This window comes from Bradyrhizobium sp. NAS96.2 (genome assembly GCF_001908235.1).
In the GTDB taxonomy this organism is placed as follows: domain Bacteria; phylum Pseudomonadota; class Alphaproteobacteria; order Rhizobiales; family Xanthobacteraceae; genus Bradyrhizobium.
Genome location: NZ_LGHK01000024.1, coordinates 1 through 56,121 on the forward strand (window position 1 = coordinate 1; position 56,121 = coordinate 56,121).

The 56,121-nt window shown below is 64.5% G+C and carries 56 protein-coding genes (1 of these 56 only partly in view); 41 read left to right on the top strand and 15 right to left on the bottom strand.

The genetic code is table 11. From position 1 onward, the window contains the following. Positions 1-273 precede the first annotated feature (273 nt). The 6 genes from AC628_RS06550 to AC628_RS06575 form a co-directional block, all read right to left on the bottom strand. Positions 274-759, bottom strand: coding sequence for a peroxiredoxin (locus AC628_RS06550; RefSeq protein ID WP_050419364.1), 486 nt, complete (start codon positions 757-759; stop codon positions 274-276). A 108-nt stretch (positions 760-867) separates the two neighbouring features. Then, positions 868-1,425, bottom strand: a complete 558-nt coding sequence (locus AC628_RS06555; protein WP_074125976.1) for a DUF924 family protein — start codon at positions 1,423-1,425, stop codon at positions 868-870. Between the two features lie 25 nt (positions 1,426-1,450). Then, positions 1,451-3,133 (bottom strand): long-chain fatty acid--CoA ligase, encoded by a 1,683-nt coding sequence (locus AC628_RS06560; protein ID WP_074125919.1) that lies wholly within the window; start codon positions 3,131-3,133, stop codon positions 1,451-1,453. Between the two features lie 177 nt (positions 3,134-3,310). Continuing rightward, positions 3,311-4,768 carry a D-alanyl-D-alanine carboxypeptidase family protein gene (locus AC628_RS06565; RefSeq protein WP_074125920.1) on the bottom strand — a complete coding sequence of 486 codons (1,458 nt, stop codon included), beginning with the start codon at positions 4,766-4,768 and terminating at the stop codon, positions 3,311-3,313. Positions 4,769-4,969: 201 nt separating this feature from the next. Then, complete coding sequence (locus AC628_RS06570) at positions 4,970-6,748, bottom strand: glucan ABC transporter ATP-binding protein/ permease (protein WP_074125921.1); 1,779 nt, start codon at positions 6,746-6,748, stop codon at positions 4,970-4,972. Between the two features lie 246 nt (positions 6,749-6,994). Further along, the gene (locus tag AC628_RS06575; RefSeq protein ID WP_074125977.1) at positions 6,995-8,050 is read right to left on the bottom strand and encodes an ABC transporter substrate-binding protein; all 1,056 of its coding nucleotides are present in this window, start codon (positions 8,048-8,050) and stop codon (positions 6,995-6,997) included. Positions 8,051-8,314: 264 nt separating this feature from the next. Between AC628_RS06575 and AC628_RS06580 the strand changes: the two genes are divergently transcribed. The 8 genes from AC628_RS06580 (at position 8,315) to AC628_RS06615 (ending at position 16,491) form a co-directional block, all read left to right on the top strand. Then, a complete protein-coding gene (locus AC628_RS06580) occupies positions 8,315-8,755 on the top strand; it encodes a hypothetical protein (protein ID WP_074125922.1) in 441 nt (146 codons plus the stop codon). A gap of 122 nt (positions 8,756-8,877) precedes the next feature. Then, positions 8,878-9,291 carry a phosphoribosyl-ATP diphosphatase gene (gene hisE / locus AC628_RS06585; RefSeq protein ID WP_074125923.1) on the top strand — a complete coding sequence of 138 codons (414 nt, stop codon included), beginning with the start codon at positions 8,878-8,880 and terminating at the stop codon, positions 9,289-9,291. Between the two features lie 63 nt (positions 9,292-9,354). Next, positions 9,355-9,936 (top strand): YqaA family protein, encoded by a 582-nt coding sequence (locus AC628_RS06590; protein ID WP_074125924.1) that lies wholly within the window; start codon positions 9,355-9,357, stop codon positions 9,934-9,936. Positions 9,937-10,018: 82 nt separating this feature from the next. Further along, positions 10,019-10,555, top strand: a complete 537-nt coding sequence (locus tag AC628_RS06595; protein ID WP_143201465.1) for a hypothetical protein — start codon at positions 10,019-10,021, stop codon at positions 10,553-10,555. A gap of 390 nt (positions 10,556-10,945) precedes the next feature. Then, positions 10,946-11,917: an NAD(P)H-dependent flavin oxidoreductase gene (locus tag AC628_RS06600; RefSeq protein ID WP_074125926.1), complete on the top strand. Its 972-nt coding sequence runs from the start codon at positions 10,946-10,948 to the stop codon at positions 11,915-11,917. Beyond that, positions 11,917-12,690: a thioesterase family protein gene (locus AC628_RS06605; RefSeq protein WP_074125927.1), complete on the top strand. Its 774-nt coding sequence runs from the start codon at positions 11,917-11,919 to the stop codon at positions 12,688-12,690. Before AC628_RS06600 ends, AC628_RS06605 begins: the two co-directional genes overlap by 1 nt. A 535-nt stretch (positions 12,691-13,225) precedes the next feature. Next, the gene (locus AC628_RS06610) at positions 13,226-15,382 is read left to right on the top strand and encodes an ATP-binding protein (protein WP_074125928.1); all 2,157 of its coding nucleotides are present in this window, start codon (positions 13,226-13,228) and stop codon (positions 15,380-15,382) included. A gap of 176 nt (positions 15,383-15,558) precedes the next feature. Further along, the gene (locus tag AC628_RS06615) at positions 15,559-16,491 is read left to right on the top strand and encodes an alpha/beta fold hydrolase (RefSeq protein WP_502689538.1); all 933 of its coding nucleotides are present in this window, start codon (positions 15,559-15,561) and stop codon (positions 16,489-16,491) included. 79 nt (positions 16,492-16,570) lie between these two features. Here AC628_RS06615 and AC628_RS06620 read toward each other — a convergent pair whose 3' ends face one another. Further along, complete coding sequence (locus AC628_RS06620; RefSeq protein ID WP_074125930.1) at positions 16,571-18,133, bottom strand: AMP-binding protein; 1,563 nt, start codon at positions 18,131-18,133, stop codon at positions 16,571-16,573. 66 nt (positions 18,134-18,199) lie between these two features. On the opposite strand from AC628_RS06620, the gene AC628_RS06625 reads away from it, so the two are divergent. The 3 genes from AC628_RS06625 to AC628_RS06635 all read left to right on the top strand — a co-directional run bounded on the left by AC628_RS06625 (position 18,200) and on the right by AC628_RS06635 (position 20,417). Continuing rightward, positions 18,200-19,198 carry an NAD(P)H-dependent flavin oxidoreductase gene (locus AC628_RS06625; protein WP_502689537.1) on the top strand — a complete coding sequence of 333 codons (999 nt, stop codon included), beginning with the start codon at positions 18,200-18,202 and terminating at the stop codon, positions 19,196-19,198. Positions 19,199-19,333: 135 nt separating this feature from the next. Further along, on the top strand, positions 19,334-19,576 hold the full coding sequence (locus tag AC628_RS06630) for a hypothetical protein (protein ID WP_074125931.1): 243 nt from the start codon (positions 19,334-19,336) through the stop codon (positions 19,574-19,576). Between the two features lie 109 nt (positions 19,577-19,685). Next, on the top strand, positions 19,686-20,417 hold the full coding sequence (locus tag AC628_RS06635; protein WP_074125932.1) for a hypothetical protein: 732 nt from the start codon (positions 19,686-19,688) through the stop codon (positions 20,415-20,417). Between the two features lie 40 nt (positions 20,418-20,457). Here AC628_RS06635 and AC628_RS06640 read toward each other — a convergent pair whose 3' ends face one another. Then, complete coding sequence (locus tag AC628_RS06640; protein ID WP_074125933.1) at positions 20,458-21,882, bottom strand: toll/interleukin-1 receptor domain-containing protein; 1,425 nt, start codon at positions 21,880-21,882, stop codon at positions 20,458-20,460. A gap of 398 nt (positions 21,883-22,280) precedes the next feature. On the opposite strand from AC628_RS06640, the gene AC628_RS06645 reads away from it, so the two are divergent. The 3 genes from AC628_RS06645 to AC628_RS06655 all read left to right on the top strand — a co-directional run bounded on the left by AC628_RS06645 (position 22,281) and on the right by AC628_RS06655 (position 25,467). Continuing rightward, positions 22,281-23,420: a patatin-like phospholipase family protein gene (locus AC628_RS06645; RefSeq protein ID WP_074125934.1), complete on the top strand. Its 1,140-nt coding sequence runs from the start codon at positions 22,281-22,283 to the stop codon at positions 23,418-23,420. 169 nt (positions 23,421-23,589) lie between these two features. Next, positions 23,590-24,117, top strand: a complete 528-nt coding sequence (locus AC628_RS06650) for a hypothetical protein (RefSeq protein ID WP_074125935.1) — start codon at positions 23,590-23,592, stop codon at positions 24,115-24,117. A 12-nt stretch (positions 24,118-24,129) separates the two neighbouring features. Beyond that, positions 24,130-25,467, top strand: coding sequence for a tetratricopeptide repeat-containing protein (locus tag AC628_RS06655; RefSeq protein ID WP_143201466.1), 1,338 nt, complete (start codon positions 24,130-24,132; stop codon positions 25,465-25,467). Positions 25,468-25,491: 24 nt separating this feature from the next. Here AC628_RS06655 and AC628_RS06660 read toward each other — a convergent pair whose 3' ends face one another. Beyond that, positions 25,492-26,157, bottom strand: a complete 666-nt coding sequence (locus AC628_RS06660; protein WP_074125937.1) for an O-methyltransferase — start codon at positions 26,155-26,157, stop codon at positions 25,492-25,494. A gap of 93 nt (positions 26,158-26,250) precedes the next feature. On the opposite strand from AC628_RS06660, the gene AC628_RS06665 reads away from it, so the two are divergent. After that, positions 26,251-26,883: a TetR/AcrR family transcriptional regulator gene (locus AC628_RS06665; protein ID WP_074125938.1), complete on the top strand. Its 633-nt coding sequence runs from the start codon at positions 26,251-26,253 to the stop codon at positions 26,881-26,883. Between the two features lie 4 nt (positions 26,884-26,887). Here the strand turns inward: AC628_RS06665 and AC628_RS42615 are convergent, their stop codons facing one another. Then, the gene (locus tag AC628_RS42615; RefSeq protein WP_143201467.1) at positions 26,888-27,067 is read right to left on the bottom strand and encodes a hypothetical protein; all 180 of its coding nucleotides are present in this window, start codon (positions 27,065-27,067) and stop codon (positions 26,888-26,890) included. A gap of 134 nt (positions 27,068-27,201) precedes the next feature. Then, positions 27,202-27,453 (bottom strand): C40 family peptidase, encoded by a 252-nt coding sequence (locus AC628_RS06670; RefSeq protein WP_050419384.1) that lies wholly within the window; start codon positions 27,451-27,453, stop codon positions 27,202-27,204. Positions 27,454-28,499: 1,046 nt separating this feature from the next. Between AC628_RS06670 and AC628_RS06680 the strand changes: the two genes are divergently transcribed. The 12 genes from AC628_RS06680 (at position 28,500) to dhaK (ending at position 38,599) form a co-directional block, all read left to right on the top strand. Further along, the gene (locus AC628_RS06680) at positions 28,500-29,858 is read left to right on the top strand and encodes an ABC transporter substrate-binding protein (RefSeq protein WP_074125940.1); all 1,359 of its coding nucleotides are present in this window, start codon (positions 28,500-28,502) and stop codon (positions 29,856-29,858) included. A gap of 109 nt (positions 29,859-29,967) precedes the next feature. Beyond that, a complete protein-coding gene (locus AC628_RS06685) occupies positions 29,968-30,900 on the top strand; it encodes a carbohydrate ABC transporter permease (protein WP_050419386.1) in 933 nt (310 codons plus the stop codon). Next, complete coding sequence (locus AC628_RS06690) at positions 30,897-31,859, top strand: carbohydrate ABC transporter permease (RefSeq protein ID WP_021076440.1); 963 nt, start codon at positions 30,897-30,899, stop codon at positions 31,857-31,859. Before AC628_RS06685 ends, AC628_RS06690 begins: the two co-directional genes overlap by 4 nt. Then, a complete protein-coding gene (locus AC628_RS06695; RefSeq protein WP_074125941.1) occupies positions 31,856-32,056 on the top strand; it encodes a hypothetical protein in 201 nt (66 codons plus the stop codon). Before AC628_RS06690 ends, AC628_RS06695 begins: the two co-directional genes overlap by 4 nt. Before the next feature lie 4 nt (positions 32,057-32,060). Beyond that, entirely contained in the window at positions 32,061-33,158 is a 1,098-nt protein-coding gene (locus AC628_RS06700; protein WP_074125942.1) for an ABC transporter ATP-binding protein, read from the top strand. Beyond that, a complete protein-coding gene (locus tag AC628_RS06705) occupies positions 33,151-34,176 on the top strand; it encodes an ABC transporter ATP-binding protein (protein WP_074125943.1) in 1,026 nt (341 codons plus the stop codon). The genes AC628_RS06700 and AC628_RS06705 overlap by 8 nt, the downstream gene beginning before the upstream one ends. 21 nt (positions 34,177-34,197) lie before the next feature. Then, the gene (gene dhaL / locus AC628_RS06710; protein WP_074125944.1) at positions 34,198-34,821 is read left to right on the top strand and encodes a dihydroxyacetone kinase subunit DhaL; all 624 of its coding nucleotides are present in this window, start codon (positions 34,198-34,200) and stop codon (positions 34,819-34,821) included. After that, a complete protein-coding gene (gene dhaM / locus AC628_RS06715; protein ID WP_074125945.1) occupies positions 34,818-35,210 on the top strand; it encodes a dihydroxyacetone kinase phosphoryl donor subunit DhaM in 393 nt (130 codons plus the stop codon). Before dhaL ends, dhaM begins: the two co-directional genes overlap by 4 nt. Positions 35,211-35,242: 32 nt before the next feature. After that, the gene (locus tag AC628_RS06720) at positions 35,243-35,545 is read left to right on the top strand and encodes an HPr family phosphocarrier protein (RefSeq protein WP_245321063.1); all 303 of its coding nucleotides are present in this window, start codon (positions 35,243-35,245) and stop codon (positions 35,543-35,545) included. Further along, positions 35,546-37,165: a phosphoenolpyruvate--protein phosphotransferase gene (gene ptsP, locus AC628_RS06725; RefSeq protein ID WP_074125947.1), complete on the top strand. Its 1,620-nt coding sequence runs from the start codon at positions 35,546-35,548 to the stop codon at positions 37,163-37,165. After that, entirely contained in the window at positions 37,158-37,580 is a 423-nt protein-coding gene (locus tag AC628_RS06730; protein WP_074125948.1) for a hypothetical protein, read from the top strand. Before ptsP ends, AC628_RS06730 begins: the two co-directional genes overlap by 8 nt. A gap of 35 nt (positions 37,581-37,615) precedes the next feature. Then, positions 37,616-38,599, top strand: coding sequence for a dihydroxyacetone kinase subunit DhaK (gene dhaK, locus AC628_RS06735; RefSeq protein ID WP_074125949.1), 984 nt, complete (start codon positions 37,616-37,618; stop codon positions 38,597-38,599). 131 nt (positions 38,600-38,730) lie between these two features. Here dhaK and AC628_RS06740 read toward each other — a convergent pair whose 3' ends face one another. Further along, positions 38,731-39,336 carry a MarR family winged helix-turn-helix transcriptional regulator gene (locus tag AC628_RS06740; protein ID WP_074125950.1) on the bottom strand — a complete coding sequence of 202 codons (606 nt, stop codon included), beginning with the start codon at positions 39,334-39,336 and terminating at the stop codon, positions 38,731-38,733. Positions 39,337-39,489: 153 nt separating this feature from the next. On the opposite strand from AC628_RS06740, the gene AC628_RS06745 reads away from it, so the two are divergent. The 10 genes from AC628_RS06745 to AC628_RS06790 are packed head-to-tail and all read left to right on the top strand — an operon-like array spanning position 39,490 to position 48,669. Further along, positions 39,490-40,008, top strand: coding sequence for a flavin reductase family protein (locus tag AC628_RS06745; protein WP_074125951.1), 519 nt, complete (start codon positions 39,490-39,492; stop codon positions 40,006-40,008). 20 nt (positions 40,009-40,028) lie between these two features. Continuing rightward, entirely contained in the window at positions 40,029-41,498 is a 1,470-nt protein-coding gene (locus tag AC628_RS06750) for a 4-hydroxyphenylacetate 3-hydroxylase family protein (protein WP_074125952.1), read from the top strand. A gap of 17 nt (positions 41,499-41,515) precedes the next feature. Next, the gene (locus AC628_RS06755; RefSeq protein WP_074125953.1) at positions 41,516-41,896 is read left to right on the top strand and encodes a cupin; all 381 of its coding nucleotides are present in this window, start codon (positions 41,516-41,518) and stop codon (positions 41,894-41,896) included. 52 nt (positions 41,897-41,948) lie between these two features. Beyond that, positions 41,949-43,349, top strand: a complete 1,401-nt coding sequence (locus AC628_RS06760) for an ABC transporter substrate-binding protein (protein ID WP_245321064.1) — start codon at positions 41,949-41,951, stop codon at positions 43,347-43,349. A gap of 36 nt (positions 43,350-43,385) precedes the next feature. Then, a complete protein-coding gene (locus AC628_RS06765) occupies positions 43,386-44,285 on the top strand; it encodes a branched-chain amino acid ABC transporter permease (RefSeq protein WP_074125954.1) in 900 nt (299 codons plus the stop codon). Next, the gene (locus AC628_RS06770) at positions 44,285-45,208 is read left to right on the top strand and encodes a branched-chain amino acid ABC transporter permease (RefSeq protein ID WP_074125980.1); all 924 of its coding nucleotides are present in this window, start codon (positions 44,285-44,287) and stop codon (positions 45,206-45,208) included. Before AC628_RS06765 ends, AC628_RS06770 begins: the two co-directional genes overlap by 1 nt. Further along, complete coding sequence (locus AC628_RS06775; protein ID WP_074125955.1) at positions 45,205-45,951, top strand: ABC transporter ATP-binding protein; 747 nt, start codon at positions 45,205-45,207, stop codon at positions 45,949-45,951. Before AC628_RS06770 ends, AC628_RS06775 begins: the two co-directional genes overlap by 4 nt. Beyond that, positions 45,951-46,643 carry an ABC transporter ATP-binding protein gene (locus AC628_RS06780; protein ID WP_074125956.1) on the top strand — a complete coding sequence of 231 codons (693 nt, stop codon included), beginning with the start codon at positions 45,951-45,953 and terminating at the stop codon, positions 46,641-46,643. Before AC628_RS06775 ends, AC628_RS06780 begins: the two co-directional genes overlap by 1 nt. Further along, the gene (locus AC628_RS06785; RefSeq protein WP_074125957.1) at positions 46,627-47,310 is read left to right on the top strand and encodes a DUF2848 domain-containing protein; all 684 of its coding nucleotides are present in this window, start codon (positions 46,627-46,629) and stop codon (positions 47,308-47,310) included. The genes AC628_RS06780 and AC628_RS06785 overlap by 17 nt, the downstream gene beginning before the upstream one ends. Before the next feature lie 30 nt (positions 47,311-47,340). Further along, complete coding sequence (locus AC628_RS06790; RefSeq protein ID WP_074125958.1) at positions 47,341-48,669, top strand: amidase family protein; 1,329 nt, start codon at positions 47,341-47,343, stop codon at positions 48,667-48,669. Between the two features lie 43 nt (positions 48,670-48,712). Here AC628_RS06790 and AC628_RS06795 read toward each other — a convergent pair whose 3' ends face one another. Beyond that, the gene (locus AC628_RS06795) at positions 48,713-50,932 is read right to left on the bottom strand and encodes a tetratricopeptide repeat protein (protein ID WP_502689539.1); all 2,220 of its coding nucleotides are present in this window, start codon (positions 50,930-50,932) and stop codon (positions 48,713-48,715) included. Between AC628_RS06795 and AC628_RS45165 the strand changes: the two genes are divergently transcribed. Then, on the top strand, positions 50,864-51,106 hold the full coding sequence (locus tag AC628_RS45165) for a hypothetical protein (protein ID WP_245321073.1): 243 nt from the start codon (positions 50,864-50,866) through the stop codon (positions 51,104-51,106). The two genes, AC628_RS06795 and AC628_RS45165, sit on opposite strands and share 69 nt — an antisense overlap. A gap of 254 nt (positions 51,107-51,360) precedes the next feature. Here AC628_RS45165 and AC628_RS06800 read toward each other — a convergent pair whose 3' ends face one another. Together AC628_RS06800 and AC628_RS06805 are read right to left on the bottom strand one after the other, a co-directional pair. After that, entirely contained in the window at positions 51,361-51,618 is a 258-nt protein-coding gene (locus tag AC628_RS06800; protein WP_143201469.1) for a hypothetical protein, read from the bottom strand. 115 nt (positions 51,619-51,733) lie between these two features. Next, a complete protein-coding gene (locus AC628_RS06805) occupies positions 51,734-53,350 on the bottom strand; it encodes an AMP-binding protein (protein ID WP_074125961.1) in 1,617 nt (538 codons plus the stop codon). A 206-nt stretch (positions 53,351-53,556) separates the two neighbouring features. Between AC628_RS06805 and AC628_RS06810 the strand changes: the two genes are divergently transcribed. The 3 genes from AC628_RS06810 to AC628_RS06820 all read left to right on the top strand — a co-directional run. Continuing rightward, positions 53,557-54,135: a GNAT family N-acetyltransferase gene (locus tag AC628_RS06810; protein WP_245321065.1), complete on the top strand. Its 579-nt coding sequence runs from the start codon at positions 53,557-53,559 to the stop codon at positions 54,133-54,135. 387 nt (positions 54,136-54,522) lie between these two features. Next, positions 54,523-55,797 carry a DUF3100 domain-containing protein gene (locus AC628_RS06815; protein WP_245321066.1) on the top strand — a complete coding sequence of 425 codons (1,275 nt, stop codon included), beginning with the start codon at positions 54,523-54,525 and terminating at the stop codon, positions 55,795-55,797. Between the two features lie 23 nt (positions 55,798-55,820). Then, a protein-coding gene (locus AC628_RS06820; RefSeq protein ID WP_074125981.1) for a M20 aminoacylase family protein crosses the window boundary here: on the top strand, positions 55,821-56,121 show its 5' portion. It continues 869 nt past the right edge of the window; the window shows 301 of its 1,170 coding nt (coding positions 1-301); its start codon is at positions 55,821-55,823; its stop codon lies off the right edge, out of view.

Genomic DNA, 56,121 nt, shown 5'->3' on the forward strand with positions numbered 1-56,121 from the left:
CAACGCAGCCCTCATCGCTTGCGCACGGAAGCTGCTGATCTATGCCAACACTGTCGTCCAGCGCGGAACGCCTTGGCTCGAAACAACCGTCACGGCTTAATGGTTGCTACGGAGCCGCGATCCCGGTGATCGCCGCGCCCAAAACTGTCATCGCCCGCGAAAGCGGGCGATCCAGTATTCCAGAGACAGTGGTGACTGAAACGCGAGGCCGCGGCGTACTGGATCGCCCGGTCGCGCCGGGCGATGACAGTTTTGTTGCGGCGAAAACTCGGCTCAGAGCTGCCCGAGCAGCGTGTCGCCGCCGGAGACTTCGACCTTGCCCGGAGCCGGCTCCTTGTTGAGCTTCTTCACCACGCCGTCCTCGACCAGCATCGAGTAGCGGTGGGAGCGGATGCCGAGGCCGTTGCCGGAGGCGTCCAGCTCCATGCCGATCGCCTTGGCGAAGTCGGCATTGCCGTCGGCGAGGAAGACGGCTTCGTCGCGCTGGTCGGTGTCGCGCTTCCAGGCGTTCATCACGAAGGCGTCGTTGACCGAGACAATCGCGATGGTGTCGACGCCCTTGTTCTTCATGGCATAGGCGTTGAGGAAGATGCTCGGCAGATGCATCTTGTGGCAGGTGCCGGTGTAGGCGCCGGGCACCGCGAACAGGGCGACCTTCTTGCCCTTGAAAATGTCGTCGGTGGTTTTGACCTGCGGCCCCTCGGCCGTCATCACGCGAAACTTGGCTTCCGGCAGCTTGTCGCCAACATTGATCGTCATCGTCGTTCTCCCTCGGTGAAGCGGAATTGTCTTAAACCCGGCGCTCGGACGGCACAATACGAGCTGCCGCGAGAACGGCAATGCCGGAGCGCATTCACCGTTCCGTCATCAGCCGGAAAATCCGCCGCCGTCGAGAAAGGCCTGCTCCTCGGCCGTGGTCTGCCGGCCCAGCACGCGATTCCGGTGCGGGAAGCGGCCGAACCGGCGGATGATGTCGGCGTGGTCCTCGGCGTATTTCAGGTTGTCGGGATGGCAGTCATATTGCTGGAACAGCGTCACGCAGCGCTGCTGGTCGTCGAGGTCCTCCGAATGCTCGAAAGGCAGATAGAGGAATTCGCGCAGCACCGGGTCGGTCCGCGCATCGACGCCGCGGTCGATGGCGCGGCTTGCCACGTCACGGGCCAGCGCATCGCTCGAGAAGGTCCTGGCGTCGCCGCGAAACAGGTTTCGCGGAAACTGGTCGAGCACGATGGTCAGCGCCAGCGCGCCCTCGTCGCTCGCCTCCCAGGACGACAATTCGCCGGCAGCCGCCTTCTGCCAGGTGGCAAGGAAGCGGCTGCGGATTTCGGCATCGAAGGCGTCGTCGTGGCTGTACCAGCGGTCGCGGCCGGCATCTCGCCAGAAGGCAAGCACGTCAGCCGGCGTCGCAATGCGCGCGTCAGTCATATCCAGCGTCAGTCCCACTCACGCCCTAAGCCGCGGCCTTCTTCTCATCGCGCAATTCGCGACGGAGGATCTTGCCGACATTGGTCTTCGGCAAATCGGTCCTGAACTCGATCTGCTTCGGCACCTTGTAGGCGGTGAGCTGGGTGGCGCTGAACTTGATGATGTCCTCGGCGGTGATGTTCGGGTCCTTCTTGACCACGAAGGCCTTCACCGCCTCACCGGACTTCGCGTCGGGCACGCCGATCACGGCGCATTCCAGCACGCCCGGATGGCTCGCGATCACTTCCTCGATCTCGTTCGGATAGACGTTGAAGCCCGAGACCAGGATCATGTCCTTCTTGCGGTCGACGATCTTGGTGTAGCCCTTCTCGTCCATCACGCCGATGTCGCCGGTGCGGAAATAGCCGTCCGCGGTCATCACGCGCGCGGTCTCGTCGGGCCTGTTCCAGTAGCCCGCCATCACCTGGGGACCCTTGGCGCAGATCTCGCCGGCCTGGCCGATCGGCAATTCATTGCCGTCATCGTCGCGGATCGAGAGCCAGGTCGACGGGACCGGAAGGCCGATCGTCCCGGAGAACTCCTCGATCGTCGCGGGATTGCACGTCAGGGTCGGCGACGTCTCCGACAGGCCGTAGCCTTCCGACAACGGGATGCCCGTGATCTTCAGCCACTTCTCGGCGACCGGCCTTTGCGTCGCCATGCCGCCGCCATTGGCGATCTTCAGCTTGGAGAAGTCGAGCTTGTCGAAGCCGGGCGTGTTCAGCAGGCCATTGTAGAGCGTGTTGACCGCCGGGAAGAAGCTGACCTGGTACTTCGACAGTTCCTTGACGAAGCCCGCCATGTCGCGCGGATTCGGAATCAAGAGATTGGTGCCGCCGGCCCGCATGCCCAGCAGGTAGCACGCGGTGAGCGCAAAGACGTGATACAGCGGCAGCGCGCAGACGATGACCATCTGTTCGACGATCGGCGGCTTCGCCAGCGCCGGCTGCAGCCAGGCATCGTTCTGCAGCACGTTGGCCAGGATGTTGCGATGGAGCAGGGTCGCGCCCTTGGAGACGCCGGTGGTGCCGCCGGTGTATTGCAGGAAGGCGACGTCATCGAGCGTCAACTTCGGTTTGTTGAGCCTCGCGGCGCGGCCGGCCGACAGCGCCTCGTTGAATGAAACCGCGCCCGGGATCGACCAGGCCGGCACCATCTTCTTCACCCGGCGCACCACCAGGTTGACGATCACGCCCTTGAAGCCGAGCAGATCGCCCATGCTGCCGACGATGACGTGCTTGACCGCGGTGTTGGGCAGCACCTTCTGCACGGTGGTGGCAAAGTTCTCCAGCACGATGATCGCTTCCGCGCCGGAATCCTTCAGCTGATGCTCGAGCTCGCGCGGAGTATAGAGCGGATTGACGTTGACCACGGCATAGCCGGCGCGCAGCACCGCGGCGGTCGCAACCGGATATTGCAGCACGTTCGGCATCATCAATGCGACCCGCGCGCCCTTCTGCAGGCCCTTGCTCTGCAGGTAGGCGCCGAGCGCCGCCGACATCTCGTCGAGCTCGCGATAGGTGATCGCCTTGTCCATGCAGATGAACGCCTTGCGATCGGCGAATTTCTTGAAGCTCTCTTCCAGCAATTCGACCAGCGACGAATATTGCGTGACGTCGATATCGGCGGGCACGCCGGCCGGATAATGCTTGAGCCAGATGCGCTCCATAATGGTCTTTCCCTCTCTCAAATTTGGCTGACGTCCCGGATTGTTTCCGGGTTTCTCGACCCTTGGTCGTATTATTCTTGGTCGCGGTATTTCAGGCAGTATTGAGCGATGCCGCGGCCAATGGCAAGCCGCTGCGCGCTATCGACGCATTGGGAGATCGGAGGGGGTGACGCTCTGCTAGCCGGCCGGCTTGGCGTCGGCCTTGGGCTTGGCGTCGGCTTTCGGCTTCGCAGCCGGTTTTGCCGCCGTCGCCGGCTTGCCGGCGGGCTTTGCGGCGGCCTGTTTGTCCGCGGCCGGCTTCGCAGCTGCGGCATCCGGCTTGGCGTTGGCGTGACGCACCGGCTTGGCCGCCGGCTTGCTGTCCGGCTTGGCAGCGCTCTTAGCGTCACTCTTGGCGGTGCTCTTGGCGTCGCCCTTCGCATCATCGGCCGTATCGGACTTCTTGCCCGCGACGCGGGTGTGCTTGCCCTTGGTGCGCTTGACCGGCTGCAGCTTCTCGGTGTCGGCCTCGACCGCGGCGATCAGCGCAGCGCCGGTCTTGGTCGGTCCCGTATAAACCACGACCGGTTCGGACGCCGCCGCCGGCTGCGCCAGCATGTCGGCCGGCTTGGTCGGCATCGCGGCCTGCAGGCCCGAGGCGAAGAAGCTCACGCCACTGTCGCCGTTGGTGCTCGCGCCGGCGCTGGCGACGGTGTCTTCGCCGTCCTCGTCGCTGGCGGGCCGCTTGTGCTTGGCGCCGCACATCTCCTCGCGCAGGTTCGGCGGGGTGGAATCGATCGGCACCAGATTGTCGACGGTGCCGAGCGAGGGCCGCAGCCACGCCAGCCCGTTATTGGCAAAGCCGCGATCCAAGAGCTGCGCGGCGCGGATCGCGCGCATGCGGCCCGAGGAGGCGCCGAGCACCACGGCGATCAGCCGCTTGCCGTCGCGCGTCGCCGACGCCACGAGGTTGTAGCCGGACGCGCAGATGAAGCCGGTCTTGAAGCCGTCGGCGCCCGGATAGCGGCCGATCAGCTTGTTGAAATTCTGGGTGATGCGGCGGCCGAAGCGGATCGAGGGGATGTGGACGAAATACTCGTATTCCGGCAGGTCGCGGATGATGGCGCGGGCGAGGATCGCCATGTCGCGCGCCGAGGTGATCTGGCCGTCGGCGGGCAGGCCGTTCGGGTTGACATAGCTCGTTTGCGTCATGCCGAGCCTCGAGGCGGTCTGGTTCATTTCGCCGGCAAAGCCGTCGATCGAGCCGCCGATGCCCTCGGCCAGCACCACGGCCATGTCGTTGGCCGACTTCACCAGCATCATCTTCAGCGCGTTGTCGACGGTGACCTGGGTGCCGGGCCGGAAGCCCATCTTCGAGGGCGACTGCGATGATGCGGTCGGCGATACCGTGAGCAGCGTGTCGAGCGAGACGCGGCCGTCCTTGACCGCCTTCAGCGTGACATAGGCCGTCATCAGCTTGCTGAGCGAAGCCGGGTACCACGGCATCGTCGCATTGTCGGCCTGCAGCACCTTTCCGGTATCGGCCTCGACCACCAGCAGCGCCTCGGCCTGCGCCATCTGCGGCGTTGCGATGGCAAGCATCGCGACGGCCAGAATCCATTTCAACGACGGGCGCAGCGGGCGAGGAAAATGCACGTGTCCGGTTCCGGTCCTTTGAGACCCGCCTTAAAAAAGGAGGTCTTGCGATGTGACGTACGGGTTTCAAGCGTGTCCGGCGCCGCGTCGCGGCAATGCAAACCCTATACCGGCTTGCCAGCAGAGAACAGAGGCCGGCCAATTATATCGTGGACGAAATCGGCTGAATTTCGGCAGCCGCCTCAATTGGAAAGGGGAGAATTATGGTGTCTCGATGCCGGCGCGCGCCTGTTCCTGGACCATGAACTGGGCCCGCGCGAGCTCGGCAAAACGCCCGCCTTTCGCCACCAGTTCATCGAAAGTTCCGCTTTCGATCACCCGTCCCTGGTCGAACAGCAGGATGCGGGTGGCGTGGCGGATGGTCGAGAGACGGTGCGCGATCACGAAGGTGGTGCGGCCCTTCATCACTTCGTCGAGAGCAGCGTTCACCTTGGCCTCGGTGACGGCGTCGAGCGCGCTGGTCGCCTCGTCGAGGATCAGGATCGGCGGGTCCTTGAGCAGCGCACGCGCAATCGACAATCGCTGGCGCTCGCCGCCGGACAGCATGCGGCCGCGTTCGCCGGCATGGGTCTCGAACTTCTTGTCGCTGCGCTCGATGAAATCCAGCGCCTGCGCGCGCGCCGCGGCGGTACGCAGTTCCTCGTCGGTCGCGTCGGGCTTGCCGATGCGCAGATTGTCGGCGAGCGAACGGTTGAACAGCAGCGCCTCCTGAAACACCACGCCGATGTTCCGCCGCAGCGCCGTCAGCTTCAGCGCGCGGATGTCCATACCGTCGATCTCGATGATGCCGGATTGCGGATCGAACGCGCGGTGCAACAGCGCGATCGCGGTGGATTTGCCGGCGCCGGTCGAGCCGACCAGCGCGATGGTCTGGCCGGGCAGTGCGGTGAAGGTGAGGTCCTCGATCGCCGGCCGCTTGCCGTCATAGGAGAACGAGACGTCGTCGAACTCGACGAGGCCGGACAGCCTGCCGGGATCGACCGCGCCCGGACGGTCGCGCACCGCCGGCACCGCATCGAGCACGTCGAAGAATTCCTGCAGCCGCGGTGCTTCCATGAACACGCTGTTGATGAAGCTCACCACCTGCTCGAGCTTCTGGATCAGCATGGTGGCGAACGAGACGAACATCACGATCTCGCCGACCGTGGTGAGCCCCTCATTGTGGAGCGCGATGCCGACGGTGAAGATCGCGAGCACCGTGATGGTGGTCGAGGCGCGCGTGATCACGGTGACCAGCGCCCACCATGACAGCACCGGCATCTGCACCGCGAGCAGCTTGTCGGCGACGTAGCGCAGGCCCTGCACCTCGGAATCGATCCGCACGAAGCTCTGCACCAGCGCGACGTTGCCGAGCGCGTCGGAGGCACGCGCCGAGAGGTCGCTGTAATAGGCCTCGACCTCGCTCTGCATGCCGTAGGTCTTGCGCACCACCATCGTGGTCAGCACGGTGAACACGACGCAGAGCACGAACAGCAGGACGGCGAGCCGCCAGTTGATGTAGAGCGCGAGCGGCAGCAGCACGACCAGCGACATGATCGCGGCGAAATGCTCACGGAAGAAGCCGAGCCAGAGCCGCCACAGCGCATCGGTGCCGTTCAGCATCACCTTCATCAGCCGCCCGGAATGGGTGCCGGAGTGGAAGGTCAGTGGCAGCTGCAGGATGTGCTCGAAATAATCGGTCAGCACCGCCTGACGCTGGCGGTGTGCCAGCCGGTCGGCCTGCAATGCGACGATCGCGCTGCAGCCGATCGTGAACAGGCCGAACACCGCCCAGGCCACCAGCAGCGGCCATGCCGAATTCGTCGCGAACAATCCGGTGACCGGCCGGCCCGACAGCACATCGACGATCTTGCCGAACAGCACCGGCTCGGCGAATTGCGCGCCGGCGAGCAGCATGTTGGCGGCGGCGAGAATCCAGCCGAGCCGCGCCTCCTTGCCGAGCAGTTCGAGGACGCGGGTATAGAGGCGGAGCATGGACATGCCGGCGGGACTCTCGAACAATGGGCGCCTGCCATTGTAAGCCGGGATTGTTGCCGAGAACTACCCACTTCCCGTGCCGGTCCACACTCCGGCCTCATCCTGAGGAGCCTGCGAACAAATGCAGTCCGTCATTGCGAGGAGCGACAGCGACGAAGCAATCCATCGCTCGGCATTCGCGGTGGGATGGATTGCTTCGCTTCGCTCGCAATGACGGCGGAGGGCCGATCTTTTGGCCGAGGACGCGTCTCAATTCACCAGCCGGCCATCGATCGGCGGCAGGAATTGGTCGTCGAAGATGTCGGCGGCGTGCGGCCGCTTCTGGAATTTGAAGTCTTCCGCGAGTTGGTCAAGCGCGCGCTCGAAACGCTCAGGCTCGATGCCGCCGAGACCGTTGCGCTTCACCTCGGCGGTCAGGATGTTGTCGCGGATGATGGCGCCGAGCCGCTCGAGCTCCAGATCGCGCGAACCGCCGTCCATCCGGCTCACCACCTCGCTTGCGGCGCGGGCCGGGTCCTTGACCGCGAGATTGGTGCCGCCGACCGCCGCGCGCACGAAGCCCTTCACCGCGTCCGGCTTGGCCGCGGCAAGGTGCGGGCTGACGATCACGGCAAAGCCATAGGCCTCGCAGCCGTAGTCGGCGAAGCGCAGCACCGCAAGATCGTCCGCAGGCACGCCGCGATCGCGCAGATTGATCGCCGAGAGATAGGAGAAGCCGGTCACGGCATCGACCTGGCCGGCGGAGAGCATCGGCTCGCGCACCGCAGCGCTGATCGTGTTCTGCTTCACGCTCGATAGCTTGATGCCGTTCTGCCTGGCGACCGCGGGCCACAGCCGGATCGAGAGATCGCCCTCGGCGACGCCGAGGCTCTTGCCTTCCAGATCCGCCAGCGCCTTGATGCCGCGGCTCTTGCGGGCAATGATCGCGTATGGCGCCCGGTTGAACAGCACGAACACCGCCTTGACAGGGGCTGCGCCAGGCTTGTCGCGAAAGCGGATCAGCGAGTTGATGTCGACGAGCGCGAAATCGCTCGAGCCGTCGGCGACGCGCGCGATTGCGTCCGCCGAACTGGTGGCGACGTTGGTGCCGACCGCGAGGCCCTCGGCGCTGAACAGGCCGCCGACCGACGCCATCACGAATGGTGCTGCGGCAGCGTCAAGCGGACGGTCGAGCGTGAACTGGATGGTGAGCGGCTGCGGCTGATCGCCGGCGTGCAGCGGCGTCAGCGCCGGCCACACGCCACCCGAGAGGCCGATCGTGCCGGCCAGTATCCAGCGGAGAACGGTGGTCCGACTTACCTGCATCGTGACATCCGGGAGGCGAGACAAAGTGCCGCGCCGGCTGCGCGCCTTGTTCATGACATCGAATGCGCCAAGGCAACGGTCATTTCAAGCTGCAATTTCAGGCGTTATCTGCAGGCATTCTGCCCTGGGCAAAATGAACGGCCGATGACTGCCTCGATTTCACCTTAGGTTGTTCAGCTTGCATTCGGTTTCGGGAACCTAATCTGGAGGGAGTGGTTAGCTCACCAAGGCCCGACGGGCCGGCTTCCACAAAGGATGACTGCAATGTTTGCGCGAAAAGGTGTTTTTTCGTCTGTTGGCCGCGCAGCCACATTGGCAACGGTTGCCGCGGTGGCGTTGACGGCCGTTGAGCCGACGATGGCGTTCGCAGGCTCTGCTTCGGCGGGCAAGCCTGCCGCTGTGACCACCTCACACGGCACGAGTGACGCGACCGATATCAGCGCGCGCCGTCGTTACTATCGTGGCGGCGGTGGTGGTGCGGCTGCTGCAGCCGTGTTCGCCGGGATCGTCGGCACGGGCCTTGCGATCGCCGCAGCCCAGAACCGTCGCGACTATTACGACTCCTACGGCTACTATGACGGCCCCGGCTACTACGGTGGTCCGGCCTATTATGGTGGTGGCCCGGTCTATTACGGCGGCGGACCGTATTATGGTTATCACGGCTATTACGGGCGCCGCTCGGCACTGCCCTATACGCCGTACTGACACCGTCGTCGGTTCTCGGAACTGTCACAAAGCATCGATCCACCGGCTGCAAGGCCGGTGGATTTTTCATTGTCCGTCCGGCCGTTAACACGCTGGCGACGCGTTTCGATTAGGCTCGCAGGATGAGTGATTCGATCGAACGGCTTTACCAGGCGGTGATCGCGGCCAGGGATCTTGATCCGGCTACGTCGCGCACGGCACGGCTGTTCCAGCGCGGGCCGGCCAAGATGGCCAAGAAGCTCGCCGAGGAAGCGGTCGAGGTCGTGATCGACGCCATCAGCGGCAAGCCGGATGCCGTCGTCCGCGAGAGCGCGGACCTGCTCTACAATCTCACGGTTCTGTGGGCGTCGGCCGGCGTGAAGCCGGAGGATGTCTGGCGCGAGATGGAGCGGCGCGAGCGGCTGCTCGGGATCGCCGAGAAGCTGCCGAAGTCGCCGGTCAAGGTCCCCAAGAGCCTGCCCAAGACCGCGCCTGTCCCGGTGGTGCGGCGTCGAATTGTCGCGCTGGAGAACCGGCTGCGCAAACGGCAGCCGTAAATCAACCAAATTCGGCCCATCCCCGGCATGGACAAATCCGCTCCATGATGGTTCATCGCGCCCATGTTGAAACGGATTTATGACTGGTGCGTCGAGGCGGCCGACAAGCCCTACGCACTCTGGATTCTCGCGGCCGTCGCCTTCGCGGAGAGCTCCTTCTTCCCGATCCCTCCCGACATCATGCTGCTGCCGATGTCGCTGGCGCGGCCGAAGCGGGCATGGTGGTTCGCGACGGTCTGCACCATCGCGTCGGTTGCCGGCGGCGTGCTCGGCTATGCGATCGGCGCGTTGCTCTACGACTCGCTCGGGCAGTGGCTGATCCATCTCTACGGCCTCTCCGACAAGGTCGACGTGTTCCGCGCCTCCTATGCCGAGTGGGGCGCCGTGATCATCCTGGTGAAGGGACTGACGCCGATCCCCTACAAGCTCGTGACCATCACCTCGGGCTTCGCCGGTTACAACATCTGGCTGTTCATCCTGTGTTCGATCGTCGCACGCGGCGGCCGCTTCTTCTTCGTTGCGGTGCTGCTCAACCGCTATGGCGATGTCATCCGCGCCGAGCTCGAGAAGCGGCTCGGCCTGTGGGTCGCGATCGGCGCGATCGTGCTGGTGCTGGGCTTCGTTGTCGCATTCAAGCTGATCTGACCAAAGTTCAAGCTGTTCGCGTCTTTGCCTGAGGACGGCTTCGGACTACGCTCGCTGCGATGGCTGATGGAAAAGACGACCGGTGAATCTCGCGCGACTCAATCCCGCCAGGGCGCGCGTTGCAATGGCGGGCCTTGCGCTGTCGATAGCGCTGCCTGCGATCGAGGGCGGATGGGCGCAGACTGCGTCGCCCTCGCTCGGCGTGCAGTCGCCGGCGCAGCAGCCCGTTGAGTCTCAGCAGCAGATCGAGCTGCCGCCGGCACCGGTCGAGCGCGAGAATCCCGGGCTGATCAACGAAATCGGAAAACTGTTCGAGAAGTCGAAGTCGGCGCTGCCACAGTTGAAGAGCCCCGGCGAGACCTTCAATGACCTGTCGAACCTGGCGCGCCCCTCGAGCATGGTGACCGGGCGCGCCGCCTGCGTGGTGGCCGCGAACGGTGCGCCCGACTGCAAGATCGGCGCCGACCGGCTGTGCCAGAGCAAGGGGTTCAAGGAAGGCAAGGGCATCGATATCGACACGTCGGAGAAATGCTCGCCGCTGGTCTATTTGCCGGGCCACAAGCGCGGCCCGAACGATTGCAAGACGGAAAATTTCGTGACACGGGCGGTCTGCCAGTAGCGGCGGCGAAGCTTGCGTTTAGAGAGTGATGCGATTGGGTCAAACTGGATTAATGGCGGAGGTTCACCTCTCCCTTGGGAGAGGTCGGCGCGTAGCGCCGGGTGAGGGGTTTCGGTCTCTCGTTAGCCCTGCGGCCCCTCACCCGATTTGCTTCGCAAATCGACCTCTCCCCAAGGGGAGAGGTGAAGACGTGCGTGCCGAACCAATTCCAAACTCATCTTGCTCTGGGATGCCAGATGCGTCCGGAAAATGCGCCCTTTAGATGAGGTTTTGTCATCCTTTTTGCAGCGCCAAAACGCAATACTTGACACTGGAAAGATTGCCTTGTTGGTATGACGTTCAGCATTCGAGCTAAAACCAACCGACCAAACCTTTGAGGATCCGCCGCCAATGTCCATGCCTGCTCTGTTCAAGGGCCGCCTGTCTCTTCCCGTGATCGGGGCACCGCTGTTCATCATCTCCGTGCCCGACCTCGTCATCGCCCAGTGCAAGGCCGGCGTGGTCGGCTCGTTTCCGGCGCTGAATGCGCGGCCGCCGGAGCTGCTCGACGAATGGCTGTACCGGATCAAGGAAGAGCTCGCCGCCTATGACAAGGCGCATCCGGAGCGGCCGTCGGCGCCGTTCGCGGTGAACCAGATCGTGCACAAGTCGAACAACCGGCTCGATCACGACATGGCGCTTTGCGAGAAGCACAAGGTGCCGATGATCATTTCCTCGCTCGGCGCGCGCGAGGAGCTCAACCAGGCCGTCCACGGCTGGGGCGGCATCGTGTTCCACGACGTGATCAATCAGAAGTTCGCGCGCAAGGCGATCGAGAAGGGCGCTGACGGCCTGATCCTGGTTGCGGCCGGCGCCGGCGGCCATGCCGGCACACTGTCGCCGTTCCCGTTCGTGTCGGAGACGCGGCAGTGGTTCGACGGGCCGATCGCGCTGTCGGGCACCATCGCCAACGGCCGCGCCATTCGCGCCGCGCGCATCATCGGCGCCGACTTCGCCTATATCGGCTCCGCCTTCATCGCGACCAAGGAGGCGAATGCGGTCGAGGGCTACAAGAGCATGATCACCAATTCGTCCGCCGAGGACATCGTCTACTCCAATTTGTTCACCGGCGTGCACGGCAATTACCTGAAGCCCTCGATCGTCGCGGCCGGCATGGATCCGGAAAACCTGCCGACATCAGATCCCTCGAAGATGAGCTTCGGCACCGATTCATCCGGCGAGCGCGCCAAGCCGAAGGCCTGGAAGGAGATCTGGGGCTCCGGCCAGGGCGTCGGCAGCATCTCCAAGGTTGTTCCTGCGGCCGAGCTGATTGGCCGATTCAAGAAGGAATACGACGAAGCGGTCGATCCGGCGCTTGCTTGATGGAGCCGATCTTTCGCGTTGACGGCGACCGCGTCGTCACCAGTCCTGATGCCGCGGGTCCCTGGGATCCGCGGATGCAGCACGGCTCCGCGCCGGCGGCGTTGGTGGTGTGGGCTGCCGAAGCGCTCCCGACGCCGGTGCCGATGCGGATCGCGCGCGTCACCATCGACCTGATGCGTCCGGTGCCGGTGGCGCCGTTGACGGTGCAAAGCGAGATCCTGCGCGATGGCCGCAAGATCCAGCTCTGCGGCGTCAGGCTGCTCGCCGACGGCGTCCTCGTCGTCTCGGCCACCGTGCTCAAGATCAAGCATCAGGTGGCCGAACTGCCGCCCGACATCGCAGCGCTTCCGGTCGAGCTGCCGGGTCCCGACGAAAGTATGGTCGAGCCGGGTAATCTTGCGAACAGCCCGTTCGTCAAATGCATCTCGATGCGCGCCGCGCGTGGCCGCTTCGGTGTGATGGGACCCGGCGCGATCTGGTTTCGCGTCGACCAGCCGCTGATCGCGGGCGCCGCCGTCTCGCAGGCGATGCGCGCCGTGGTCGCCTCCGACTTCTCCAACGGCACCTCGCCGGCGCTCGATTTCAACCAGTGGACCTTCATCAACGCCGATCTCACCGTGAGCCTGGCGCGCGAGCCGGTTGGCGACTGGGTCCTGCTCGACGGCGAATCCTGGATCGGGCCTGACGGTGCCGGCCTTGCGATGTCGCGGCTCGCCGACGTGCAAGGCTATTTCGGCCGGACCGTGCAGAGCCTCGTCATCGAGCGGCGCTGACCAGGGCTATCCCTCTCCAACCTCCCCTTAAAAAGGGGAGGTCGCCTCGCTCGCCAGAGCAAAGCGGGTGGGGATCTGCTCCCTCCGCATACGGCATCGCACGCGGCTGACCCCATCCCGGGCTTCCCCTTTCGGGTCGGGCGAGGCGGCATTTACACGATTTCGGAATATTAGAAATATATCCCTGATTTGCCTGACGTGTCAAGTTGCCGTGTCGAAGGCCGGCAGCCTTTGCATGGGGTTGTTTTCGCCATTTTTGTCGCGCGGTCGCGGCGAGCCATGCCGGCAAGGCACGATGCGATATCTGGCGGCCGCGGGTCCCGCACGCGGCATGGCAATCGCCTAGGCGGCTGCCTTTGCGGTAAAAATAACTTCGCGGCCGTGGGAACGGTTGGCGGCACGAACGAGTTTCGCTCCGGTTAGGGGGCCCCATGACGCGTATCGATCCCGCCGCCGGCAGTGTGGCCATGGCAACCCGGCGGCCTTGTGCTGTGCCGGCCGCTGCCGATGCCCGGCCGTCGCAGGGACAGACGAGATGAAGCCCGGCCCGTCCTCGGAACGCGCGGTCATCCTTGCCGCGAGCGAACGGGATGCCGTCTGGACTGCCCACCTCATCAAGGAAGCCGGCTACTACGCCAATATCTGCGGCGACCTCGCCGAGCTGGAGCGCCAGGTCGCAAGCGGGGCGGGCCTTGCCATCATTGCCGACGAGGCGATCAGGACCGCCGACCTTGCCGGCCTGACGCACTGGCTGAACGAGCAGCCGTCATGGTCGGATTTCCCCATCGTGCTGATGAGCGAGGGCGGTGGGCCCGAACGCAGTCCCGAAGCAGCGCGGCTCGGCCGCGCGCTCGGCAATGTCACCTTCATCGAGCGCCCGTTCCATCCGACCACGCTGGTGAGCCTGGTCGCGGCCGCCGTGCGCGGCCGCCGCCGCCAATACCAGACCCGCGCGATTCTCGAGGACCTTACCGAAAGCGAAAGCCTGCTGCAGACGGCGCTCAATGCCGGCCATCTCGGCGCGCTCGAACTGCACGTTCCGGGTTTCGAGCTGGAGGCCTCCGCGACCTGCAAGCGCTTCTTCGGGCGCGCCGCGAACCTGCCGTTCACCTATCAGGAGCTGCTCGAGGCGGTTCATCCCGACGATCGCGCCCGGCGGCAGGAGGTCGTCGAGCACACGCTCAAGACCGGCGCCGACTACAAGATCGAGTATCGCAACATCTGGCCCGACGGCAGCCAGCACTGGGTCGACGTGCGCGCCCGCGCGGTGCGCGGGCCGGACGGCGGCATCCGGTCGCTGGTCGGGGTCTGCTCCGACATCACCGCGCGCAAGACCGCGGAGATCGAGCGCGAGGCGCTGCTGGCGCAGCTCGCCGCCGAGCGCTCCGCGCTTGCCGAACTCACCGCGACGCTGGAGCAGCGGGTCGAGCAGCGCACCGTCGATTTGATGAAGGAGGTCGCGGCGCGCGAGCGGGCGCAGGAGCAGCTCCGCCATGCGCAGAAGATGGAGGCGATCGGCCAGCTCACCGGCGGCGTGGCGCACGACTTCAACAATCTGCTGATGGCCGTGATGGGCAATCTCGATCTGCTGCGCAAGCGGATGCCGGAGGACCCGCGACTGCAACGGCTGGTCGACGGCGCGTTGCAGGGCGCCGAGCGCGGCGCTTCGCTGACGCAGCGGCTGTTGGCATTCGCGCGGCAGCAGGATCTGCGCGCGGTGCCGGTCGATCTCGGCGCACTGGTGCGTGACATGAGTGAATTGCTCGAGCGATCGCTCGGACCGCGCATCGTGCTGCGGCTCGACATTCCCGACGGATTGCCGCCGGCCTGCGTCGATGCCAACCAGCTCGAGCTCGCGGTTCTCAATCTTGCGATCAATGCGCGCGATGCGATGCCGGATGGCGGCGTGATCGAGATCCGCCTCGCGGCCTGGCAGGCCAAGAACGAGCAGACCAGGAACGAGCAGACGAAGAGCGATCCGGCGCTGCATCCGGGCAACTACCTGAAACTGTCGGTGGTCGACAGCGGCACCGGCATGTCGCCGGACGTGCTGAAGCGCGCGATCGAGCCGTTCTTCTCGTCGAAGCCGGTCGGCAAGGGCACCGGGCTCGGCCTGTCGATGGTGCACGGGCTCGCGGTGCAGCTCGGCGGCGCTTTGCAGCTGTCGAGCGCGGTCGGCAAGGGCACCACGGCGGAGCTGGTGCTGCCGGTTGCAACCGCCGCGCCGGAAGCCGCAAGTCCCGTGCCCGTGGCGCAGCCGGTCAAGCGCTCGGCGGTGATCCTGCTGGTCGACGACGATCCGCTGATCGCGATGTCGACCATGGAAATGCTCGAAGACCTCGGTCATCGCGTGATCGGCGCCAATTCCGGACCGCACGCGCTCGATATCCTCAGGAGCGATCAGGAGATCGACCTGATGATGACCGATCACGTGATGCCCGGCATGACTGGCATCGAGCTCGCCGCGGCCTCCCGCGAGGTGCGGCCGCAGCTCGTCGTTCTGCTCGCCACCGGCTATGCCGAACTGCCTGACGGCACTCACGTCGATCTGCCGCGGCTGGCCAAGCCCTATCACCAGGATCAGCTCCGCGAGCGGCTCGATCAGTTGCTGGGGCAGCGTGACGGACGGCATACGGCCGCCGCTAGCGCCGATAGTCTCGCCACGCCTTCCACTCTGTCGCCGTCACCCTGAGGAGCCGCACACGAAGGGTGGCTGCCCGGCTGTGGTCGCTTGGCTGCAATGTCGGAAATGTGATCTGCGCGCGACGGCCGGACGGGAAGAACGCGCTGCCGCTGATGCTCCCTTCCGGTCGAAGACCGACAGTCACCCCACGGAGTTGCCTGATGAAGATGTCCACCCGACTCGCGATGTCTGCTGTTCTCGCAGGAATGGCAATGCAGGCCTCGGCAAACAGCCTGCAATCGAGCCGGCACTCCATCTCGTATCACACCGTGGATGTCCTCGGCGTCAACATCTTCTACCGCGAAGCGGGGCCCTCCGATGCACCGGTCGTGCTGCTGCTCCACGGCTTTCCATCCTCATCGCGGATGTGGGAGCCGTTACTGCCGCTTCTCGCCGACAAATATCATCTGATCGCCCCCGATTATCCGGGATTCGGCAACAGCAGCGCGCCGGCTCCGTCCGATTTCGAATACAGCTTCGACAATCTCGCGCGCGTGACGAACGAGTTCACGACGAAGCTCGGCCTCACTAACTATGTGCTGTTCATGCAGGACTATGGCGGGCCCGTCGGCTTCCGCCTGGCGCTCGCGCATCCTGAACGGGTCCGCGCCATCATTGTCCAGAACGCGGTAGCCCACGAACAGGGTCTTGGCCCGGTTTGGGAGGCTCGCAGGAAGTTTTGGGCAGATCCGGTGCACGAGATCGACAAGCTCAAGGCCAATTTCACGTCGTTCGAGGCAACGCGCCAGCGCCATGTCGGGACGAGCCCGCATCCCGACCGTTACGACCCGGATCTGTGGGGCGACGAATCCGCGTTTCTGTCCCGCCCGGGCCAGGCCGACATCCAGACCACGCTGTTCCTGGAATACCGCACCAACGTTGCCTCCTACCCGCAATGGCAGAAGTGGCTTCGCGAGACGCAGCCGCGAACCCTCGTGGTCTGGGGCAGATACGATCCGTCGTTTACCGTCGCCGGTGCCACCGCCTATGCCGCCGACGTTCCGGCAGCCGAGGTCCACATCCTGGACGCGGGACATTTCGCGCTCGACGAAGCGACCGATGAGATCGCGACACTGGTGCGCGACTTCCTTGCCCGTCTCGACCAGCGCAGGGAATGACGCCGAATATGGCGCGGCCCACATTGGGCGGGGCCAAGGACGAATGTGGCAATAGCGCCAAGCCTTTCGCTACGATACCTCACCCCACCATGCGGTCGCGGCCGGACCAGAAGCCTGCCTTCAGCACCTTCTTGTCGACCTTGCCGACGCCGGTCATCGGCAGCTCCTTGACGAACTGGATCTGCTTCGGCGCGTGCGCCGAGCCCTTCTTGGCCTTCACCAGGCCGATCAGCTCGTCGGCGTCGGGTGTGGCGCCCTCGCGCGCCACCACGACGGCGGTGACGGCCTCGCCCCATTTGTCGTCGGGCACGCCGACCACCGCGACCATTGCGACGTCGGCGTGCTGCGACAGCACGTCCTCGACTTCGCGCGGAAAGATGTTGAAGCCGCCGGAGACGATCATGTCCTTCTTGCGGTCGAGGATGAACATGTAGCCGCGCTCGTCCATGCGGGCGATGTCGCCGGTGTGCAGCCAGCCGCTCTTCAGCGTCTCCGCGGTGATGTCGGGCCGCTTCCAGTATTCGGCCATCACATGCGTGGCGCGCACGCAGATCTCGCCGGCCTCGCCGGTTGCTACCTCCTGGTCGTCCTGATCGAGGATCTTCACCTGGCAGGCGGCGATCGGGAAGCCGCAGGACAGGAACAGCTCGGGCGTCTTCTGGTCATGGTCCGCCTTGCGCAGCACCGAGACCGGATAGCATTCGGTCTGGCCGTAGAGCTGCGAGAACACCGGGCCGATCCGCTCGATGCCTTCGACCAGCCGGCTCGGCGACATCGCGGATGCGCCGTACAGCAGCAGCTCGAGCGAGGAGAGGTCGGTCTTGGGCAGCGCGGGATGATCCAGCATGACGTAGATCATGGTCGGCACGAACAGCGTGAAGTTGATCTTCTCGCGCTCGATGGTCTTGAACACCGCCTCCGGATCGAACCCTTTAAGCATGTGCACGGTGCCGCCGCGCATCAGCGTCGGCAGCACTTTTGTACCCGCGACATGGCTGATCGGGGCCACGGTGAGGTAGCGCGGCGTCTTCGGAATCTCGAAATCGGCGAGGATCGCGGTGGCGAAGCCGCCATATTCGCGGTGGTAGCGCAGCGCGCCCTTGGATTTGCCGGTGGTGCCGCCGGTGTAGTTCAGGGTCGAGATGTCGTCCTCACGCGCGAAGTTTTTCGCGCTCGCGCTGCCGGCGTCCTCGACCACCTGCAGCAGGTCGGCGCCGTAGCCCGCCGGGTCGAGCGTGAAGATGGTCTTCAGGCCCGCCGCCTTCGCCGCGAGCTCGCCGCCGCGGTCGCGAAACGTGATGCCGTCGACGATCAGCATCTGCGCTTCGGAGTCCTCGATCTGGAACAGCTGATCGTCGAGCGAGCCGAGCGGATGCAGCCAGGTGATGGCGAGCCGCGACAATTGCGCGGCGACGCCGGCGCACCAGCTGTCGGCGCGATTGGCGGTGAGGAACGCGACGCGGGTGCCCGGCGCAAAGCCGAGCCGCATGAACACGCTCTGCATCCGCCCGATCAAATCGGTTGCGCCCTGATAGCTGAGCGAGCCGCCCGGCCATGCGAAGGCGGTGCGCGACGGATAACGCGCCAGCGCCCGCAAGGTCTGCTCGCACGTTGCCGGAAATGCATAGAGCGGATTGCTCATGTGGTGGTCTCCTCCCGCTTTGTGTTTGGCCTCTTGCGTGCCAATGTTGGCCGCAACGCTAACACAATGATGATGGGAAGAAACAACTTGTCCGCAGATCTTCTCGCGCGATTTCGCGATCGCCTCCGGTTGCCGCTGATCGCGGCACCGATGTTTCTGGTGTCGGGCGTCGAGCTGGTGGTAGCCGCCTGCCGCAATGGCGTGATCGGCTCGTTTCCGACGGTGAATTGCCGTGAGACGGAACAGCTCGATGCATGGCTCGGCGACATCGCGCGTCGCCTGAATGCGCACGCCGATGCAAGCGGCAGGGCGGCGGCGCCGATCTGCCCCAACCTGATCGTGCACCGCTCCAACACGCGGCTCCAGCAGGATCTCGCGGTGCTGCTGCGGCACAAGCCCGAGCTCGTGATCACCTCGGTCGGCTCGCCGGCACCGGTGCTTGGCCCGTTGCACGATGCCGGCGCGCTTGTTTTCGCTGACGTTGCCTCGATCCGCCATGCCGAGCGCGCGGCTGCAGCCGGCGCCGACGGGCTCGTGCTGCTGACCGCAGGCGCCGGCGGGCAGACCGGCTGGCTCAATCCGTTCGTGTTCGTCCGTGCGGTGCGCGCATTCTTCGATGGCCCGATCGTGCTGGCCGGCGGCATCAGCGATGGCCACGCGCTGCGCGCTGCGGAAGCGCTCGGCTGCGATCTCGCCTATATGGGCACCAAGTTCATCGCGACGCGCGAGAGCATGGCGGATGCGAGGTACAAGCAGATGCTGGTCGAGGCGACCGCCGACGACATCCTGCTCACGACCGCCTTCACGGGTTTGCAGACCAACATGCTGCGGCCCTCGATCGAAGCCGCCGGTCTCGATCCCGACGACCTGCCGGCACGCGGCGCGATCGACATCGGCAAGGACATCGACATCGGCGCCCGCGAAAGCCGCCCCAAACGCTGGCGCGACATCTGGAGCGGCGGCCATTCCACTTCGGGGGTGACGGGGGTGCTCGCGGTCGACGAGCTCGTGGCGCTGACAGCGGCGGAGTACGAGGCAGCGAGCGCGCGGGTGCGGCTCGGCTGATCCAGGCGAGGCGGCTGCTCAGCCGCCAAAACCCGCCTGTCCGCTTAACGCGGCATTAACCATGCCAGTCCCAACTATGCGTCACGGGATGGTCCGCCGCCACGGCTGGCCGCCCGGCAGTTGTGGGAATGCGACATGGCTTTTGAGGTGCTCTCCAAGACCCCGGCCTCGCTCAATGAGCTCCGGACCCGGGTGTTCTATGCCCTGCAGCGGCATCCGCTGTGCCGTCAGGTCGAGTTCGACATCGTCAGCACGCCGCGCACCCGCCGGACCAACTGGACCGTCAGCATGCACGCGGTCCAGCCCGGCGCGCTATGGACGGCGCATGAGATTGTGGCCGATATCCAGGAAGCCTATGAGCTTGACGCCGCGGCCTGATTTTTCGGGCCGTTTCGGGACAATTTCACCTATTTGGCGCGGTCATGGCACGCTAACGCCGCATTTGCCGCGCAGTTTGCGGTGACACCGGCCGGCAATGGAGTAATTTTTGACCAGAGCCATCACCCTCGCCGCCCTGACATGCTTCCTGCTCGCCGGTGCCGCGATCACCGCCATTTTGGGCCGCGACAGCCTGCCGGCAGCGCAGGCCGACGTCGGCCCGGTCGCCAATCGCGCCAGCAAGCAGGACAAGCTCGCGGTCACCACGCTTGCCGCTGCCTCCTTTGAAGCGCCGCAGCCGGTGGAGCCTCCCGCCAATCCGTCGCCGCTCCTGCTGCGGGCGCAAGCCGCGATTCCGGGCGCGACCGATACCGTGCGCCAGGCCTATGCCTCCGCCGAGCCCGCCGATATCGGCCTGCCGAAGCTCAATGATCCCGTCGATGCGGCCCAGCCGAAGATCGCCGAGCCTGCCCCAGCGCCGGCCGCGGTCGCGCCGCCAAAGCCCAAGGCTGCCGCCAAGCCGGCGCCGCAGAAGACCTACGCCCTGCTCAGCGATGCGCAGATCGCCGGCATCAAGGACCGCCTCAAGCTGTCGTCGTCGCAGGAATATTACTGGCCGGCGGTCGAGACCGCGCTGCGCGCCGTCGCCCGCAAGATCCACGCCAAGCGCCAGGGCGACCCCGCCGCCGGCACCATGCCGATCGATCCGGATTCCGAGGAAGTGCAGCAGCTGAAGTCGGCGGCGATGCCGCTGCTGTTCCAGCTGCGCGAGGACCAGAAGAACGAGGTCCGTTCGCTGGCACGCCTGATTGGCCTCGAGCGCGTCGCGTCGATGATCTGAGCGCAGGGGGTGGCTAGGCCGAACCTGCGTTCGGCGCGCGTCAGCGGGCCTCCAGCGGACGCAGCTTCTCCACCTTGCCCTGGGTTTCGACGAGCAGTTGCTTCATGAAGTCCTTGTTGCGCTTCAGCCAGGGCTCCAGCGTTTGCCGCACATCGCCCGGCGACTTCTTCTCGATGGCCTGCGCGAGCCGGGTCTGAAACGTCCCCCAATCCTTGAACATCTCCTTCAGAAGCGCATCGTCGGAGATGTTGATCGTTGACTTGATGTCGCCGACGGTTTCGAGCTCGCGCATGTTGCCCTGTCGCAGGATCGAATCGAGGTTTTCCAGGCATTCGTGGTAGCGCTGCAGCAGATCGTCCCATCGCTTGGCGCTGAAATCATCGTCGAGGTCCTCGACCGCGTTGTAGAGCGGTTCGAGAAACGACCATCGGAAGCGCCGCGCCAGTCGCAGCAGGATCGACAGGAACACGATGTCCTTCGGCATGTTCTGCGCGACCATCAGCCTTGGATCTTCGCTGAATGGCGGCATCGGAACGAAGATGATAACGATCGAGAACGGCGTGTTGTCGAGATATTCGAGCCGGGCGATCACCGGTTGATATAGTTTCAGATCGCGGAAGATCGGGCTTAGGACCTGCTCGCGGCTTCGCCGGCTGGCAATATCCACGTCGGAGAACGAGTTCGCGACATAGCTCGCCAGTTCGTCGAGCCAGGCGCCGCTGTCGTAGCGGTTTTGGGCGCGGAGCAGGTCCTCCCAGTCGAGCTCAGCCGCATCGGGACCTGACAGCAGCGTGGTGGTGGCGGGATCCGCCTCCAGCCTGGCATCCGTCAGGAATCCGCGCGCACGCTCCGCAGGCGGCAATGCCTTCAGCGCATCGGCCTTTTGCCGGAACGACAGCTCGTCGCTGAACACGACGCGAAGCCGAAGGCGGAACAGCTCTTCCGGGCGGGTGATCTGCATGAATTGCGCGTGCAGATCCTTTACCGCCTCGTTGAAGTCGCGGGCATGATTGGCGTTCAGTTTCGGGCGCAGCGGTACGGGACCGAAGGTCGGCCGGACGAACAGATCCTCGAGAAACCGCCGCACCTCGTCGTCGCCGATCCCGTAGAACTCGTTCTCCGCCAGCATCGGAAACGAGGGTGAGGAGTCAACCGAGAACCACAGCACCTTTGACGTGAGCTTCAGCGCGCGCTTGTAGCCGTCGAACTGGGAAATCTCGGACGCGCACCATGTCCAATTATGCTCGGCGTTGGTGTGGATGAAGATCAGGCAGTCGGCCCTCGCCGTGTTGTCGATCATCCATTGGCGCCATTCGGCGCCGCCGGGAATTTCCTCGCACACAAAGCATTCCACCGAACGCTGTCCGTCCAGGCTGCTGAGATATTCGAGCCGAGCCTTCAAGAGGCGCGCGAGAAATCTGTCTTCGGCACGATGGCTGATAAAGACCGAGAAATCATTTGGCATGGCAAAATCCGATCTGCATGAATCCTATGCGACGGCTGGCCGTTGCTCATCGGCCGGATGCCGCGGCTGCACGTCTCGCCGCGGACCGATGATAGCCCGTCTCTGAAAATTGCGATCGCCGGCCGCGAAAAAGAAAAACCGCCTGCCAGTGAACTATCTCACTATACCTTAGGGTGTATCATGTGCAACATGCGCAGGGAGCCGGCGCGCGATGCTTGTCCTGCTCCGGAATGCACTGACTAAAATTTTTCGAAAACATCAGCCGATGTGTCGACGTGAGCACATCGCTTCATTTCATGCCCCGGCGCCGTGCGCGCGAGGGCGCGACCAATTGAGCCTTCGGCCGTGATCGGTCGGCCGTATCGAGATCAGCAACAGTCATAGTCGGAGGGCCAGCCATGCCGAAGACGAAGCAGCAGCATCTCGATCGTGACGCCGGGCCGAAGCGGATATTGGCGCTCGACGGCGGCGGCATTCGCGGCATCCTGACGCTCGAATATGTCGGCGCCATCGAGGCGATGCTGCGCAAGAGGTTCGGCAAGGACGACCTGCTGCTCTGCGACTATTTCGATCTGATCGGAGGCACCTCCACCGGATCGATCATCGCGGCCGGGCTTGCCTGCGGGATGACCGTGGACGCTTTGAAGAAGCTCTACCGCGGGATCGGCACGGACATCTTTCAGGAATCGTTCTGGCGGCGCGGACTGCTGGCGCCGAAATTCAATTCCGACGCCTTGCAGCACGCGCTCGATGCGCAGCTCGGCGCCGACACGGCGCTCGGCGGCGATCACGTCCGCACCGGCCTGATGATCATGACCAAGCGGCTCGATACCGGAAGTCCCTGGCCGCTGCACAATCATCCGGACGCGCCCTACGCCAAGCAGGACGGCGCGTTGCGGCTGACGCAAGTGGTTCGCGCCAGCACTGCGGCCCCAACCTATTTCAAGCCCGAGGAGATCAAGATCTCCGCGCGCGACGGTCACACGGTCAGTGGCGCCTTTGTCGACGGCGGCGTCAGCCCGTTCAACGATCCGGCGCTGCAGCTATTGATGCTCGCGGCACTTCATGGCCACGGCTTCCGGTGGCATAGCGGCAAGGACAAGCTCCTGCTGATCTCGGCGGGGACGGGCGTGTTCAAGTCGACGTTTTCGACCGACCAGATCGTCCACATGCCGGCGGCGGAGCAGGGCGTGCGGTCGCTGCAATCGCTCATGGACGATTGCGGACGGCTCAATCACGGCATGCTGCAATGGCTGACAAATTGTCTGACGCCATGGCCGATCGATCGCGCGGTGGAGGACATGGCGGCGGACAGCCAGAGCGGACCGCAACTTGCGACCTATGCGCGCTACAACGTGCTGCTGGAGACGGGCTGGTTGAAGACGACGGTTGCCATCGACCGGACGCCGGAGGCGCTGGCAAAGGTCGCGGCGATGGACGACCCGTCCAACATGGACCAGCTCGCCGAGATCGGAGCGCTCGCCGCGAAGGTGCAGGTCAAGCCGGAACATTTCCCGCCGGCCTTCGATATCACGTGATGCCGCATAGCGCGCTGCCCTGACACTCGGGGTCCCGGCTTCGACAGGAGATTCGCCTTCAGCTAAGTTTGTCATCGAGACACAATGATCCAACCATCAGTCGGGTGTCACGATGACCACGGACCAACGCGCCGGATCACCTAACGTAGTGGTTCTCTTCAGCGGTCACATGATCGATGCGCCAGATCGAAAAACGCCTCGCTTTCCGCCGGACAAGGAGCCTGCCGCGGCCGCTGCGATCGCCGATGCGCTTGCGAAGATCGGTGTCGCCAAGGGCGACCTCGCGATCTGCGGCGGCGCCTGCGGCGGCGACCTGCTGTTCGCGGAGGCCGCTCTCGCGCAAGGCATGGGGCTTGAGATCTACATCCCGTTCGACGAGCCGACCTTCCTTGCCGGCTCGGTCGATTTCGCCGGCGGCAATTGGCGCGCGCGCTATCTCGCGGCGAAATCGCGCGCGACGCTCCATGTCATGCCGGACGAACTCGGCCCGCTGCCGGCCGGCGAAAACGCCTATGAGCGCGACAATCAATGGATGCTGGAGCGGGCCGCCCGGTTTGGCGACAAGAAGCTCGCCTTTGTCTGCCTGTGGAACGGCGAAGGTGGCGACGGTCCCGGCGGTGCCAAGCACCTGATGGATGAAGCGGGGCGCAAGACGACGTGGGTTTACTGGCTGGATACGCGAAAATTATGGGACTGAAGGGATTGCGATATGCCGTCGTGTTTCATGATCATGCCCTACGGCCGCAAGCCGACCCACGCCGAGCCCAAGCTTGGTCCGGCCGAAATCGATTTTAACGCGCTGTGGGATCGCGGCTACGTTCCGGTGATCAAGGAGCTGGGCTATGAGCCGGTTCGCGCCGACCAGGACACCGGTGCGCTGATCGTCGGCCAGATGCTGGAGCGGCTCTATTTCGCCGACCTCGTGCTGGCGGACATGACGATCCCGAACGGCAACGTCTATTACGAGGTCGGTATCCGCCATGCGGCGCAGAAGACCGGCTGTGTTCTGCTTGCCGCCGACTGGTCGAAGCAATTGTTCGACGTCGTGCAGATGCGCACCGTGCGCTACCCGCTCCCCGAGGGCAACATCTCCGACGACACCGCAGCCGGTCTCCGGCCCAGGATCAAGGAGGGCATCGTGTCGCTCCGCGACGGGCTCTCGCCGATGCCTCAATCGATCCCCGGCTATCCCGAAGATGTCGATCCGACGAAGGCGACGACGACCAAGGAGCAACTCGCCGAACTCGCTGCGTTCCAGACCAAGGTGCGCGAGGTGCGTGCCGCACCGCATGCCGAGCGCATGCAGCGCGCGCAGGCGCTGATCGCCAGCGAGGGCACGCCGCCCGCGACCTATCCGATTGCGCTCGCATTGCTGCTGCTGCTCCGCGACAGCGTCGACAAGACCACGGACTGGAGCTGCGTCCTCGACTTTGCGGCGGGCCTTCCGAAGAAGTTCAAGGACGTCCCTGAAATCCAGGAGATCCGTGAATTCGCCGCCGCCTATGCCGGCAACAATCTCCAGGCCATTGCGGCGCTTGAGACGCTGATCAGGACGGCGGGGCCGACACCCGAACGCCTCGGTCTGATGGGCGGTCGCTACAAGCGCCTGGCGAGAGCAGCCACATTGGCCGTAGACAAGCGGCAAGCCCAGGCGAAGGCGATCGAATATTATGAGCAGGGTATGCAGATCGACCTCAACGCCTATTATTGCTCGAGCAATTTGCCTCGTCTCTATCGCGCGCGTGCCCGGGCTGGCGACGAGGAACGCGCGCAGACCGCGTTGCGGCTGACGATCGCCGCTTGCGAGCGTGCCAGACGGCTTCAGGTCGGCGACGAATGGACGCGTCAGACGTTGCTCGCCGCGGCTTTCGACCTCGGCGATCCCGACAAGGCCGACGAACTGGCCGACGCGGTGATCGATGAAGGCCCCGCAGCATGGAAGATCGACAGCGTGCTCGGTGACCTCGAGGCCAGCGTCACGCAAGTCACCGACGCCGCAAAGCGCGCGCGATTGTCCGCCGTCATCGACAAGATCAAGGCGGCCTGATCGCGCGCTTCTTGCATGTCGGCCTCAGCCGAGGCGCATCGACAGTTCGACATCGTCGCCGAACGGCGTCGAGATGTAGCCGTTCGCCGGCGAACGCACCCGCGCCAGATAGTCGGGGCTGTATTCGGCGTTGTCGGCGACGACAAAGGCACCCGGCTTCAGGCGGCCCTCCACGAGATCGAGGATATCGGGATAGAGCGCCTTGGCGCCGTCGAGCAGCACGAGATCGATCGCATCGGGCAGACCGGTGCGCAGCGTCTCGAGCGCATCGCCCTCGCGGATATCGACCAGGTCGTCGAGCCCGCCGGCGACGAGATTGGCCCGGGCGCGCACCACCTTTGACGATTCGAACTCGCTGGTGATCAGCCGGCCGCCGCCGTTGTCGCGCAGCGCCGCGGCAAGATGCAGCGTCGAGATGCCGAACGATGTCCCGAATTCGACGATGTTCCGCGCCCGCGTGCCGCGCGCCAGTATGTAGAGCAGCGCGCCGGTCTCGCGCGAGACCGCGAGCGGCACATTGTTCAGGCGGCCGTACAGTGCGCGGTAGTCGGTCCTGCTCCGCATCAGGCGCGTCCGTTCCTCGCCGGAAAGGTCGGCCACCGCGAGCCGGGTCTCCTCCACCGCGGCGGAAGCGTGCGCGAACAGGCGGTCGAGCAGGCCTGCGAGTTGGGGTGAGGTGAGGGTCGTCATGTAAGTCTCCGGTCAAAAAACGGCGCGTCCTTGCGCCTCGCCAGAAATACGAATAATTAGTCGCATTCGCTAATCGCATTCCCCAAGGCGTCCATGACCGAACGGCGAACCTCTTCAATTTCCTCGCGAAAACAGCCGCAACAGGCCCGCTCGACGGAGCTCGTCGCGGCCATTCTCGATGCTGCTGTTCAGGTTTTGATGAAGGAGGGCGCGCAGCGCTTCACGACGGCCCGGGTCGCCGAGAAGGCCGGCGTCAGCGTCGGCTCGCTGTATCAGTATTTTCCCAACAAGACCTCGATCCTGTTCCGGCTGCAGAGCGACGAGTGGCGGCAGAACATCGGTCTGCTGCGCGACATTCTCGAGGACGCCGCGCGGCCGCCATTGGACCGGCTGCGCACGCTGGTGCACGCCTTCATCCGCTCCGAATGCGAGGAGGCCGCGGTGCGCGTTGCACTCAACGACGCCGCGCCGCTCTACCGCGATGCGCCCGAGGCGCGTGAGGTGCGGGCAGCGGGCGAACGCATCGTCGAGGCCTTCATGCGCGAAGCACTGCCGGCGACATCAGGCGCGGTGCGCGCGATGGCGGGTGATCTGATCGCGACGACGCTCAGCACGGTGGGCAAGGATTTTTCGGAGAGCCCGCGAAGTCAGGCCGAGATCGAGAGCTATGCCGACGCCATGGCCGACATGTTCTGCGCGTATCTGAAGGGTCTCGGAAAGCGCTGACGGTTCAGAGATAGTGCCTGGCGACCAGCAGGAACCCGAGCACGCCGCCGGTCACAGCGAAAACAGTCACGCCATTGCGGAAACTGACGTAAGCGGCCGACCAATAGGAAGCAGTCGTGGAGACAGAAGCGGCTTTTTTCGGTTTCTGAGGCAAGCTGGTGCATTCCTGAAAAAGCGCCGCCACCTGGTCAACTCAGGTGACGGCGCCCGTCTGAGGGCTTCAGGGCGAAACCCCGACAGAGCGTAGGCCGCGATGATGAACGGTTCGTATACCGCTCGGCGTCGCACGCTCGGAAGGCAGCGCTGAAACGAAGTTCCCTAAAACTGAGCGTAGGCGTTGCGGAACGCGATGGCGCCGGCGAGCGAACGCGGCCGCGTGCGCACGGCGTGTCCATCGTTGCCGCTCTGCACGATCCACTGGCCATTCTCGTGGCCCACGATCTTGCCGACGTGATGACGCCAGACGACGATCGCGCCGACCGAAGGGCCGCCGGCATTGGAGCCGTATCGCGCCCACGATCGCGCCAGATTGTATTGCGGACCCGGATCGCTGCCGACCTGCGTGCGCATGAACCATCCGCACCACGCAGCGGGGCGACCGGAATGTGCATAATGCCGATGATGGTGATGACGGCCGCGCGCTTCAGCGGCAGACGAGGCGAAGGCCAAAAGCACGGCGACAGCCGCGAGAGTTTTACGCATTACAAAGTCCTCTTGTTGTTGGCAGACCATCCGTGTTGTGGGGGGAGGCGCAGCGATGATCTGCGATTTGTTGCGAAGCGGCCGCATCGGCCGGACGACGCAAAACAGAGGCGGTACATGGCCCGCCCGGGCCTTTAAGAAACGGGCTATGGCCAAAATATGACGGCAATTTCCGTCCGGCGGTCGAGATCTTTCCGAAGATGTCAGATGCGGCCATGCGACGGCCGCCATGTTCTGCGCCCGTCTCAACAGTCTCGCGCAGCGCTGAGGCCGTTGGTGCGATTTGCACTGCACATAGCAATGCGTGATCGCATGGTCTCAAATCCCATGCCGATTTGGTTTTGCCGGACGCGCTTCGCGTTCGCAGCCAAAGCGCGGCGGCGCCACGCGACACAAAGCGCAGCTGTTGATCAGGCTCCGTGATCGGTTGGGGTCGATCGCGTTCGCCTTGCTTTGACGAGCTGACGCGAGACGGGCGTGGGCGTCGGCCATCGCTCGTTTCAGATGGCGCAAGGCGCTCCGGGCTCGGCGTTCTATTCTCGCGCTGAACGTTCAGTAAAACACAGTACTAAACACCGAGCTGAGCCTGACCTGGTGTTTTCCATCATCCGGTGTTGCTGCAGTGCGAACGAATGGCCTCAGCAGGTGTGCTCAATCGGTCATTCTTCGCGGCTCGCAAGAAACCGGCTTGACGAGTTCCTGAATTTAGTAATACGTTTAGTATTACAAGAACGATAAACATCACGCATCGAGCCGATGTGTGGGAGGAGCCCAGCCATCCGGACCGCAATGTCCGGACGCGTTCCGTCTCGCTCTCCATCATCGCTCATCAACTCGGTTTCGGAGTGTCGGCGTCAATCCGGCAGGATGCGCCGAGCGGGTTAGGTGCTTCAACGATAGGGAGGAAATGGATTATGCGAACATTGGGATGGTTGCGTAGTACGGCGGCGTCCGCGGTCGTTGCGGTTGCCGCACTCGGAGTTCTCGGCGGCGGGCAAGCCGCGGCACAAGGCAAGCAGCTCACGCTGTGCTGGGCGGCATGGGATCCGGCCAACGCGCTGGTCGAGCTGGGCAAGGACTTCACCAAGCAATCCGGCATCGAGATGAAATACGAGTTCGTCCCCTGGACGAGCTACGCCGATCGCTTCCTCAACGAGCTCAACTCCCACGGCAAGCTCTGCGACCTGATCATCGGCGACAGCCAGTGGATCGGCGGCGCCGCCGAGAACAAATGGTACGTCAAGCTCAACGACTTCTTCGACAAGGAGAAGATCTCGATGGACGACTTCGTCCCGGCGACCGTGGTCGGCTACTCGCAATGGCCGAAGAACACGCCGAACTACTGGGCGCTGCCGGCGATGGCCGACGCGGTGGGCTGGACCTACCGCAAGGACTGGTTCTCGCGGCCCGAGATCCAATCCGCGTTCAAGGCCAAGTACGGCCGCGACCTGGCGCCGCCGAAGACCTATGACGAGCTGAAGCAGATCGCCGAGTTCTTCCAGGGCCGCGAGATCGACGGCAAGAAGGTCTACGGCGCCTACATCTTCACCGAGCGCGGCTCGGAAGGCATCACGATGGGCGTGACCAATGTGCTCTACAATTACGGCTTCGCCTACGACAACCCGAAGAAGCCGTATCAGATGCAGGGCATCGTCAATTCGGCCGACGCGGCCAAGGGGCTCGAGTTTTACAAGGAGCTCTACAAGTGCTGCACCGCGCCGGGCATGACCAACGCCTACATGCAGGAAGGCCTCGATGCCTTCAAGTCCGGCCAGGTCGCGATGCAGATGAACTGGTTCGCGTTCTTCCCCGGCCTCTACAAGGATCCGAATGTCGGCGGCGACAAGATCGGCTTCTTCGTCAATCCGGCCGGCCCGAAGGGGCATTTCACGCAGCTCGGCGGCCAGGGCATCTCGGTGGTGGCAACCTCCGACCACAAGGACGACGCGCTTGCCTACATCAAGTGGTTCGCGCAGCCTGCCGTGCAGCAGAAATGGTGGCAGATCGGCGGCTACTCGGCGCTGAAGGCGGTGGTCGACGCGCCCGACTTCCCCAAGAGCGCGGCGTTCGCGCCGCAGTTCCTGGAGTCGATGGGCATCGTCAAGGACTTCTGGGCCGAGCCGTCCTACGCGCAGCTGCTGCTCGACATGCAGAAGCGGGTGCATGACTACGTCGTCGCCGACAAGGGTACGGCGCAGCAGGCGCTGGATCTCCTGGTCAAGGACTGGACCAAGGTCTTCAAGGAGCAGGGCAAGGAAGTCGCCTCGCAATAGCAGGCGCCAACACTTCACCTGAACTGGCTTCCCCGAGGGCCGCCCCGGGGGAGCCGAACCAGCCCAGCCGATGGATACGATGACGACGATCTCGCAACCCGATGCTACGATGCCAGGCGTGAGCACGCCTGCCAAATCCCGCGACGCCCGGCGCGTCCGCGGCCTGTCGGACCGGGCCATTGCCTGGCTGTTCGTCGCGCCGACGATCGCGCTGCTGCTCGCGATCAACATCTTTCCGCTGATCTGGATGATCCGGCTGTCCTTCACCAACCTCAACCTCAGCATGTCCTATCTGCCGCTGCGGTTCGTTGGCCTCGACAATTTCAGGGACATCCTCACCGACGAGGACGTCTGGTTCCGGCTGCAGACCACGGCGCAGTTCGTGATCTCATCGGTCGTGTTGCAGGTGGTCGTCGGGTTCGGCCTCGCGCTCCTGATCAACCGCCAGTTTCGCGGCCACAGTTTCTGGACCACGATCATCCTGCTGCCGATGATGCTGTCGCCGGCGGTGGTCGGCAATTTCTGGACGCTGCTGCTGCAGCCGCAGATCGGCCCCTTCAACTATCTGATCAGCCTGTTCACCGGCGTGCCGCCGAGCTCGTTCAGCATGACCGGGCAGGTGTCGCTCGCGCCGTGGACCATCGTGCTGGTCGATACCTGGATGTGGGCGCCCTACGTCATGCTGATCTGCCTCGCCGGGCTGCGCTCGATCCCCGATTACATCTACGAGGCGGCGGAAGTCGATCGCGCCTCGGCATGGCGGCAGTTCTGGTCGATCACGCTGCCGATGACGGTGCCGTTCCTGATGCTCGCGGTCCTGTTCCGCGCCATCGAGAACTTCAAGATGTTCGACATGGTCAATTTGCTGACCTCGGGCGGGCCGGGCTCGACCACCGAGCTGGTGTCGATCTCGCTGAAGCGCGCGGCGTTCGAGAAATGGCGCACTGGCTATTCCTCGGCGCTCGCCATCATCCTGTTCGTGACCGTGTTCGGTGCCGCCAACATCTATGTCAAGACGCTCAACAAGGTGAAGCAACGATGACCGCTGCCGCCACCAGATCCACCGCGCATTCGATCGTCGAAGCCTCGCCGCGCACCAAGGCGTTCGCCGGCGGCCTCGTCATCCTCTATGCCGTGATCACGATCCTGCCGCTGCTGTGGATCGTCGCCACCGCGTTCAAGTCGCAGAGCGATGCCATCGCCTATCCGCCCAAGGTGATCTTCGAGCCGACCCTCGAAGGCTATGTCAACCTGTTCACCGTGCGGACGCGCCAGACGCCGGATTTCATCGCCAAGCTGCCGCCGCCCGAGACCTGGTACGACCAGCTGGTGCGCAAGCGGGACATGGTCATCGCCGGGCCGTCGAAGGTCGTGCCGCGCTTCGTCAACTCGCTGATCATCGGCTTCGGCTCGACCTTCCTCGCGGTTTTCCTCGGCACGCTCGCGGCCTATGCGTTCTCGCGCTTCCGCATACCCCTGGCTGACGACCTGCTGTTCTTCATCCTCTCGACGCGCATGATGCCGCCGGTCGCGGTCGCGATCCCGATCTATCTGATGTACCGGCAGCTCAACCTGACCGACACGCGGCTCGGCATGATCCTGCTCTACACCGCCGTGAACGTCTCGCTCGCGGTCTGGCTGCTCAAGGGCTTCATCGACGAGATCCCGCGCGAGTATGAGGAAGCGGCGCTGGTCGACGGCTATACGCGGCTGCAGGCGCTGCGCAAGGTGGTGTTGCCGCAGGCCGTCACCGGCATCGCTGCGACCGCGATCTTCTGCCTGATCTTCTCCTGGAACGAATATGCCTTCGCGGTGCTGCTGACCAGCGGCGAGGCGCAGACCATGCCGCCCTTCATCCCCTTCATCATCGGCGAGGGCGGGCAGGACTGGCCGGCGGTTGCCGCCGCGACCACGCTGTTCGTCGTCCCGATCGTCATGTTCACCGTGCTGCTCCGCAAGCACCTGCTGCGCGGCATCACCTTCGGAGCGGTGCGCAAATGAGCGGCTCTGTGATTGCCAAAGGTGGCGTAGCGCGCTGGTTCCGTCGCGGGCCGTGGGAGTCCGTCGCGATGACCCTGATCGGAGGCGGCATCATCATGCTGGTGCAGCCCTGGTCGATCGATCTCTACAGCTACTCCTTCGTGACGATCCTGGCCGGCACGGTCGGCTTCGTCATCGTCAGCCATTTTCCGGAATAGGGCCATGGCACAGATCCGCATCGAAAACCTGCGCAAGTCGTTCGATCAGTTCACCGCGGTGGAAGGCTCGACGTTTACGATCGACGACGGCACGTTCTTCGCGATGCTCGGGCCCTCCGGCTGCGGCAAGACCACGACCTTGCGCATGATCGCCGGCCTCGAGCTGCCGACCGAGGGTAAGATCCTGCTCGACGGCGAGGATGTCACCTTCCACCGCGCTGCCGCCCGCGATATCGCGTTCGTGTTCCAGCTGTTCGCGCTCTATCCGCACATGAATGTCGGAGAGAACATCGGTTTCCCCCTGAAGTGCCAGGGCATGGCGAGGCGCGAGATCCGCGAGCGGGTGCAGGAGACCGCGCGGATGCTGCGGATCGAGCATCTGCTGTCGAGCAAGACCTCGAAACTCTCCGGCGGCGACCGGCAGCGCGTCGCGCTCGGGCGCGCCATGGTGCGGCGGCCGAAGGCGTTCCTGATGGACGAGCCGCTCGGCGCGCTCGACGCCGAGTTTCGCCATTTGATGTGCGGCGAACTGCGTGACCTGCATGATCGCATCAAGGCGACCACGGTCTATGTCACGCACGACCAGCTCGAGGCGATGTCGATGGCCGATCAGATCGCCGTCATGAACAAAGGTCGCGTCGAGCAGATCGGCACGCCGCAGGAGGTCTATGACCGGCCCGCCAGCATGTTCGTCGCCGACTTCATCGGCTCGCCGCCGATGAACTTCCTGCGCTTCGAGGGCGGCCTGCGATCCGGCGATCGCGCGGTCAGCTTCCATGAAACGAGGCTTGCGGTGCCGGAGATTCGCGAGGACCGCGCCCGCGCGCCGCTGGCGCTCGGCGTTCGTCCGGAGCATATCCGCTTCGCCGACGCGGGCGCCGTGCGCGGCGAGGTGTTCGGCGCGGAATATCTCGGCACCACCCAGATCGTCACCGTCGACACGGCCTATGGCCGGGTCGCGGCGCGGCTGCCCTCCAGCGCGTCGGTGCGGATCGGCGAGACCATCGGGCTCGAATTCAATGCCGAGCGGCTGGCGCTGTTCGACGTCGGCAGCGGCCTCGCGATCAGGACCGCCAGCGAAGAGGGCCCGCGCCATGGCTGATGTCACCCTGCGCAATGTCAACAAGCGCTTCGGCGCGATAGAGGCTGTCCGCGACCTCTCGCTGACGGTGAGCGATGGCGAGTTCCTGGTCCTGCTCGGACCGAGCGGCGCCGGTAAGACCACGACGCTGCGGCTGATCACCGGACTGGAGAGCCCTGATACCGGCTCGGTCATGATCGACGGCCGCGACGTGACGCACGATCCGCCGGGGTCGCGGGACATCGCCTTCGTATTCCAGCAATATTCGCTGTATCCGCATCTCACGGTCTACGACAATCTGGCGTTTCCGCTGCGCTCGCCGGCGCGGCGGGTGGCGGAGCCGATCATCCGCAAGCGCGTCGAGCAGACCGCGGAGCTGCTGCATATCGCAAGCAAGCTGAACAACCGCGCCACGCGGCTGTCTGGTGGCGAAATGCAGCGCGTGGCGATCGGCCGTGCCCTGGTCCGCGATCCCTCGATCTATCTAATGGACGAGCCGCTGTCCTCGCTGGACGCCAAGCTCCGCAGCGAGCTTCGGCTCGAGCTCAAGCGGATCCAGATCGAGCTCGGCGCGACCATCCTCTATGTCACCCACGATCAGGTCGAAGCGATGACGATGGCCTCGCGCATCGGCGTGATCAAAGACGGCCGGTTGCTTCAGCTTGGCACGCCGCGGGAGATCTACGAAAGCCCGTCCAGCAGCTACGTCGCCTCGCGGCTCGGCACGCCCCAGATCAACTTCCTGCCGGCGCGCCTGCTCGCCGACGTCGCGATGCCGCCGGGAACCGAGACGGTCGGCATCCGCACCGAGCATCTTCAGCTCGCCGCGCGCAATGGCGGGCAGATGGTCGGCCGCGTACATCGGGTCGAGCACCTCGGCGAGCAGAATCATATTCATCTGGACTATAAGGGCGAGACGCTGGTGACGCTGGCGGATCCGCATCGGCCGCTGCGGGCCGGCCAGGAGGTCGATTTGCATCTGGTGCATCCGTTGTGTTTCGACCGTGCAGGGCAGCGCATAGCTGCGGCGGTTCATTAGAGGGGCGAGAGGATCGAAGAGATGTCGGTGCCATCAGAGACATTCAAATCGTTGGTCAAGGCGGCCGCAGAGCAGGTCATCGCCAGCGCGCCGGAGCTGACGAGCCTCGATCAGGCGATCGGCGACGGCGACCATGGGACCAACATGAAGCGCGGTTGCGAGGCCGTGCTCGGCAAGCTCGATGCGATCTCGGCGCAGCCGCTCGACGAAGCGTTCAAGATGATCGGCAAGACCCTGGTGATGACGGTAGGCGGCGCCTCCGGGCCGCTCTATGGCAGCTTCTTTCTGGCCGCGGGCGAGGCGCTCTCGCACGACAAGCACCTGCCCGAGGATCTCGCCGATGTCTTCGGCAGCGCGGTGAACGCAGTGAGCGCGCGCGGCCGCTCGCATGTCGGCGAGAAGACGATGCTGGATGTGCTGGTTCCCGTGCTGGAGACGTTGAAGACGGCGGCCGGCCAGCCGGATCTGATTGCGCGTGTGCGCACCACCGCGACCGAGGCGGTCGAACGGACCGCGCCGATGCAGGCCACCAAGGGGCGCGCCTCGTTCCTCGGCGCGCGCAGCGTCGGGCATGTCGATCCCGGCGCGCGGTCGAGCTGCGTGCTGGTGCAGGCGGTGTGTGCGGGCCTGGAGGCACGGGCATGAGCGACACCGTAGGGATCGTGATCGTCTCGCATTCCAGCGACATCGCCAAGGGAACCGCCGACATGGTGCGGCAGATGGTCGGCAGCGAGGTCAAGGTGGCCTTCTGCGGCGGCAATCCCGATGGCGGATTGGGCACCAGCGTGCCGCTGATCATCGACGCTATCAATGCCGCCTGGTCGCCGAAGGGCGTCGCGGTGCTGGTCGATCTCGGCGGTGCCGAGACCAACAGCGAAATGGCGGTCGAGATGCTGGAGCCGGCGCGACGCGACCTCGTTGTCGTCTGCAACGCGCCGATCGTCGAAGGCGCCGTGATGGCGGCGACCGAGGCGGCGGGCGGCAGCTCGCTGGCTCAGGTCAAGGCCGTGGCCGAGGAACTCTCTGCCGACTGAAATGTCGGCGATGCGATGAATGGATGATGAGCATGCTTGATAGAGCGGACGGACAGAACTTCACCGGCAATGTGCGGCTGGTGCATGCGGTCGGCATGCACGCGCGCCCGGCGGTCAAGCTGACCAAGCTCGCCAAGAAGTTCCAGGCCCAGATCTCGGTGCGGGTCGCAGGCGCGCCCGAGTGGATCAACGCCAAGAGCGTGGCCAAGATCATGGCGATGCGCGCCGCGCACGGCAGCACGATCGAGATCAAGGCTTCCGGCAGCGACGCCGAGGCCGCCGTCGCGGCCCTGGTCGATTTGGTCGCCAGCGATTTCCCGGATGGAGCAGGCTAGATGCAGGGCGGCGCTGCAGGATCGGCTTACCGCGGCAGGACCGCCTCGATCGGCTTTGCCCATGGTCCGCTGGTCCGCGTCGATGCGGGCGCGGGCGGCGAGCGGGTGGCCGGCACGCTGGTCGAGGAGGCGCTCGCCTTGCGCAAGGCGATCGATCTCGCCAGTGGGCAGATCGCCGATCTTGCCGCCAGCGCCGGCGGTGAAGCTGCGCAGATCCTCGAATTCCAGGTCGCATTGCTGGAGGACGAGGATCTGATCGAACAGATCTTCGCGTCGATCGGCGAGGGGCGCCCGGCCGACGTCGCATGGCGTTCGACGCTCGACGAGCAGATCGCGGAGTACAATTCGGCGGCGGATGAGTATCTGCAGGCCCGCTCCTCGGACCTTGCGGACCTGCGCGACCGCGTGGTCCACATCCTGCGCGGCGACGCGGGCGAGCCGCTGAAGATTCCGAGCGGAGGCGTCGTCTGTGCCGACGACCTGCCGCCGTCGCGCTTCCTGGAGATCGACTGGTCCGGCGGCGGCGGCCTGGCGCTGCTGCACGGCAGTCCGACCAGCCACGTCGCGATGCTCGCGCGCGCGCGCGGCATCCCGATGGTGGTGCAGCTCGGTGCCATTCCGCATGCCGGCGCGACGGCACTGCTCGACGGCGAAGGCGCGACGCTGGAGCTCGATCCCAGCGCCGAGCAGGTGCGAATCTTCGAGAAGCGGCGCGAGAGCCATCGCAAGAGCCGGGCATCCGCCCGCGCGATCCTGCGGCGGCCGACGGCCTCGTGGCGCGGCGAGCACATCAAGCTCCTGATCAACATCCAGCGGGTCGACGATCTCGAGCATGCGGATGCGCAATATGCCGACGGCATCGGCCTGATGCGGACGGAATTCCTGCTCGCCGGGCACAGTGAGCTGCCGGATGAAGAGACCCAATTCCAGGCCTATGATGCGGTGTTGCGCTGGGCCGGCCAGCGGCCCGTCACCATCCGCACCTTCGATGCCGGCGGCGACAAGCCGGTGCCCGGCTTTACCTTCGACGGCGAACCCAATCCGTTCCTCGGCGTCCGCGGCTTGCGGCTCTGCCTCGCCCGGCCCGAGATTTTCACCGTCCAGCTCCGCGCGCTCGCCCGCGCCGCGGTGCGCGGCAATCTCAAGGTCATGTTCCCGATGGTGACGCAGGCCGACGAACTCGAGGCAGGGCGGAAGCTGTTCGCCGACATCGTGCAGCGCTTGCAGGCGGACAGTATTGCCGCGATGCTCCCGGAGCTCGGAATCATGGTCGAGGTTCCGGCGGCAGCCCTGGCGGTCTCGAGCTTCAAGGCCTCCTTCTTCTCGATCGGCTCGAACGATCTCGCGCAATATGTCCTGGCCTGCGATCGTTCCAACGGAGCTCTTGCCCCCCTGATGGACCCCCTGCATCCCGCAGTGCTCGAACTGATCGCGCGGACCGCGGAGCACGGCCGCCGCGCCGGCGTCAGTGTCAGCCTGTGCGGCGACATGGCCGGTGATCCGCGCTGTCTTCCCGCGCTGCTGAATTGCGGCCTGCGCGAATTGTCGGTGAACGCATCGGCGCTGGCGCAGATCAAGCAGACCATCGACCGGCTGAGCAGCGGAGGCGGCGTTGGCTGACACGGCCGCCGATGAAGCGCCCGAGGCCGGCGCGGTTGCGGCCTACAAGCGCATCTTCAAGGAGGTGCTGGAGAGCCGCCCGTCAGGGATGCGGCTGCGCCTCGCCCATGCCATGGGCAAGAACCGCAGCTTCGTCAGCCAGATCAGCAACCCGGCCTATCCGGTGCCGATCCCGGTGCAGCATCTCAACACGATCTTCGATGTCTGCCACTTTCCTCCGCAGGCGAAGGCGGCCTTCTTGCGCGCCTATGCGCGGGCGCATCCGCGCCGCGTCGGCCGGCTGAGCGAAGGCTCGCACGAGCGGACGCTGACGCTGCACCTGCCGGATCTCGGCAGCGCCAAGCGCAATGCCGAGCTCGACGCGCTGCTGCAGGAATTCACGCGGCGCCTGATCGGCATCATGCGGGAAAAATAGGCGAAAACGCCGGACCGACGAAGCGGGAGGACACCATGAAGAAGTTCATCAATGCGGTCGACAACGTGCTCGGCGAAAGCCTCGACGGCTTCGCGGCCGCGCATGCCGATCTGGTCACGCTGGGCGCCGAGCGCAAATTCGTTCGCCGCCGCGAGCTGAATCGCAGCAAGGTCGCGCTGGTCTCGGGCGGCGGCAGCGGGCACGAGCCGCTGCATGCCGGCTTCGTCGGCTACGGCATGCTGGATGCAGCCTGTCCCGGACAGGTGTTCACCTCGCCGACACCGGACCAGATCGTCGAGGCCGCGCAGGCGGTCGCGGGCGATGCCGGCGTCCTGTTCATCGTCAAGAATTATGCCGGCGACCGCATGAATTTCGAGATGGCGGCCGAGATCGCGGAAGGCAAGACCGCCACCATCGTGACCGATGACGATGTCGCGGTCGAGAAATCGACCTACAGCATCGGGCGTCGCGGTGTCGCCGGCACCTTGGTCGTCGAGAAGGTCGTCGGCGCCGCCGCCGAGAAGGGCGCCGATCTCGCGACCTGCGTGGCGCTCGGCGAGCGCGTCAACGCGCGGACGCGCTCGATGGGCGTGGCGCTGACCAGCTGCACGGTGCCTGCCGCGGGCACGCCGACCTTCGCACTCGGCGAGGACGAGATGGAGATGGGCGTCGGCATCCACGGCGAGCCGGGCCGCCGCCGTGTCGAGCTCGCACAGGCCGACGCGATCGCTTCGGAAATGACGACCGCCATCGCCGACGATCTCGCGGCCCCCGCGGGCTCCGAGGCGCTGCTGCTGGTCAACGGCTTCGGCGGCACCCCGACGATCGAGCTCTATCTGATGTACAACGCGGCGCGCCGCATGCTCGAGCAGCGCGGCCTGCGCATCGCGCGCTCGCTGGTCGGCAGCTACGTCACCTCGCTGGATATGGCCGGCTGCTCGCTCACGGTGAGCCTGCTCGATGCCGAGACGGCCGCGCTGTGGGACGCCCCGGTGCGTACGGCAGCATTGAAATGGTGATCGTCGCGGCTGTCGTCGGCCTGGCTGCCGGTCCACAAGGCGCCGCTCAAAGGCAATGGCATTGTTTACGAATGGCGCCCGCGGCCTTGCCGCGAGCGCTCCGGGTTCTGCACGGCTGCTGCGACGGCGACTTACCGAGTGTTACGAAGCGTCGTACGTCGCTTTTTGTGCGGGGAGGGCGAATTCGTTGTGAGAACTCGCTGATCCTCCTGAAACTTGAGGGTCGCTTTGACATGTTCGGCGAGCCTCACCGCGCTGTCCGCGTTCGACGCAAGTCGCGATAGCAATTGAGACAGCACCTTGAACTCATCGCGCGTCAGCATCCCGAACAGCGCATCGTTGACGGGGCGTTGCAGGGCGGCAAGACGGGTCAATAGACCGAGGCCGTGCTGGGTGAGCGTGAGTTGCACGCGCCGCCGGTCGTCCGGATGCGGGCTCTTCTCGAGGAGGCCGTCGGAGACCAGCTTGTTGATCTCGTTGGTGACAAAGGCGCCGCTCAGATACAGCCGTTCGGCGACCTGATTGACTCCCATCGGTTCTTCCGCCGTCGAATTCTTGATTGCGATCAGGATCAGATACTGAGTGGTCGACAGGTCGACGAAGTTTGCGAATATCTCGCGGCAGGCTTCAAGGCTGCGTCCGAAGGCGAAATAGTCGTAGAGGACGCCGCGAAGCGTTCGGTCTCCTTCCTTGTCGAGCAGTTCGGGCTTCGACGCCGTCAAGAGCGCTTCGGTCACGGTCGTTCTCCCCGCGAAATCATAGGCTTGCGAATTTGCCTAAGAAGCACGCATGCGCGCGCCCATCAAGAGGGCTTGACATCTCCAAATAGCTTTGTCAGAAAGCTATCTGAAAATTATAAATCAGGGTCGAAGCAGCGAGGCAGGCGTTCCATGGAGGACCGCGCATTCAGGCGAGTGCTGGGAGAATTCGCGACCGGCGTTGCGGTGGTGACCGCGCGCGGCCAGGGCGAGGAGCTCATCGGCATGACCATGAGCTCGTTCAACTCCGTCTCGCTCGATCCGCCGCTCGTCCTGTTCAGCGTCGACCGCAAGGCAAAGAGCCTGCCCGCGATGCTCGAAGCCAAGGGATTTGCCGTCAACATCCTCGCCCGCGATCAGGAACAGATTTCCAATCAGTTCGCGCGCGCCCTTTCCAACAAGTGGGATCAGGTCAAGACGTCGGTCGGCCACGCCGAAGCCCCGCTGATATCGGGTGCCCTGGCTCATTTCGAATGCGCGCCGTTTGCAAGCTACGACGGCGGCGATCACGTGATCTTCGTGGTCCGCGTCGTGCGTCACTCCGCGCGCAGCGAGCCGGCCGCGCCGTTGATCTTCTTCCGGGGCCGCTATCGCGACCTCGTCGACGAAACCGAGCGCGAGCCGACCTGGCCGCTTCCCATTCATTACTAGCTTCGAACCGGAGAACCGCGATGCGTAGCGCAAAGGAATATCTGTCTGGCCTGAAGGACGGACGGACCATCTACATCAACGGGGCTGCGGTCGGCGACGTGACCGCTCATCATGCGTATCGAAATCTCGCCAGTTCGATGGCCGGGCTGTTCGACTTCGCGAGCGCCAGGGAGAACGTCGATCTCATGACGTTCGAGACCGATGCCGGACGTGCCAACCGGATCTGGCAGCTTCCGACGTCTTATGCCGATCTCGTCCAGCGGCGGAAGGCACTGGAAGCATGGGCTGCGCTGCATGCCGGCTTCATGGGCCGGGCCCCGGACCATGTCGCCTCGTGCATCTCAGGCCTCTACATGGGGCTCGACGTCTTCAAGGCGTACGATCCGGCCAGGGCGGGCGCACTCGAGAGCTACTACCGCTATGCGCGCGACAACGACCTCTACCTGACCTACGTGATCATCAATCCGCAGGCCGATCGTTCGAAAGGGGCCGCCGAGCAGGCGGATCCGTTCCTCACCGCTGGTGTCGTCGATCGCGACGCAGAGGGGATCACGATCCGCGGCGCCAAGATGCTCGCCACCGGAGGCGTGGTCGCCGACGAGGTTTTCGTCACGACCATCCAGCCGATGCGTCCGGGCGAAGAGCGCTATGCGATGTCCTTCGCGATCCCGATGAATGCGAAGGGTCTCAAGATGCTGTCGCGCAAGTCCTACGAGGATGCAGCCGGCGCGGTGTTCGACAATCCGTTGTCCAGCCGCTTCGACGAGAACGACTCGGTCCTCTATTTCGACGACGTGAAGGTTCCCTGGGATCGCGTCTTCATCGAGGGCAACGTCGAAATGTGCCAGAAGCAGTTTCACGCCACGCCCTGCCACGTCTATCAGAACTACCAGGCGATGGTGCGGCTGAGCGTGAAGCTCAAGTTCCTGGCCGGCCTCGCGCATCGAACCGCCGAAATGAACGGCGTCACCCAGTTCCCGCAGGTGCGGGAGATGCTCGGTCAGCTTGCAGCCGAGACCGGGATGGTCGACGCCCTGGTGGCGGCAATGGAGGCGAAGGGCGCGCAGGTCGGGCCCTATTTCATCCCGGACCGGCACACGCTCTATTCTGCGCAAGTGCTGACGCAGCAGCTCTACGCGCACATCATCAATACGCTGCGCGAACTCGCCGGCGGCGGCATGATCATGCTGCCGTCGTCGGTCGCCGACTTCGATAACCCCGAGATTGCGGCCTTGATCGGCAAGACCCAGCAGTCGCCGAAGGCCAATTCGCACGACCGGGTGAAGTTCTACAAGCTCGCCTGGGACGCGGTCGGATCCGAGTTCGGGTCCCGCCATCAGCAATACGAGATGTTCTACGCCGGCGCGACCTTCGTCACCAAGGGACACTCCTATCGCACCTACGACTGGTCGGGCGCCGATCGCCTGGTCCAGATGATGCTCGATTCCTACGACCTCAACGGCGTCTCGATCGCCAGCAAAGCCGCCTGAACCAACGGAGACGACATATGCCCGTCAACAAGAAGCATGACGAATTCTACACGCTCGACATGACCACCGGTTGGGAAACGCCCGCGGGCTATCCTGCCGGCATCCAGCAGAAGATCCTCGCGGGCGCGCTCGACGAGGAGAACCGGCGCGGAACGCGAACCCGGCTGCTGCGCTTTGCGCCGGGCGTCTACACGACCGCGCCGTTTTCGCACGAGTATTGGGAGGAGGTCTATCTCGTCTCCGGCGACCTGATCGTCGGCAATGACGAGAAGGGCGAGGGCGGCAAGAGCTTCCAGCCGAACACCTATGCCTGCCGGCCGCCGCACGCGCCGCACGGTCCGTTCAAATCCGTCAACGGCTGCCTGCTTCTCGAAATTCACTATTTCGATCCGGTCTGAGGCCGGTCCGCCAGCACCGACAACATCGTTCGACCGCTCCAAGGGGGAAAATATGGCGTTCAAGAATATCTCGCTCGCATTCGCGCGTTGCCTGTCCTCGCTCCAACCGCGCTTCCGGTTGAATTGGGAATTGCCGCACGCCAATCTCCGCGTGGTGGTCGATGGCCTTGCGGGCGCTCTTGTGATCGGCGTCGTGGCGGCAACTCCGGTCGCTGCGCAGGACAAGCCGAACTCGGTGGGGCTTGGCGTCTTCACGTTCACGTCCGGTCCCGCCGCGGCCTACGGCATGCCCGGCAAGAACGCCGCCGATCTCGTGATTGACGAGATCAATGCCAAGGGTGGGATCGGAGGCGTTCCCGTCACCGCGACCTTCGTCGATGAGGCGCAGGGCGCGCAAGGCGTGATCGCGGAGTATCGCCGGCTCGCCGGAGACACGAAGAACCAGGTGATGGTCGCGGCCTTGTCGAGCGCGACCTGTCTTGCGCTGGCGCCGATCGCCGAGCAACTGGAGGTTCCGACCGTCGGCTGGAACTGCGACACCCACCAGCTGCTCATGGACGGCAAGAGCAAGTACGTGTTCCGTCCCAACGGCAATACCGTGCCCGAATTCATCGCCTATGCGATCTACCTTCTGGATCGCAAGCCGGACGTGAAGACGGTGGCGATCATCAATCCGGACTATGCGTTCGGCCACGACGCGGCCAAGATCTTCACGGCGGCGCTGAAGGCGCTGAAGCCGGACATCGAGATTGTCGCCGAACTCTATCCGAAGCTCGGCTCGCCGAACTACCAGACCGAGATTTCGCGCCTCACCACCGCGCGCCCGGACGTCGTCTTCTCCAATCTCTGGGGCGCCGACCTCGAAAACTTCGTTCGTCAGGCGACGCCGCGCGGGCTGTTCACGTCGAGTCAGGTGGTCCTCGCGCTCGGCGAGACCGTGCTGCAGCGCGTGCCGTTGCCGGATGGCGTGATCGTCGGGGTTCTGGGTGACGGCTGGTGGATGTCGCCGGACGCCGAGGCCAATCCCGAGACGGTGAAGTTTGCCGAGGCCTACAAGTCGCGCTTCGGCGAGTATCCGGTGTTTCCATCCATCAAGATGGCCAATGCGCTGATCTACGTGAAGGCCGCCTACGACGCCGCCATGCAGAAGAACGGCGGAAAGTGGCCGACGCGTGCGGAGCTCGCGGCCGCCATGAAGGGCAGCAAGGTCGCAACCTTGACCGGCATCACGCAGACGCGGGCCGACAATGACGGTCTCGTCGATCAGATCGTCGGAGTGACCGTGAAGACGTCGGCGCAGCCGTTTCCCGTCATCGGCGACATGGTCCGCTACAAGGGCGACAGCCTGATGCCGCAGGCCGGCCAGGATCCGCTGGCCTGGATTTCGACGCTCAAGCCCGAATTCGCCAAGAGCCTTCCGAAGCCGGGGAGCTACAAGATCGGCGAACGATAGCGTTCACTCGCAACCAATCACGCAGGCGTTAAGCCGATGTCGAATGCAATCATTCCCCTGCTGCTGGATAGCCTGGCCAGCGCCGCGTTGATCTTCTTCGCGGCGGTTGGCCTGACGCTGGTGTTCAGCGTGCTGCGCGTCCTCAACGTGGCTCACGGCAGTCTCTACTCGATCGGTGGCTATGCCGCGGCGTCGGCCTGCCTGTTCATCGCGAGCCAGCAGCTCAACCCCTATCTGTCGTTCGCTGCGCTGCTGTTAAGTGCGGTTTTCGTGGCCGCCATCTTCGGTCCGTTGATCGAGCGCAGCCTGGTCCGGTGGACGTACGGCAAGTCCGAAGCCGTCCAGATCCTGATCACGTTCGGCCTGTTCCTCATCCTGGAGGACCTGCAGCGCCTGATCTTCGGCGTGCAATCCCTCTACGAGGACGCGCCGATGCGATTGCTCGGCACCTCGAGCATCGGCGGCGTGGTTTATCTGAACTACCAGATACTGCTGGTCGGGATGGCGGTCCTCGTCGTCGTGGGATTGCGGCTCCTGATCAACCACACGCGGCTCGGGCGCCTGTTCACGGCCGTCGTGACCGACCGTGAAATGGCGCAGTCGATCGGTATCGATACCAACCGGATCTTCATCCTGGCGTTCTCGCTCGGCGTGTTCCTCGCCGCGCTCGGAGGAGCCCTGTCGACGCCGACATCGGGCATTGCCCCGGGGCTCGGGGCCGACACCATGGTGCTCGCCTTTGCGGTGGCGGCGATCGGCGGGCTCGGGCAGATCGAGGGCGCCGCGGTCGCTTCGCTGATCGTCGGCCTGGCGCGCGTGCTCGCGATCTATCTCGCGCCTTCGCTGGACGCCGTTGCGCCATATGCGGCCATGCTGGTCGTGCTTCTGATCCGCCCCTACGGCCTGTTCGGATCGGTTACGGCGCGGAGGATATGATGCGGATCATTTTGACCGCTGCCGCGGTGCTCACGCTCGCTGTCCTTCCCGCGGCCGCGCCGTGGCTGCAATTCGTGTTGACGCTGGCGATCGCCAAGGGCTTTGCGGCGCTCGGTGTCGCAGTGCTGCTGCGGGCCGGGTTGATCTCGATCGGCCACGCGATGTTCTTCGCGGCCAGCGCCTACGGCGTCGCCTTCCTGGCCCATGCCGGCATCAACGATCTCGGATTGCTGCTGCTGCTCTCGGTGCTGGTCGCTGCGCTGACCGGCGCGATCGCCGGCGCGTTCCTCGTCCGGTATCGCGCGATCTTCTTCGCGATGTTGAACCTCGCGGTCTCCATGGTGTTCTACGCGCTGTGCGCCAAACTCTACGGCGTCACGGGTGGGACGGACGGTATGCCCGTTCCGATTCCGGCGGTGTTCGGCATCATCTTTGCCGAGCCGGTGTTCAAGAGCGTGCTGTTCTACCTCAGCCTGGCGCTGATGGTGCTCGTCGGTCTCGCCGTCCAGCGGTATCTCGACAGTCCGCTGGGGCATGCGCTATCGGCCGTCCACACCAACGAGATCAGGCTCGAATATCTGGGCATTCCGGTCTGGGCGGTGCTGCTGATCGCCTATGTGATCTCGGCGGCCCTCGCCGGGCTCGGTGGCGCGATCTCTGCTTTTGCGATCGGTCGCGTGGTTCCCGACTTCGCGTTCTGGACCGCATCCGGCCATCTCGTCCTGATCGCCGTGCTTGGCGGCATCGGTGGCGTGCCGGGCGCGTTCATCGGCGCCTTGTTCCTCGAACTGCTGCACAGCGCAGCGGTGACCGTAACCGATGCCTGGAATCTGATCGTGGGCATGACCCTGATCATCGTGATCATGTTCATGCCGCAGGGCATCTATGGACTATTCGCGCGCAAGGAGGCGTCGAGCCCATGAGGCGTGCTATCCTGGAGGCCAAGAACCTCTGCGTCGCATTCAACGGGGTCAAGGCCGCCGACGGGGCGAGCATCGCGATCCACGACGGCGAGTTCCTCGCGATCATCGGTCCGAACGGATCGGGCAAGACGACGCTGCTCAACATCTGCACGGGTTATATCCGCCCGGTTTCAGGCAGCGTGCTGCTCGACGGCAACGATATCACCAGGCTGTCGCCGCGTGCCATTGCGCGACGCGGGGTCGCGCGCGCCTTCCAAATCCCGCAACTGTTCTCCGCGCAGCGCGTGATCGACAACATGATGCTGGCGCTTGCCGCGAAAGACGGACTGTGGAGCGCGATCCGGCCGCTTGAAACGGCGCAGCGGCGCGACGAGGCAATGGCCTTGCTCGAACTGGTCGGGCTCGACGGCGATGCCGAGCGGATCAGCAGCACCCTGCCTGAAGGTCATCGCAAGCTGCTCGACATCGCGGTTGCGCTGGCGCTCAAGCCGCGGCTCCTGCTGCTGGACGAGCCGACCAGCGGCGTGAGTGCGCTGGAGCGCTTCCCGCTGATGGAGGCGTTGATGAGCGCGCTGCGCCAGCGCCGCATCACCGCGCTTTTCGTCGAGCACGACATGGACGTGGTTGCACGTTACGCAAGCCGCGTCCTGGTGTGGAATGCCGGGAATATCATGGCCGAAGGGCGGCCAGACGAGGTGTTCGGCAACGCGCAAGTCCGCGAACGCGTCGTGGGAGTGGCCTAATGCTCAGGCTCGACAAGGTCAGCGTCTCGATCGAGGGCGTTCGCGTGCTGCGCAAGGTCAGCTGCGACATCATCGCGCGCAAGACGACGGTGTTGATCGGCCGCAATGGCGCCGGCAAGACAACGACGCTTCGCGCGATCATGGGGCTCATCGCGCATGACGAGGGCTCGATCCACCTCGATGCTGACGATCTCGGCAGCCGGCCTGCCTATACGCGCGCCCGGGCCGGCATCGGATATGCGCCGGAAGATCGACGGCTGATACCGGAGTTGAGCGTCGAGGAGAACATCCGCCTTCCGGCACTGGCGCTGAATCTCGACAAGCCGGAAATCGTTCGCAGGCTGGACGAGATCTACACGCTGCTGCCCGAACTGCATGTGATGCGGTCCAGGCCTGCGGGCGGCGTTTCCGGCGGGCAGGGCAAGATGGTTGCGCTCGGCCGTGCGCTGATGGTGGCGCGCAAGGTCCTGTTGCTCGACGAACCCTTCCAGGGGCTGGCGCCGGCCCTGGCGCTCGATTATGCACGGACGCTCGGTGAGCTGCGCAAGCACCGCCCGGAGCTCGCTCTGCTGATCACGGAATCCTCGCCGGCCCTGCTCGACCGCGTCGCCGATCGCACGTTGCAGATCGAGCGCGGCGAGATTCTCGTTCCGTCTACCAAGGATGACAAAGCCCATGTTCATGAAGTTTGACCGCATCGCGAAGGATCGGACCGATCACGTCGGCGTCGAAATCGAATCGCTCGTGATCGCGGGTTGGGCGGGCAGGAACGCGGCGGCGATCGAGCACCATATCGAGGAGCTCGCCGCGCTCGGAATCCCGCGCCCGTCGACGACGCCGCTCTACTACCGTGTCGCAGCCCAGACGCTGACGCAGGCGGATCGCTTGACCGTGCTCGGTCCGGACAGTTCCGGTGAGGTCGAGCCCGTCGTGGTCGCCATGGCCGACGGACTCTGGATCGGAATCGGGTCCGACCATACCGATCGCAAGGCGGAAGCCGCAGGTATCGCACTTTCGAAGCAGCTCTGCGGCAAGCCGGTCGGCCGGCAGCTCTGGTCCTATGCTGATGTCGAGCCGCACTGGGATGAATTGGTGCTTCGCTCGTGGGCGACGATCGACGGCAAGCGGGTGCTCTATCAGGACAGCCCGGTTTCCTCGCTGAGAACGCCGCGCGATCTGATTCGCCGCTACGCGAACGCCGACATCCTTCCCGCCGGGACCTTGATGTTCTGTGGCACGCCGGGGGCGATCGGCGGAATTCGCCCAGGAACGCGCTTCGAAATGGAGCTGAGCGACCCGGTTCTCAAGCGCTCCCTGACCCACGGCTACGATATCGACGTGCTTCCGGTCGTCTCTTGACTACCAACGTCCGGTGAGGAGCGTCGACCAATGACGTTAGCCAACGACCAATCTCAACCCACCGCCGTGGCACGATTGGAAGCCGCACTGACGCGCGCGCGCTCATCCGACGCAGCGAATGCCTTCACCGCCCTGTTCGAGGAGAGCGCCCGGTGCGAGGCCGAAGCCGCCGATCGGCGCGCCGCTGCCGGAACGACGCGCGGCCCGCTCGATGGTCGCATTGTCTCGGTCAAGGCTCTCTTCGATGTTGCCGGCACCGTGACCAGCTCGGGTTCAGCCGTCCTGCGCGCTTTGCCTCCCGCTGCTGAAGACGCGCTGGTCGTGAAGCGTTTGCGCGCGGCGGGAGCCGTGATCATCGGCAAGACGCAGATGACCGAGTTTGCCTTTTCGGCGCTCGGCACCAACCCGAACGATGGGGTGCCGGGCAATCCTCGCGACCGCCGGCGCGCTCCGGGAGGATCCTCATCTGGGGCTGTCGTCTCGGTCGTCGACGGCATGGCGGACATCGCTATCGGGAGCGACACCGGAGGGTCGATCCGAATTCCGGCGGCGCTGTCGGGTGCAACCGGCTTCAAGCCGACCAGCGGCTTCGTGCCGACCGCCGGCGCGTTCTCGCTGTCGTCGAGCCTCGATACCATCGGTCCGATTGCTTCGAGCGTCGCGGACTGCTTCGTGGCCGATCAGGTGCTTTCGGGTGGCGACGTGGCGTCGCGGCCGCAGCTTGCCTCTCCATATACGTTTCGGCTCACTATCGCTCGCGGTCGCCTGTTTCACGGTTGCGAGCCGGAGGTGCTTGGCGCGTTCGAGAGTGCCGTCGAGCGGCTTCGATCAGGTGGCTTGCAGATCGCGGATGGATCGATCGAGACGGCTCTCGACAATGTCGCAGAGATCGACAGCATCGGCACCTTTCCGTCGATCGAGGTCGGCGCGACGTTGCGCGGTCTCGGCCTATCGAGCCTGGACGGGGTCGACCCGAAAACCCGCGTTCGCATCGAGGCGGGCGCCGGCATCCTCGGGATCGACTATGTGCGCATGGTGCGGCTGCGGGAAGCGGCGATCCGATCCTTCGAGCAGTCCTTCGGCAATGATGAGGTTTTCATCCTGCCGACGACCCCAATCCGCGCGCCGCTGCTGTCGTCGGTCGAGGAGGATAGTGCATTCCATCAGGCCAACGGTTTAGTGCTGCGCAATCCACGCGTCGCCAATCTGCTCGATTGTCCGTCGATCTCGTTGCCGATACCCGTAGACGGGCTTCCCGTCGGTCTGATGTTGATCGGCCGCAGGAATGCCGACCGGCGCTTGCTGGAGATCGCGTCCTGTGTCGAGACGATGCTGCGAGGCCCTTCTCATCCTGCCTAGCGCTTATCCGCGGCGGTCGCGCAAGTTGGCGACGCCGCAACGATCACGCCGGGACGTCGATATGGTCCGACGCAAGGCCCGCCTGGTGACGCTCATACATCGCGGCGTAAGCGGCCTCGATATGCCGGGTGAAGCGTTTGGTATCGAACAACGGCGCCGTCAGCCGATTGGCCGCCAGCCTGGTCTTGAGCGCCGCGAGCTTCGAAGGATGGGTCGCAAGATCGACCGCCATGTGCTCGTAAGCCTCCGGCGATTCTGCAACAAGCTCGGGCAGACCGGTCGCATGGAGCAAGCTCGCCCCGACCCGACTGGCAAACGTGTCGCCCAAAACGGTCAGCACCGGCAGGCCGGCCCATAGCGCGTCGCTGGCGGTCGTGTGGGCGTTGTAGGGAGTATTGTCGAGGAACAGGCCGGCGAGGCGATGGCGTGCGAGATGGTCGGGCATCGATATGCGCTGTGCAAAGACCAGGCGCTCGGCAGCGACGCCTCGCGCGACCGCCTCCTTTCGCAGATTTGCGGCAGACTCGGCGTGGGCTTCGAGGAGCCACAACATGCTGCCCTCGACGCGGCCGAGAATCCTCATCCACCGATCGAACATCTGCGGGTTGATCTTGTAGTTGTTGTTGAAGCAACAAAACACGAAGCCGGTCGGGGCCAGCCCCACCTCGCCGCGCGTGAACATACGTTCGGCAATGGCGCGCTTGTCGTCGTTGGCCTGATAGCTGTCGGGCAGAGCGACCACCTTTTCGCTGTAGAATTCGCGATGGTGGTCCGGGATCACGGTCCGATCGGCGATGATGTAGTCGATGAACGGGGCACCGAGTGTTCCGGGGTAACCCAGATAACTGACCTGGATAGGGGCGGGCCGGCGGCCAAGGACTCTGGTGCGTGATCCCCCGGTAAAGCCCTTCAGATCGACCAGGATGTCGATTTCCAATCGTCTGATCAGGTCGGCGACCGCATCGTCGTTCATGTCCCCGACCTCGACAAATCGATCGAACGACGCCTCCAGCCGTCGACGCATCTCCGTGGGGTCTTTGGGCGACCATGAGATTGCCACCGTCTCGAATTTCGACCGGTCGTGGCACTCGAACAGCCCTGCCATCAAATGCGACGTCGCGTGGTTGCAAAAATCCGACGAGAAATAGCCGATGCGAATTCGATCGTGATGGTAGCGCTCGCCCCGCCAGCGCTGGCTTTCAGACGGCGGATGGTTCTTTGCGGTCCATCGCGTGGCGCATAGCAGTTGGTCGGCGGCCGATGAAGGCACGCTACAAAACAGAAATGGCGCCGCCGACGCGTCCCGATTCCTGATCGAATCGATCAGTTGGTCGCACTCGGCGTCGAAGTTACTCCAGTCGCAAATCTGAGATTTGGCGTGCAGGCGATAGCCTTCGATGTCGGCCTGGTCCGGCTGCAGCGCGACGGCCTTGTCATAGGCAGCGAGTGCCTCCTGGTAGCGCGCCAGCATGGATAGAACCTTGCCGCGGTTGGCGTAGGCGGCCGCATCGTCGCCTTTGTACTGGATCGCCTTGTCGATGCTGGCGAGCGCCGCCTCATGATCCCTGAGCTTGAGCAGCGCCGTGCCGCGGTTGTTGTAGGCCTCGCCATAGTCGGGCCGCAGTGCGATCGCCTTGTCGTAACTTGCAACGGCCTCTTCGAGACGGTCCAGTTTGATCAGCACGTTGCCGCGGTTGTAACACGCGCCGGCAATTCCCGGCGCCCGGTCGTAGCTCGCGAGCGCATCATCGAACCGTTCGAGGTCATTGAGCACGTTGCCGCGATCATTGTGTGCACCGGTATCGTTGGGCTTGAGCGCAATCGCCGTGTCCAGGCTCGCCAGGGCCTCTTCGAGTCGCCCGAGCTTTCTCAGCGCGGCGCCCCTGTTTCGATAGGCATCTGCATGGTTGGGCACCAGCGCGATCACGCGATCGTAGCTCGCGAGCGCCTCCTCGTGGCGGCCAAGGTCTGCGAGCGTAAGTCCGCGATTGTAGAGCGCCGGCGAAAGGTCTTGCTTGATCGCGGTCGCCCGGTCGAAGCTCGCGAGCGCTTCGTCGAAACGACGCAAGGCGCGCAGCGCATTGCCAAGGTTGTTGTGAGCGTCCGCGACGTTGCCGTTGAGCCTGATGGCTCGCCGGATCAGATCAATGCCGCGCTCGCTGCGGCCGGTCTGCGCGGAGATCAGGCCCAATAGATGCAGCGCATCGAAGTTGCTTGGCTGTTGCCGGAGAATGTCTTCATAGATCTTCTCTGCCGCCGCCAACTGCCCCCGCTGATGCAGCGCGAGGGCCTGAGCGAACGTGGGTTGAGCGGCGGTCGAATTGGATTTTTTGGGGTCACCTGTTTCGGGCATCCGACGACTTCACGCGCTCCGTTCACTTCCAAAATCGCAATACCAACCGCATTGCAATCTACCAACACGGATGCCGCCGTATAGCAGCAAAAGCGGACGAATCGCGGATGAGGCCCAGGCCGCCTGTCTTCGCTCTCGCGTCGCTTAAGCATCGCGTGGTGTCCTGACCGGCATAGAATTTTGAAGGTAAGTAGTTGATTTTGATGGATTTTAGTCGAAGGTCGCAGCCCTCTGCCAACGCAACTACCAGCATTGTCTTGCATAGCTCGATCAGTTCTTTGAAGACCCCTTAGGCGGGTGCGCGCAAAGGAAGGTCTGGCTTTGTTCAGCTAGACGGATCAGTCCGCGATCCCATCGAAGTCGCACACCATGAGCGCGGTTTCAGCCAGGCTGACGATATCCACCCGCAAGTCAGTGGTGGTCCCCTGACCGATAATGCCTTGCAGCGTCAGTTCTCCTCGTAGTGCTTCGATCATCCGTTTCATGCGTCGCTGGTACTTGGTGCCAGAGCGTTCGTCGTCGTGACTTAACATGTGGCAGTCTGCAGTTTGCTTCTTATCGGTGAATCGCCGGCGGCAAAATGAGATGTGCAACATGGGCATCGATTCCCGGAAAGGTGCTGTCGGACCGATTTGACGGTGATTTTTGGACACGGGCCGACCGGGATTTCCGGGCGGCACCGTCCGCTGTCCGGGCAACTTCGTTGCAGAGTCAGTCCTTGAGCAGCCGCCGCAACAGCTTGCCGGCTGGCGAGCGCGGCAATTCCGTGACGAAGCTGACGTCCCGCGGCGCCTTGTAAGGCGCCATGTTCTGGCGCGCCCATGCCACGAGCTGCGCCGAGTCCAGTTCGGTACGCGGGGCCAGGACGATGAAGGCCTTCACCACCTCGCCTTTCGTTGCGTCGGGCATGCCGATCACTGCCGACGCCGCTACGGACGGGTGCTTGTTCAGGATCGATTCGACCTCTTCCGGGAAGACGCTGTAGCCGGAGACCTTGATCATCTCCTTGAAGCGTCCCATGAAGGTCAGATAGCCGTCGGCATCGAGGCGGCCCATGTCGCCGGTGTGGAGCCAGCCGTTGCGCAGCGCTTCCGCCGTCGCATCGGGACGATTGCGGTAGCCCTTGAACACGCCCGCGCCGCGGATCACGATCTCGCCCGGGACACCGGCCGGCGTGTCTGTGCCCGAGTCCGGATCGACGATCCGGATCTCGTTGCCGGGCACAGGCTTGCCATGCGTGCCCCAGCGTACCGCCTGGCGTGGCATGAAAGTGTCGACCGTATGTGTCTCGGTCAGGCCGTACGCGGCCTCGAAGCTTTCGCAGTTCGACGCGACGGCCTGCCATCGCTTGGCAAGCGCTTCGGTCCAGTCGATGCCGAAACTGGTCACGGGATTGACGCGAAGGCTGCTCAGCTTGAAGTCGGAAATGTTCGGGAGCTGCGTGATCGCGACATTCATCGGCGCCACGCTGTACCACCAGCTCACCTGGTAACGGTCGATCGCCTGCGCCGTTACGAGCGGATCGAACCGGTACAACAGCACGGACGTCGCGCCCGCGTAGACCGGCGCGTTCACGCCCATCACCATGCCCGCGATGTGATAGAGCGGCGCGATCGAGAGCAGGACGTCATCGGCGCCGATCCCGTTGCAGTTCACGGTCGCCGCCGTCTTGTAGATGACGTTGCGATAGGACAGCATCGCGCCCTTGGGCCGGCCGGTGCTGCCTGAGGTGTAGATCATCAGCGCCGTGTCGTTCATGTCGATCGCGACCGCGCCTGGCCGCGCATCGCTTGCTGTGACGGCAAGGAAGTCTTCGGTGTCGCCTGTCGCGCCGGCCTGCTCGGGCGACGATCCCAGCAGTTCGTCCGGAACGCCGATCTGAGGCTGCTCGGGCAGCAGGTCGGCATAGCGAACCACGAACACATGCTCGAGCTTGGTCTTGTCGCGGACCTGCCGCACGATCGGCAGCAGCGGCTCGGCCGCGACGATCACGCGCGCGCCGAGATCGTCGAGCTGATAGGCGAGTTCGTGCTCCTTGTTCAGCGCGCCACACGGCGAGGCGATGGCGCCGATCTTCTGGATGCCGTACTGCGCCATCATGTATTGCGGACAGTTGTTCATGAACAGCGCGACCGGCTCGCCCTTGGCGACGCCGAGCTGTTGCAGGCGTGCCGCAAATGCATCGCTGGCGCGGTCGAGTTCGAGGAACGTGACGGCACGGCCATACCAGATGCAGGCCGGTTTCTCCGGCCGCTCACGGGCATGCTGCCGAAGTATTTCATGCAGCGGTCGTTCGTCGTTGCTCCTGGGCGCGCTTTTATTGGTCATTGTCGAAAGGCTCTTGTGCTCATGCCAGCTGGGAAAGGTGCAAACTGGCCGCTTCAGGGGTTATATTCGGACATTGGCACGCCCGGCTTGCGTGATCCGGCTCTCGCGTGCAGGACAGGCGAGAGAAACGCGGTGCCCCCGCAAGGGCGGTTGCGGCGAAGTGCGAACCTTTGATTGAGCGAGCCGTCTGCATGAGGAATACCAAGATGCGATCCTATCCACGTCGCGTCAACTTCGAGAGTGGAGATGTCCAGTTCCGGTTGATGGGAGCTGCCGACGAGGCCGCCACCCTCAAATTCGCCAAGGCGCTTGCGGTGCATGACATGCTGTTCCTGCCGAGGAATATCAGCGAGCGGAAGGTGCTCTCGGCATGGATCAAGGAGATCGAACGCGGCTCGATCGTCAGCTTGCTCGCGGTGAGGGATGACGCAGTGGTGGGGTGCGGTGCGATCGTGCGGGACCCAATGTCGTGGTCGGCCCATGTCGGCGAGATCAGGACCGTGATTGCCTCGCATGTGCGCGGGACCGGCATCGGGCGGGCGCTTTCCAATGAGGCTTTCGATCTCGCGCTGTCGATGGGCCTCGAGCGCCTGACCGTGCAGATGACGTCGGACCAGACCCGGGCGATCGCGATCTTCGAGGCGCTCGGTTTCCGCGTCGAGGCGCTATTGCGCGATCAGGTCAAGGACCTGCAAGGCAAGACGCACGACATCGTGGTGCTCGGTGTCAACGTGTCGGAGGTGCAGAAGCTCGAGCCGAATGGCTCATCCGGCGCGATCGAGTAGCGCGGGCCGCCACCGGAGAAATTGCGTCGCAATCCCCGCGGGAGTCACGTTCGCGACGGCAAGACCGGGCGGCGCGGTTAATTCGCGACAAGTGCGCTCCCCGCACTGGATGGCTCTGCTGCATCCGAATGATCATCCACGCGGCGGCTTGCGCAGGCCGGAACGGCGTTCCGCGAGTGTTGCAAAAAATGCAACGGAAATTGGACACCTCGATCATTGATGCAACATGCGTTCTCCCCGATGCTGGGCCGGCAAGTTGGTTCACCATTCACCGCATTGTCTCGCAATCATTTCCTTGAGGTGTCCAGCACTATGACGTCGACCTCTTCCCCGTCCGCAGACCAGTCCGCTCAGGCAGTCGATTCTGCAAGCTCCGGCAAGCTCACATTGTTCGTTGCCGTTCTGATCATCGTTGCCGTCGCCGAGACGATCGGGATCGTCCAGTTTCAGATCGGGCCGGGCACGGTGTTGCTTCAACCGATGGTGTGGGCGCTGCTGATCGCTGCCGCATGGAGCCTTTCAGCGCGTTATCTGCCCGCCGCCGCGCGGATCGGGCCTGGCCTGCAGACCTACGCGGGACAACTGCTCAACGCGGGCCTGCTGCTCTTCGTGGTCAAGATGGCATTCACGGTCGGCGGTGCGCTTCCGGAGGTGCAGAAGGCCGGCTGGGCGCTGCTCTTCCAGGAGCTCGGACATACCTTCGGCACGCTGGTCCTCGGCCTGCCGATTGCGCTCTTGCTCGGCGTCAAGCGCGAGGCGGTCGGCGCGACCTTCTCGATCGGCCGTGAAGGCAATCTGGTGATCATCGGCGAGAAGTACGGCATGAACTCGGCAGAGGGGCGCGGCGTGCTGGCCGAATACATCACCGGCACCGTGCTCGGCGCGCTGTTCATCGCGCTGCTGGCCGGTTTTGTCGCCAGCCTGCACATCTTCGACCCGCGGTCGCTTGCGATGGGCGCCGGGGTTGGCTCGGGCAGCATGATGGCGGCCGCGATCGGCACCATCAACGGCCACAACCCGCCCGAGATGGCGAAGGAGCTTATTGCGATCGCCTCGGCGGCGAACCTGATGACCGCCGTCCTCGGGTTCTATTTCGCCTTGTTCTTCTCGCTGCCGGTGTGCTCCTGGCTGTATGACAGGCTGGAGCCCGTGCTCGGTCGGTTCTCGAACGCGAAGTTGGGAGATCTCGGGCCGTCGATCGCAGGCGTCGGCGAGGCAAAGCACGGCACGTTCGGCTTCTCGGACTCGCTGCTCGCCTGGGTCACCGTCGCGGGCGGCGTTCTGATCGGCAATTCACTCACCTACAAGGTGCTGCTGTTGCAATCGGGGGCAGGTCTCCTGGTCATGCTCGCCGTCGTGCTGCTGGTCGACGCGCTTGCCCGGCTGTTGACCAAGGTGCCGCACATTCTCATCCTGGTCGTGGTCACTACCGTGCTCGGCATCCCCGGCCTGCTGCCGTTCTCCAACGCGATGATCGGCTCGGTCGACAAGCTGAACTTCCTGGCTTTCACGACCCCCGTGCTGACGCTGGCCGGCTTCTCGGTGGCCAAGGACCTTCCGATCTTCAGGAAGCTGAGTTGGCGTATCGTGGTGGTCTCGCTGACGGCCGCCGCAGGCACGTTCCTCGGCGCGACATTGATCGCCGAATTCTTCCATCGCTAAGCAACGGACAGGTAGACCTACGCATGTCAAAGGAATTTGGAATCGCCGACGATATCTGCGCCCGGATGCGGGATTGGCGTCATGACATCCATGCCAACCCGGAAACCGCGTTCGAAGAGCGCCGCACGGCCCAGCTCGTGGCCGATGCATTGATGGAGATGCAGATCCCGGTCCATCGTGGCCTCGGCGGAACCGGCGTGGTCGGAACGTTGAAGAACGGCGAGGGTCCGACGATCGCGCTGCGAGCCGACATGGACGCGCTTGATCTCCAGGAACTGGGGGACCGCGCGTACAAATCGACCCGCGTCGGCAAGATGCACGGCT

Coding starts and splice junctions, on each gene's coding strand:
- AC628_RS06550 (WP_050419364.1), bottom strand. CDS start 759: ATGACGATCAATGTTGGCGACAAGCTGCCGGAAGCCAAGTTTCGCGTG.
- AC628_RS06555 (WP_074125976.1), bottom strand. CDS start 1,425: ATGACTGACGCGCGCATTGCGACGCCGGCTGACGTGCTTGCCTTCTGG.
- AC628_RS06560 (WP_074125919.1), bottom strand. CDS start 3,133: ATGGAGCGCATCTGGCTCAAGCATTATCCGGCCGGCGTGCCCGCCGAT.
- AC628_RS06570 (WP_074125921.1), bottom strand. CDS start 6,748: ATGTCCATGCTCCGCCTCTATACCCGCGTCCTCGAACTGCTCGGCAAG.
- AC628_RS06575 (WP_074125977.1), bottom strand. CDS start 8,050: ATGCAGGTAAGTCGGACCACCGTTCTCCGCTGGATACTGGCCGGCACG.
- AC628_RS06580 (WP_074125922.1), top strand. CDS start 8,315: ATGTTTGCGCGAAAAGGTGTTTTTTCGTCTGTTGGCCGCGCAGCCACA.
- hisE (WP_074125923.1), top strand. CDS start 8,878: ATGAGTGATTCGATCGAACGGCTTTACCAGGCGGTGATCGCGGCCAGG.
- AC628_RS06590 (WP_074125924.1), top strand. CDS start 9,355: ATGTTGAAACGGATTTATGACTGGTGCGTCGAGGCGGCCGACAAGCCC.
- AC628_RS06600 (WP_074125926.1), top strand. CDS start 10,946: ATGTCCATGCCTGCTCTGTTCAAGGGCCGCCTGTCTCTTCCCGTGATC.
- AC628_RS06605 (WP_074125927.1), top strand. CDS start 11,917: ATGGAGCCGATCTTTCGCGTTGACGGCGACCGCGTCGTCACCAGTCCT.
- AC628_RS06610 (WP_074125928.1), top strand. CDS start 13,226: ATGAAGCCCGGCCCGTCCTCGGAACGCGCGGTCATCCTTGCCGCGAGC.
- AC628_RS06615 (WP_502689538.1), top strand. CDS start 15,559: ATGTCTGCTGTTCTCGCAGGAATGGCAATGCAGGCCTCGGCAAACAGC.
- AC628_RS06620 (WP_074125930.1), bottom strand. CDS start 18,133: ATGAGCAATCCGCTCTATGCATTTCCGGCAACGTGCGAGCAGACCTTG.
- AC628_RS06625 (WP_502689537.1), top strand. CDS start 18,200: ATGATGATGGGAAGAAACAACTTGTCCGCAGATCTTCTCGCGCGATTT.
- AC628_RS06630 (WP_074125931.1), top strand. CDS start 19,334: ATGGCTTTTGAGGTGCTCTCCAAGACCCCGGCCTCGCTCAATGAGCTC.
- AC628_RS06640 (WP_074125933.1), bottom strand. CDS start 21,882: ATGCCAAATGATTTCTCGGTCTTTATCAGCCATCGTGCCGAAGACAGA.
- AC628_RS06645 (WP_074125934.1), top strand. CDS start 22,281: ATGCCGAAGACGAAGCAGCAGCATCTCGATCGTGACGCCGGGCCGAAG.
- AC628_RS06650 (WP_074125935.1), top strand. CDS start 23,590: ATGATCGATGCGCCAGATCGAAAAACGCCTCGCTTTCCGCCGGACAAG.
- AC628_RS06655 (WP_143201466.1), top strand. CDS start 24,130: ATGCCGTCGTGTTTCATGATCATGCCCTACGGCCGCAAGCCGACCCAC.
- AC628_RS06660 (WP_074125937.1), bottom strand. CDS start 26,157: ATGACGACCCTCACCTCACCCCAACTCGCAGGCCTGCTCGACCGCCTG.
- AC628_RS06665 (WP_074125938.1), top strand. CDS start 26,251: ATGACCGAACGGCGAACCTCTTCAATTTCCTCGCGAAAACAGCCGCAA.
- AC628_RS06670 (WP_050419384.1), bottom strand. CDS start 27,453: ATGCGCACGCAGGTCGGCAGCGATCCGGGTCCGCAATACAATCTGGCG.
- AC628_RS06680 (WP_074125940.1), top strand. CDS start 28,500: ATGCGAACATTGGGATGGTTGCGTAGTACGGCGGCGTCCGCGGTCGTT.
- AC628_RS06685 (WP_050419386.1), top strand. CDS start 29,968: ATGCCAGGCGTGAGCACGCCTGCCAAATCCCGCGACGCCCGGCGCGTC.
- AC628_RS06690 (WP_021076440.1), top strand. CDS start 30,897: ATGACCGCTGCCGCCACCAGATCCACCGCGCATTCGATCGTCGAAGCC.
- AC628_RS06695 (WP_074125941.1), top strand. CDS start 31,856: ATGAGCGGCTCTGTGATTGCCAAAGGTGGCGTAGCGCGCTGGTTCCGT.
- AC628_RS06700 (WP_074125942.1), top strand. CDS start 32,061: ATGGCACAGATCCGCATCGAAAACCTGCGCAAGTCGTTCGATCAGTTC.
- AC628_RS06705 (WP_074125943.1), top strand. CDS start 33,151: ATGGCTGATGTCACCCTGCGCAATGTCAACAAGCGCTTCGGCGCGATA.
- dhaL (WP_074125944.1), top strand. CDS start 34,198: ATGTCGGTGCCATCAGAGACATTCAAATCGTTGGTCAAGGCGGCCGCA.
- dhaM (WP_074125945.1), top strand. CDS start 34,818: ATGAGCGACACCGTAGGGATCGTGATCGTCTCGCATTCCAGCGACATC.
- AC628_RS06720 (WP_245321063.1), top strand. CDS start 35,243: ATGCTTGATAGAGCGGACGGACAGAACTTCACCGGCAATGTGCGGCTG.
- ptsP (WP_074125947.1), top strand. CDS start 35,546: ATGCAGGGCGGCGCTGCAGGATCGGCTTACCGCGGCAGGACCGCCTCG.
- dhaK (WP_074125949.1), top strand. CDS start 37,616: ATGAAGAAGTTCATCAATGCGGTCGACAACGTGCTCGGCGAAAGCCTC.
- AC628_RS06745 (WP_074125951.1), top strand. CDS start 39,490: ATGGAGGACCGCGCATTCAGGCGAGTGCTGGGAGAATTCGCGACCGGC.
- AC628_RS06750 (WP_074125952.1), top strand. CDS start 40,029: ATGCGTAGCGCAAAGGAATATCTGTCTGGCCTGAAGGACGGACGGACC.
- AC628_RS06755 (WP_074125953.1), top strand. CDS start 41,516: ATGCCCGTCAACAAGAAGCATGACGAATTCTACACGCTCGACATGACC.
- AC628_RS06760 (WP_245321064.1), top strand. CDS start 41,949: ATGGCGTTCAAGAATATCTCGCTCGCATTCGCGCGTTGCCTGTCCTCG.
- AC628_RS06765 (WP_074125954.1), top strand. CDS start 43,386: ATGTCGAATGCAATCATTCCCCTGCTGCTGGATAGCCTGGCCAGCGCC.
- AC628_RS06770 (WP_074125980.1), top strand. CDS start 44,285: ATGCGGATCATTTTGACCGCTGCCGCGGTGCTCACGCTCGCTGTCCTT.
- AC628_RS06775 (WP_074125955.1), top strand. CDS start 45,205: ATGAGGCGTGCTATCCTGGAGGCCAAGAACCTCTGCGTCGCATTCAAC.
- AC628_RS06780 (WP_074125956.1), top strand. CDS start 45,951: ATGCTCAGGCTCGACAAGGTCAGCGTCTCGATCGAGGGCGTTCGCGTG.
- AC628_RS06785 (WP_074125957.1), top strand. CDS start 46,627: ATGTTCATGAAGTTTGACCGCATCGCGAAGGATCGGACCGATCACGTC.
- AC628_RS06790 (WP_074125958.1), top strand. CDS start 47,341: ATGACGTTAGCCAACGACCAATCTCAACCCACCGCCGTGGCACGATTG.
- AC628_RS45165 (WP_245321073.1), top strand. CDS start 50,864: ATGCAGCGCATCGAAGTTGCTTGGCTGTTGCCGGAGAATGTCTTCATA.
- AC628_RS06800 (WP_143201469.1), bottom strand. CDS start 51,618: ATGTTGCACATCTCATTTTGCCGCCGGCGATTCACCGATAAGAAGCAA.
- AC628_RS06805 (WP_074125961.1), bottom strand. CDS start 53,350: ATGACCAATAAAAGCGCGCCCAGGAGCAACGACGAACGACCGCTGCAT.
- AC628_RS06810 (WP_245321065.1), top strand. CDS start 53,557: ATGCGATCCTATCCACGTCGCGTCAACTTCGAGAGTGGAGATGTCCAG.